This window comes from Aeromonas diversa CDC 2478-85 (assembly GCF_000819805.1).
In the GTDB taxonomy this organism is placed as follows: Bacteria; Pseudomonadota; Gammaproteobacteria; order Enterobacterales; family Aeromonadaceae; genus Aeromonas; species Aeromonas diversa.
Map to the genome: position 1 here is coordinate 1 of NZ_CDCE01000008.1, position 55121 is coordinate 55121.

Genomic DNA, 55121 nt, shown 5'->3' on the forward strand with positions numbered 1-55121 from the left:
TTGGTGACTTTTCTTTGGCCACGCAAAGAAAAGTCACTCGCCATAGCCCGTAGGGCGGGCGAAACCCCAATGCGGCGTAGCCGCATCTCACTTACCCGTTGCAATGGGCCGCGCCTATTGCACCCTCCCCTAATGCGGCAGCGCCGCATCAAGATATCTGACACAGGCGAAGGCGCCTGGCCGCCGTCGTGCTACCTCGCTCGGCCAGCTATGGCTGATCTGGGGCGCCAATTTCGCTATACTCCCTCCCCCTGTCGCCGGCCGCGCCGGCATTGTGTGAACACAGAACCAGAAGACCCGAGCACCATGAGCCAGAAGCATCCCGCCAGCCCCCACACCGCCCACTGGAGCGGACGATTCTCCATCGCCCCCATGTTGGACTGGACGGACCGTCACTGCCGCTACTTCCACCGGGTGCTGAGCCGCAACATCTTGCTCTACACCGAGATGGTGACCACAGGCGCCATCATCCACGGCAAGGGGGATTATCTCGGTTACAACCAGGAGGAGCACCCCATCGCCCTGCAGCTGGGCGGCAGCAACCCGGCCGATCTGGCGCGCTGCGCCAAGTTGGCTCAGGAGCGCGGCTACGACGAGGTGAACCTCAACGTGGGCTGCCCCTCGGATCGGGTGCAGAACGGTCGCTTCGGCGCCTGCCTGATGGGGGAGCCTGCCCTGGTGGCCGACTGCGTCAAGGCGATGCGCGACGTTGTGGACATCCCGGTGACGGTGAAGACCCGCATCGGCATCGACGAGCAAGACTCCTACGAATTCTTGCAGGCCTTTATCGAGCAGGTGCGTGACGCCGGCTGCGACACCTTCATCGTGCACGCCCGCAAGGCATGGTTGAGCGGTTTAAGCCCCAAAGAGAACCGTGAAATCCCGCCGCTCGACTACCCGCGGGTCTACCGGCTCAAGCAGGAGTACCCGGCGCTGACCATCGCCATCAACGGCGGTGTCACCAGCCTGGAGCAGGCGCAGGAACATCTCATCCATCTGGACGGGGTCATGGTGGGGCGCGAGGCCTACCAGAACCCCTATATCCTGAGCCAGGTGGACAACCTCATCTTCGGCGAGAGCCAGCCCCAGCTGACCCGCCACGAGGTGGTGCGCCGCATGCTGCCCTATATCGAGCAGGAGCTGGCCAAGGGCAACTATCTCTCCCATGTCACCCGCCACATGCTGGGGCTGTTCCAGAATCTGCCGGGGGCGCGCGGCTGGCGTCGCCACCTGAGCGAGAACGCCACCAAGCCGGGGGCCGGCATCCAGGTGGTGCTGGATGCCATGGCCAAGGTGCCGGAGCACTGGCAGCCGCGCGAGGCGGCGAGCGAATAAAACAAGGCGGCGCACCCCAGGGTGCGCCGCCTTGTTTTGGAGAACCTGAATATGGGGGATCAGAGCACTGGGGTGAAGTCGTGGATCTCGCCGCCGCGGGCGGTGAAGCGCGGATCTTTATCCTTGAACGCGTCGAGCTCGGCCATGGTCTTGCAGAAGTCGCCGTTCTTGTTAAACAGGGTGCGCGCCTTGTCGATGGCCCGCTCTGCCTGGCGCCGCTCCATCTTGCCGAGCTGGCGGTTGGCGAAGGTCTGGTGCTGTTCCAGCATCCAGGTCGAGAACGCGTGGCGGCACGGATCCTCGTCAGAGGCCCAGGCGATGGACGAGAGCAGGGTCAGGCTGAGAAGAAGAAGGCGAGTCATGGTGTGCTCATAAAAAACGCAGACGGCGCATTGTAGAGAGAGAGCGACCATTTTTGAAGGGGGCTTTAAAAAGAGAGGGGGACCCTGTTTGGCCCCCTCTGGCAAGGTGTCACGTCTGCGTGACGAGCCCGTCAGTGGGCCACCAGATAGAGCTGGCGGCTGTAGGCTACGTCCTCCGGGTTATCGATGGGATAACCCTTGAGCCAGGGCTTGATGAGACGGGCGTTGGTGTACTGATAAATGGGGGCGACGGGCATCTGCTCGGTGAGCAGTTGCTCGGCCTGATTGAAGAGGGCGGCGCGCGCCTCTCCCCCGGCCCCTTCGGCCCCTTGCAGCAGGCGGTCGTAGTCGGCGTTGGCAAAGCCGGCCATGTTGCCGCTGTGGTGGCTCTGCCACAGGCCGAGGAAGGCGGAAGGATCGTTGTAGTCTGCCACCCAGGAGGAGCGGATCACCTGGAACTGGCCGCTCTGGCGGCTGTCGAGGTAGCTCTTCCACTCCTGATTGGTCAGCTCCACCTTCACCCCCAGCTTCTGTTTCCACATGCTGGCGATGGCCAGCGCCATCTTCTTGTGGATCTCGGCGGTGTTGTAGAGCAGGGTCAGGGTCAGCGGTTTGGCCGGGCCGTAACCGGCCTCGGTGAGCAGGGTCCTGGCCTGTCGGTCCAACTCGGGCTGAGGCGTCTGGCTCAGGTAGTTGGGGGCAGGGGTGAAGCCACGGGTCACGTCCGGGGTGAAGCGCCAGGCGGGTAGCTCGCCGCTGCCGAGCACCTTGTCGGCGATGAGCCGGCGGTCGATGGCATACGAGAGGGCCTTGCGCACCCGCACGTCGTTGAGCGGGGCCTGGCGCGTGTTGAAGGCGTAGTAGTAGGTGCCGAGCTGGGGTGGGGTGAAGACTTCAGCCCGATGCTGCGTCAGCAGCTGGGCATACTGCTCCTTGGGGAAGGACTCGGTGATCTGAAGGTCTCCGGCCAGGTAGCGGTGGGTGGCGGCGCTCTCCTGGTTGATGGGCAGGAAGGTGACCCGGGTCAGCACCGTATTGGCCTTGTCCCAGTAGTGGGGGTTGGGCGCCAGCTCGAGCCGCTCGTTGACCACCCGGCGCGCCAGCACGAAGGCACCGTTGCCGACCAGCTTGCCCGGCTGGGTCCAGGCCTTACCCTCTCTCTCTATGCTGGCCCTGTGCAGGGGAAACAGGCTGGGGTGGGTCAGCAGGTTGAGCAGATAAGGCACGGGGCGCGCCAGCGTGATGCGCAGGGTGTGTTCATCGAGCGCCTCGATCCCCAGCTGCTCGGGGGGGAGCTTGCCCGCCAGGATGGCGTCGGCGTGTTCGAAGGCGGCGAGGCGGGCAAACCAGGCGAAGCTGGCCCCCTCGCGGGGATCGACCAGACGTCGCCAGGCGTAGACGAAGTCCTGGGCGGTCACCGGATCGCCGTTGCTCCAGCGTGCCTCGGGGCGCAGGTAGAAGGTATAGTGACGCGGGTCCTGCTGCTCCCAGCGTTGGGCCGTGCCGGCCACCGGATTGCCGTGCGGATCCTGATTGAGCAGTCCCTCGAAGAGATCCCGGGCCACCTGCAGCTCGGGCAGCCCGACCAGCTCGAGGGGGGAGAGGCTGACCGGCTCATCCTTGAGGTGGCGCACCAGGGTCTGCTCCGGGGCGAGGCGGGTGCCGGCGGGGATCTCGGCGGCCCAGAGGGGGCTTGCCGAAAGTGTGACTAACAGGGGTATCCATCCCTTCATGTTCGGATCCTTAATAAAGAGAAGCGCAAACAGGAGCTAAGTGGCGCCATGATAGCCCGGTCCACGGAAAAGTCTCGCAGAAAAAGGAGAGCACGATGAGAAGAGGCCTCTGGATAGTCCTCTGGCTGTTGACCCCACTCGCCTGGGCCCTGGCCCCCTGCACCCCCGAGAGTGAGGTCGGGAGCGGGTGCCGGTTGGCGATCGCCGACTTGCATCCGACCCAGGGCGGGATCGGCCTGTTGCAGGTCGAGCGCGAACAGGCCGCGCTGGCGGAAAAAAGCCCGAAGCAGCTCGACAAGTTGATGAAGAAAAAAGAGATCCCCGTGGTGATCTCGCCGGATGGGCGCTTCTGGCTGGTGGATCGCCACCATCTGACCACGGCGTTGTGGCGCAGCGGGGTACGCGAGGCGCGGGTCAGGGTGATTGCCAGGCTCAAGGACCCGGCCAACTTCTGGCGCCAGATGCGCGCCAATCACTGGGTCTGGCTGCAAGATGAGCGGGGTCGTCCCCTCGAGCCCGATCAGCTGCCCGCCCGGGTGCAGGATCTGCCCGACTATCCCTATCGCACCCTGGCCGGGTTGCTGGAGGATGCCGGCTACATCGACAAGGATCAGCAGGTCTATTTCATCGAGTTCGCCTGGGCGACCTGGCTCGGGGAGCAGATGGGCTGGGCCGGTGTGGATAGCCACAACCTCAAGGTGCGGCTGCATGAGGCCAAACAGCTGGCTTGCAGCAGCCGCGCCGCCCATCTGCCCGGTTACCCGGGTCAGCAGTGTCTGCTCAATCCGGCGCGCTCCGGCCACTAAGCGCCGAGGGGCGCCTTGTCTCCGTCTAGGGGGCTTCGCTTCCGCCTGCCTGCCAATGGGCGGCGGCGGTCTCGAGCAGGGCGACTTCCCCTTGCTGGATCAGGGGAAGCAGGGCCTGCACCTGCTCATCGGGCCAATCCCACCAGGCGAGCGCCTGTAGCCGTGCTATCTCGTCGTCACTAAAACGCATGCGGATCACCCTGGCCGGCGTGCCCGCCACCATGGTGTAGGGGGGCACATCCTGAGTGACCAGGGCGCGGGCGGCGATGATGGCGCCATCTCCTATTGTCACCCCCGGCATGATCATCGCATCCATGCCGATCCAGACGTCGTTGCCGATGCGAGTGTCCCCGGCGGGGCGGTAGCTGCGCTGCAAGGCCTCGAGACTGTTGAAGGGATAGGTGCTGATGAAGGCGGTGTTATGGGTATGGTTGCCCCCCATGATGATCTTCACCCCGGCCGCAATCTGCACATAGTCCCCGATATGCAGCCTGTCTATCTCCCACAGGGGTGCCCAGCCCGTGTCGGGGTGACGACTGAAGCGGTCGCCGTGAAGGTATCGCACCGCGACCTCTTCGAAGGGGCCGTCCCACGCCCCCGAGTAGTAACTGTGTCGTCCCTTGAGCGTGATGTTGGGGTTGGTCACCGTCAGGTGCAGGTATTCGACCTGGGACCAGTGTTGGCAGGTGTTCATCTTGGTACTCCTCAACATGGATGGAAATGGACTCTGGCGTGCGCTCTCGCGCCGCTAATAGATCCAGACCAGCATGCGGGGCACGCAGAGGAGCGAGCAGCCCAGTGCCTGAGGCAGACGAGGTGACATGGCAAACCTTGATAAGCGTGAGGGGCCATTATAGGGGGTGGGCAGGGCAAAGGAGCAATCTCCTCATAAAATGCGTTGTTGATATTTGTTCTCAATTGGAGATCAATAGCACCATCGCAGGGAGGATGCGCTCATGAACCGAATCCATTGGCAGGAGTACATGTTAGAGGCCAGAGTGGCCCAGAATAACGGCGCCTTTGGTGCCGCCGTCTGTCTCTATCAGCGGGCTCTCGAGCTGGCGCTGGAGCCTGACCCCGAGCTGGAGCTGGCGGAGCAGGCCACCATGCAGGTGGCCACCTGCCACCGCTTGGCCCAGTTTTGGGGCGAGATGCAGGAACCCACCTTCGAGCTGCGCTACCTCAAGCTTGCCTCCGAGCTGGTGACCGCCCTGGTACCCCAGTGTCCACACCGCCAGTGTGCGGCACTGATCGGTGAGCTGGGCTGCTGCCGCGCCGCCCTGCTTGCCTTTCTCAAGCGCCACCCCACTCCCGAGATCGCCCGCCTGATCCAGACCCAGGAAAAAGTGCAGGCGTGCGAGCTGATCGGTCGATTCCGCCTTAACTAGCGCCCGCCCAGCTTGGCGGCGATGCGGGTCTGTGCCTCATCCCCCTGCAGGGCCAGGGCGAAGGCGCGCGCCTCCAGATCGATGGTGAAGTGCACCGCCTGGCGCAGCTCCTGCTTGAGCAGCGCCTTGCTCTGTTGCAGGGCGCGCGGTGGCTTGCCCGCCAGGGCAGCGGCCAGCCCCCGAGCCGTGGTCAGCAGCTCGGCGGCGGGCACGACCCGGTTGGCCAGCCCCATGGCCTGAGCCTCGGCCGCGCCGAACGGGGCGCCGAGCAGCAGCAGTTCGCTGGCCCTCAGGTGCCCCACGGCGCGCGGCAGCAGCAGGCTGGAGGCAAACTCGGGCACCAGGCCCAGATCCACAAACGGCAGGCAGAGCCGGACGTTGTCGGCCAGACAGACCAGATCGCAGTGCAGCAGCAGGGTGGTGCCGATCCCGACCGCGGGGCCGGCCGCCGCCGCGACCACCGGCTTGGGAAAATCGGCCAGGGTGTGCAGGAAGCTGAGGATGGGGTCATCCTCGCCCAGGCTCTCCTTGCCGAGGAAGTCGGCCAGATCGTTGCCGGCAGTGAAGCACTCCTCGCTGCCCTGGATAAGCACTACCCGGGTGGCCTCATCCTCTCTCGCCGCTTGCAGTGCCTGCGTCAGCTCCTGATACATGCGAGTATTGAGTGCATTGCGCTTGTGGGGGCGCGTCAGGGTCAGGGTCAGCACCCCATCCTGACAGTTCCGTTCGATAACTTGCTCCATCTCCCACTCCTTGAATCAGGGGGCTGGCAAAAGATTCTTGTTGGGGTAACCTTCCACCCCTGTTAACAACATCATAAAGGGATCTCAACCATGTTTAAACGCGCGTTTTTTCCCCTCATCGCCACCCTGATCGCCGCTCCGGCCCTGGCCAAGGTCGAGGCCGTCGACGGCTATGTGCGTCTGTTGCCCCCGGGGGCGCCCAACACCGCCGCCTTCATGATGCTCAAGAACGACGCCGATAAGCCGGTCAAGCTGGTGGCCGCCGCCTCCCCCGAGGTTGCCCGTGCCGAGCTGCACACCCATCTGCACGAGAATGGGGTGATGCGGATGCGCCAGGTCGAGGCCATCGAGGTGCCCGCCAAGGGAATGGTGCAGCTGCAACCGGGTGGACTGCATGTGATGCTCTTCGAGCTGCGCGATGTGCTGAGTCAGGACAAGCCGTTCCCGCTCACCCTCACCTTCGATGATGGCCAGAGCCTGACCCTCTCCCTGCCGGTCAAGGGTGTCGAGCCGATGAAGGGCATGCAGCACTGACATATTTGGTCGTTGTTCAGCGTTTGCCTCTGGGTATTCCCCGCCGGCGCGGTAGAATATGGGGCTTTCCTGTCCAACGATGGAGTAATAACAGAATGAACAAGAGCCTGATCGCCGCCTCCCTGCTGGCCCTGATGAGCAGCTCCGCCATGGCCGCCAACGACTGGCGCTTTGCCGCCGGTGCCGACGTATGGAATGCCCAGGGCAGCGGTCAGATTTCCGGTAACGGTGCCAGCTACGATAGCAACTACAACTGGAACGGCTATCTGCAACTCGAGCACGGTATCATCCTGCTGCCGAACGCCAAGTTCGAGATGACCGACATGAGCAGCTCGGGCGGCGCCTTCAACAACGATCTGCTGGCCTACGATCTGAGCCTCTACTACCGCCTGTTCAACAACGATCTGTTCAAGATCGATCTGGGTCTGACCGGTCGTCGTTATGACGGTGACTTCAACACCCTGCACTACGCCTACGATGAAGACATGCTGATGGCCTATGGCGCCACCGAGATGAAGGTGCCGGGCACGGGTCTCTCCGCCTTCGCCGACGCCCGCGTCAGAGATGCCGACAACTTCGACTATCGCCTGGGCGGTGCCTACAAGTTCGCCTCCGCGCCGGTCAAGGTGCGTGCCGGCTGGCGTGAGGCCCAGATCGACTTCGACCGCGTCGACCAGAATCTGGACGGCTGGTTCGTCGGCGCCGAATTCACCTTCTGATAGGGGCACGCCATCATGGGTTACACCATAGTCACGGGGGCCGGCACCGGTCTGGGCCGGGCCCTGACTGACGGGCTGGTGGCCAGGGGCCATCGGGTGGCCATGATGGGCCGCCGGCATCATAAGCTGCAGGAGCAAGAGCTGCGCTTCGGTGAGCAGGTGATCGGCATCGCCGCCGATCTCTCCCACCTGGAAGAGGTGGAGATGGCCTTCTCGGCCGCCGTCGAGTGGGGCGGACTCCCCGACATGGTGATCCACTGTGCCGGGGTGGGGGAGTTCGGGCCGGTCGGTGTCTACACCGCCGAGCAGATCCGCTCGGTGGTCGAGAACAACCTGGTCTCCACCATACTGGTGGCCCAGCAGACGGTGCGTCTGCTCGGCGACCGGGGTGGGGTGCTGGCCAATGTGCTCTCTTCGGCGGCCCAGGTGGGCAAGGCCAACGAGAGTCTCTATTGTGCCTCCAAGTGGGGCATGCGCGGCTTTCTCGAGTCCCTGCGCGCCGAGCTCAAGGGAGGGCCGCTGCGGCTGGTCAACCTCTACCCGAGCGGCATCCGCAGCGAGTTCTGGGATAACAGCAATCACGTGGATCCCAGCCGCTTCATGACTCCCGAGGATGCGGCGGCCTATATGCTCGATGCGCTCGCCTCGCGCACCAGCTGCCACGTGACCGATCTCTTTATCGGTCGCAACGACTGACGCCGGCTCTGATACGACAACGCCTCCCTCGGGAGGCGTTGTGCTTTATGGCGTTCAGGCGGGCCGCTGCCACAGGGTTAGCAGATAATCGTGCTCGAGCAGGGGACTGCCCTGCTGCTGATAGGCGTGACGCACCGCGTTGTTGGCGCGCCAGGCGAGTGGACTGGTGGCGAGCATCAGCTCGCGTGACTCTGCATCCATGGCGACCTCGAAGTGGCAGCGTTGACGGGCCAGCTCGTTAAGGGGCGCGATGCTCGGCCAGGTAGCCGGGTGCTCCCTGGCATCCGGATTGATGTGGCTACGCAGCTGCCAGTGGTGGCGCGGGCCCTGGCTCAGCAGCAACAGGATGCCACCGGGGGCAAGCAGGGGGGCCAGTTCGGCCGGGCGACTCTTGTGGCCGGCTTCGAGCAGCAGGGCCTGCGCCTGTCCCGGTTGCAGCGGCGGGCGGGTCGGGTCGGCCAGCACAAATTCGGCATCGGGCTGGGCCTTGGCGGCGGCGAAGATGGCGTTCTTGGCCCGCTCGATGCCAACCAGCTGCCAGTCGGGGCGGCGCTCGGCCAGGGCACGGCACAGATAGCCCTCACCGGCCCCCAGCACGATCAGCTCACCGGCCTCTGCCGGTAGCAGGGCGGCCAGGGCCTCGGCCAGGGGGGCCAGGGCCCCCTGCTCGAGCCAGTGACGACGGGCACGCATCAGGGCACGGCTCTCGCCCTCCTTGGGGGAGTGCTTGCCGGGGATGAGGTCGAGATAACCCTCAGGGGCCTTGTCGAAGTGGTGCTTGTTGTCGCAGTAGGCACCGCCCGAGGCGGCGTGGCGATGGAGGGGGGCTCGGCAGAAGGGGCATTGCAGGTGCATGGGGTCATCCAACAAAAAGGGCTGCCGAGAGGGCAGCCCGTTATTCGGTGTCAGGCTCAGCGGGTGCCGAAGACGACGATGGTCTTGCCGTGGGCGGAGATGAGATCCTGCTCTTCGAGCATCTTCAGAATACGGCCGACGGTTTCGCGGGAGCAGCCGACGATCTGGCCGATCTCCTGGCGGGTGATCTTGATCTGCATGCCGTCCGGGTGGGTCATGGCATCCGGCTGGCGGGCCAGGTTCAGCAGGGTTTGGGCGATACGGCCGGTCACGTCGAGGAAGGCGAGGTTACCCACTTTCTGGCTGGTGTGTTGCAGACGTTTGGCCATCTGGCCGGAGAGGCGCATCAGGATCTCGGGGTTTACCTGGATCAGCTGGCGGAACTTCTTGTAGGAGATCTCGGCCACTTCACAGGAGCCCTTGGCGCGCACCCAGGCGGTCCGCTCTGGGCTCTCGCCCTCTTCGAACAGGCCCATCTCGCCGATAAAGTCACCCTGGTTGAGGTAGGAGAGGATCATCTCCTTGCCTTCGTCATCCTTGATCAGAACGGCCACCGTCCCCTTGACGATGTAGTACAGGGTCTCTGCCTTCTCGCCCGCATGGATCAGGGTGCTCTTCGCCGGGTACTTGTGAATATGGCAATGCGACAGAAACCATTCGAGAGTGGGATCGCTTTGCGGTTTGCCAATAGCCATGAGTATTCCTCTGTTGAATTATTTGGACTTCTTGGTCCCGGCAAGGTGCCACACTTGCCATTCCTTGTTTGTAAGTGGCAGTAGCATAAGAGCCTTTGCCCATCGAGACAAGGCTTGCCGCCAGTGCGGGGCATTCTAGGAAGCCCACTGGCCGGAGGTGTTGATTTTGATCTATTAACACGTCACTAAGTGCGGGCCATGGGAGAGTGGTATGCTACGGATCACATTATTGCTATCCAGAGGAAGAGAGAAATGAAAGCGGAAGTGACCTGGGTTGAGGGCATGAAGTTCGAAGGGCTGAGCGAGTCGGGTCATCGGGTCTTGCTGGACGGCGCCAATCCGGGCGAGGGGCCGAGCCCCATGGAGCTGGTGCTGATGGCCATTGGCGGCTGCAGCTCCATCGACGTGGTCTCGATTCTGGAGAAGGGCCGCCAGGCGGTGACCGGCTGCAAGGTGGAGATCGATACGGTACGAGCCGAGACGGCGCCGCGGGTCTTCAAGAAGATCCACCTGGAGTTTGTCGTCACCGGCCACGAGCTGGCCGAGAAGCAGGTGGCCCGCGCCGTCGATCTCTCCATGGAGAAGTACTGTTCCGTTTCGTTGATGCTGGAAAAATCGGTCGAGATCACCCACGGTTATCGAATCGTGGCCGCCTGAACGCGGGCTCAAGGGATTTACGCACAACAGAAAGGAAAGAGAGATGAAAAGAGTGATGATGCTGTTGCCCGTGATGGGGCTGGCCGCCTGTAGTTCACCTCAGCCGACCCAGTATGAGCAGGTGCAGTACCAGTGCGGTGAGCAGGCTCTGGCCATCGCCTTCGATCGTCAGGCCCAGACCGCGCAGTTTGAGCAGGGCGATGTATGGTACAAGCTGTTGTGGGCGGAATCCTCTGAGCAACAGGGGGACTATTACCGCTTTGGCCTGACCGAGCTCTGGGTCAAGGACAAGCAGGCGACCCTCGCCCAGCAGGGAGCCACTGTGCTGGCCTGTAGCAGCCAACCGGCTGAAGCAGGCATGGATCACATGAAGGACATGGGTGACATGAACAACATGGAGCACATGGACCCGGCGGATAAGGCCGAGAGCGCGCAATAGCGCACCTGGACCGGGTGTCGCCGAACAACATGGCCTGCATTGCAGGCCATGTTGTTATTGGGCGCCAGGCAGGGTGGCCAGCATCTGGGCAACCCAGCGTTGGCTGAAACGGACCCGCTCCTCATCGGGGACGCGATCACCCACCTCCAGTTGCAGGGTGGCGCTCCACACCGGCCGCTCGCTCTGGCGATCCAGGAGCACCACGGCCAGGGTTCCGGCTCTCTGCTCCTTGCTCGTGATCTGCCCCGGTGTCATGCCCAGCCGGCTGAAGATCTCGGCGTTGGATAGGTCGGCGGCGCCCGCCACGCCGACCGCCACCAGCAGGTCGGCGTCGTCCATGGTCTGAGGCTGCCAACCGTGCGCCTTGAGTTTCTGCTCGACCGCCTCCTGAATCGGGGTGAGCCAGCCTTCGACGCTGGCACCGGCATACTGATACTGCTCGGCCATGGCGAAGCGAACCGACTGACCGTAGGGCCAGGCGGTCGCCGGTTTGACCACCAGGGTTCCCGTGGTGGGCGTGGTGCCGGACGGTGCGCTGCTACAACCGGCGAGCAGCAGGGGCAGCAGCAGAAGCAGGATACGCATGAGTAACCTCCGGGATCAGGTGATTTTGCCGCTCTCCAGCAACTGCTGGATCAGGGGGAGCAGGATCAGCTCCATCGCAAAGCCCATCTTGCCCCCCGGCACCACTATGGTGTTGGGGCGCGACATGAAGCTGCCGTCGATCATGGCGAGCAGGTAGGGGAAGTCCACGTTCTTGATGCCGCGAAAGCGGATCACCAGCATGCTTTCGTCGAGGCTCGGGATCACCTTGGCACTGAAGGGGTTGGAGGTATCGACCGTGGGGACCCGCTGGAAGTTGATATGAGTGCGGGAGAACTGGGGGGTGATGAAGTTGATGTAGTCATCCATGGAGCGGACGATGGAGTCGGTCACCGCCTCCCGCGAGTGGCCCCGCTCCGAGGTATCGCGCACCAGCTTCTGGATCCACTCCAGGTTGACGATAGGCACCACCCCGATGAGAAAGTCCACGTGGCGAGCGACGTTGTGCTCGTCGGTGACCACGCCCCCGTGCAACCCCTCGTAGAAGAGCAGATCCGTCTCGTCGGGCAGGCTCTGCCAGGGGGTGAAGGTGCCCGGCATCTGGTTGAAGGGAACCGCCTCGTCGAAGGTGTGCAGGTAGCGTCGGTATTGCCCCTGTCCGCTCTGGCCATACTCCTGAAAGAACTGCTCGAGCAGGGCGAAGTCGTTGGCCTCGGGGCCAAAGTAGCTGATGTGGCGCCCCTGCTCCCGAGCTTTGCGGATGGCGACGTCCATCTCGGGACGGGTGTAGCGGTGAAAGCTGTCCCCTTCCACCACGGCCGCCTTGTAGCCCAGTTGATGAAACATGGAGCGAAAGGCGAGGGTAGTGGTGGAGGTTCCGGCACCGGAGGAGCCGGTCACGGCGATGATGGGGTGTTTGGCCGACATGGAGAGTCCTCTTCCTTGATAACCTCCGTTATACGGGCCCAACCGGAAAGCGGTCAAGCCTCCCTGGGAAAGCGATCCCGCGGAATGATGTCCACGCTCTCGTGCAGCTCGCTATAGACGATGACGGCACTGCCGGCCTCCAGCTGGGCGCGCACCGCGGCGACCTTCTCCTCCAGGGTGGCTTCCGCCTCCCCGTAGTCGGTCCCCTCGCGCAGCACGAAAGATTCGATCAAATTGTGCAGTGTCTCGGCTTCGATGGTGTGCCAGGGGATGATCATGGGCGGGCTCTGGTGCGGATAAATAGGGCCCTATTGTGCCGCCCGCCCCGCGCCCTGCAACCCCTTTTTAGCGGCTCACCTCATGCAGCCATTGGCTGATCCGCTCATCCAGCCAGAAACGCGGACGCCATGGGGTCCCGTGCAGAAAACCCACATGACCGCCGCGGCGACTCAGCTCGTAGCGCACCTGGGGCGAGAGCAGCTCGGCGCGCGGGATCACGGCCTGCGACATGAAGGGATCGTCGGCGGCGTGGAGGATCAGGGTGGGGATCGGGATCTGTGCCAGCAGCGGCAGGCCCGAGCAACTCTGGTAGTAGTGGTTGGCGTCGTGGAAGCCATGCAGGGGGGCGGTCACCTGTTCATCGAAATCGCGCAGGGTGGCGATGCCCTCCACCTGTTTGGGCTGCCAGCGTTCGCTCGCCTTCTGCTGTTGCCGGATCTTGCTGAGGAGATTGCGGCGCATGGTCCGCAGCAGATAGTTCTGGTAGACCTTAGAGAAGCCCTGATTGACGCGTTCGGCGCAGCTCTCCAGTTGCAGCGGGGCCGAGACCACCACGGCCGCGGTCAGTGCCGCCGGACAGGCCCGTGCCAACAGGTTGACCAGCATGTTGCCACCCAGTGAGAAACCAATGGCAAGCAATGGCTTGCCCGGGAAGCGCCGGCTCAGCTCGGCGATGACCTCCTGGGCATCCTGGATCGCGCCCGAGTGATAGGCCTGCAGATGGCGATTGGGCTCACCGCTGCAGCCGCGAAAGTGCATCAGCACGGCCTGCGTCCCCTGTCGCTGCAGATGGCTAAATAGCCCCTTGGCGTAGTGGGAGTGGATGCTCCCCTCCAGCCCGTGGAACACCACGACCAAGGGGGCGGGACCGGCGTCGACCACCCCACTCCAGGCGAGGTCGACAAAGTCGCCGTCCGACAAGTCGAAGCGTTCGGCGATGAAGCGGGCCGGCGCCCGGCGTAGCCATTTTGGCAGTATGGTTTGCAGATGGGGGTTGTGGGCCCACCAGGGGGCCCGGAAATGACTCTCGACGATCACTGCTCGACCAGGGCCTTATGATGTTCGGCGCCGCGCAGCATGGCCTGAATGAGCTCGTTGGCCTCGAACTTGGTCAGTGCCTCATGGGCGCCTACCTGATGCGCCCTCTCAATGCTGATCTCGCTCGAGAGCGAGGTATGCAGGATGATGTAGGCGCCGGCGAGACGGGCATCGTTTTGCACCTCAAAGGCCAGCTCATAGCCGTCGAGGCCCGGCATTTCTATGTCGCTCACCAGGATGTCAATCGGGGTACCCCGATCGGCGGCCTGTTGCATCATCTGCAGGGCATCCCGGCCATTGCCACAGACCTGGTAGGGGATGTTGATGTAGTCGAGGGCCACCATCAGCTGCTTACGGGCGACCGCCGAGTCATCCACCATCAGGATCTGCATGGGTTTGAGGACTTCCCGCTGCACATCGGTGAGCAGCGGATAGAGGTGCTCGGGGGCGTCGGGGAAGACCCGCGAGAGGATCAACTCCACATCGAGCAGCTGGACCAGTTGCTCACCGATCCGGGTCACCCCGGTGACGAAGATATTGTGGCCAAGGCTGGCTGGCGGCGGCGTGATGTCGCGCCAGTTGCACTCGCCAATGCGCTCGATGCCGCGCACCAGAAAACCCACCAGGGTGCGGCGGCAGTCGGTGATGATGATAAAGCAATCCTTATGCTCATCCCGGGTGAGGGGCTGATAGCCGACGGCCTTGGCCATGTCGATGACTGGCAGGGTATGCCCCCGCAGGCTGACGGCGCCGAGCACGGTCGGGTGGCTCTGGGGGATGGCGGTCAAGGGGGTATAGGGGACGATCTCCTTGACCTTAAGGGTACCGATGGCAAACAGCTGCTGCCGGGTGAGGCGAAAAAGCAGCATCCCTTGTGACTGGTTCGCCTTGCTCTTCATGATTGATATCCCAAGTAAATAAGAGAGAGGAGGGCGTTCCTAGCATAACGAAAAAACGGACTCATGGGGCGAACGCTCTCTCAAAAGTGTTATCCGGAGACGATAAAGTTCGCTGGGGCCCTTCCGGCGGTGGCCTCAGCGTTGGGACTTTCCCACATGGTGCTCCACGATGCGGGCTATGCCATTTTGCTGTCGCAGCTGATGGAGGGCGCGGTCAAACTGCTTCACGAACTGATCCTTGAAGGGAAAGCCCTTGTCGTTGGCGGCATAGCCCAAGAAACCCTGCTCCCGTGTGACCACGGGGCCCTGGCGAAAGCGGCTCATGTCCTCGAGCGCGATGTGGCCCTCTTTGATCATGGTCAGCATCTCGGCCAGCAGCGACAGCTTGTCATTGATGGTGCAATCGACCCGACCGCGCAGGATCTTGAGGAGATTTTCGCGGTTGCTCTTGGCCGGCTCCAGTTCGATCTTGCCTGCTGCGACGGCGTCCCAGAAGGCCTTACCCCCAATCGAGAAGCCGGCGTTCATGCCAAAACGCAGGCCATGATAGTCCTGGGGAAAGCGCGCCTCGTCGGTGTTGATGGCCAGCTTGTCGTTGCAGACGACCACGACCTCCTCATCGAGCAGGGGCTGGGAGTAGGGCCAGATCCAGGGGCGATCATCCTGATTGTAATAAGGTGGGAGGAGGGCAAAGGCCGTCCCCTGCTCCACCATGCTGAGGGCCCGGCGCCAGGGAACGGGCTTGAGCACCAGTTCAAAATCCGGCATCCCTTTGGCGACCTCTCTCACTATGTCGGGATAGATGCCGCGCGCCTCCTGCCCTTCCTGCCAAGAGTAGGGGGCATAACTGGAGTCAGTGAATATCTCGACCCGGGTCTTGGCCTCGACACAGGTTATCGCCAGTAGAACCAACCACCATGCCTTCATGGTCTGCCTCCTCTGCTCATTGTTAACAGCATAGGGGAGGCGAGGCGATCACTCCTGCAACCAGAACGCTAATTCTTGCTGCCAGCTCAGCTCGTCCGGGTAGCCCAGAGCGGTGAGGACGGGGGCGATAGCTTGTCCCCCCTTGAGCTGGCGATCGGCACGGATCAGGCGATATTGCGCCACCAGGGCGGCCAGCGCCTCGCTCACCTCGGTCGGGATGATGCCTTGGCAGAGTCCTTGCCACTCTTGCTGTAGCACAGTACTCACCGGCTCAGGGTGCAGTGGGGCGCGGCGCAGGAGATCGGCCAGCACCCGCAGACGGTCTCCATAGGGGCCTTGCCACTCTCGCTCTTCCTGCCACAGTGCCAGATCGTCGAGCAGCGCGCCTATCAGGGGTGAAGGGCGCAGCCAACCCGAGCGTTCGGGTTGGGCTTGCCGAATCGAGAGACGCACCTCCCGCCAGTGGCAACCGCGCAGGGGGGTAAAGGCGGCCAGGCAGTCGGCGGGGAGCCAGAAGATCTCGCCGTCGCACAGCAGATGCTCCTGGTTGCCCAGGCGCAGCAGCCCCATGCCGTGACGAACCTGTAGCAACCGCCCTTGAGGCAGGCGCAGGCGTTTGCCAAAGGAGAGGGTGGCCGTGTGACCGGTGAGAAATTCGATGGCGTGATGCATGAGGAAACCCTGATATGATGCTGTCGGGAGGTAACAAAAATGGAAACCCGACGTAAAAAACGCTTTATCGCCGGGGCGGTCTGTTCCGCCTGCGGCAAAATGGACACCATGATGCTGTATCTGGAGCATGGAGTCGAGAAGGTGACCTGCACCGAGTGCGGTGACACCCAGGTGCGTCCCACCGAAGAGGTGACACAGGCAACCCGGTCTGCGGAGGAGGTGATCGGCGTCTTTCGTCCCTGATGGGGCATAGGCGATCCGGTGGTTTTCGGTTATGCTGGGGCCGTTTTTTCACTCAGCAGGATTCCTGACATGAAAGTAGCTCCCCTGAGCGTAGTTACGCTGGAATACACGGTTACCGACGAGCATGGCGAGGTGATCGATACCACGGTTGGCAAAGAGCCGCTGGTTTATATGCACGGTACCCGTTATCTGGTCTCCGGGCTGGAAGCTGCCCTGGAAGGGCGCGCCGTTGGCGACGCCTTCGAAGTGACCCTGAACCCCGAGCAGGCCTACGGCGAATACGACGAAGGGTTGGTGCAGGAGGTTCCGGGTGAGCTGTTTGACGGCATGGATGTCGCCGAGGGTGACACCTTCGTGGCCGAGACCGACGATGGCCACCGTCCGGTGACCGTGGTTGAAGTCTCCGAGGAGTTCGTCAAGGTCGACGGTAACCATCCGCTGGCCGGCGTGACCCTGGGCTTCAAGGTCGAGATCAAGGACGTGCGTCCGGCGACCGCCGAAGAGCTGGCCCACGGCCATGTGCACGGCGCCGGTGGCTGTGGTGGTCATCATCACCATGATCACGACCACGATCACGACCATGACCACGGTGGCTGCTGTGGTGGCGGTCACCATCATCACGCCGAAGAAGAGCAGGGCCATGGCGGCTGCTGCGGCGGTGGTGGTTGTGGTGGCAAGGGCCATCAGCACTGATTGCCTGAGTCATAAAAAAGCCCGCATCGTGCGGGCTTTTTTGTGGGCGAATCAATAATGTGGTGGTGGCGTCTCTTCGGCCATGCTGGCGATCTGGGTCGGCTGCATCGCCTTGAATTTATCCGCCAGCAGATGGACCAGTTGGCGCATCTTGTCGAGCTCGCGCCCCTGCAGCGTCACCTCTTCGTTGAGCTGCTCTACCGTGTATTCGGCATAGGCCAGGCGGGTCTCCAGGGTTTCGATGCGTTCGAGCAACTGCTGCTTTTCCATAACCTTCCTTTACTTGAGGCTCCAGGTTTCGGCCAGGCCGTTGGAGCTGACAGTGACAACCTGGCTATTGTCGCCCAAAGCCACGCCATAGACCACTGCGCCGGAAGGTCGCGCTCCCTTGCGCGCTGTCACCAGCCACTCACCCAGTGGCGCGCCGTCACTCACTCGCCACAGGTTGGCCTGGCGCGACGGGGAGCCGGTCAGTAGCCACTGGCCCTGGTTGACGAAGCGAGCGTTACTGTAGATCTCCTGGCGGTGTTTCATCTGTAGCCGGCTGACTTCCTTGCCGCTGACCAGCTCCCACACTCTGGCCTGTCCCATGCTGCTGGCGGTAAACGCATAACGCCCCTGGGGATCGAGCCGAACCAGGGTGACCCGGCTGCCATGGTTGAAGCGATGAATCACTTGGCCGCTTTGGGTATCCCACAGATAGGCGCTGTAATCGTTACCACCGGTCAGGGCATAGCGTCCGTTGGCCGAGAGATCGACCGTGTTCACCTGCTCGGTGTGGCCGAGAAACTGCAGACGCCGGCCGCTGGTGAGGTCAACAAACTCGGCCTTGCCATCCTCGCGCCCAATCAGCACGAAGCGACCGCTCTCGGAGAGGGCGATGTCGCGCAGGCGAGACTCGGGCAGGGAGTAGTAACCGACCGACTGTCCGTCGGCCAGGCGCCACAGGGCGAAGGTGGTCATGGTGGCGGTGACGGCGTGGCTGGCTTCTGGTGAGAAGCGACTGACGAAGACCAGGTTGCCATCGGGAGAGTCCATGCCCCAGCGGTAGCGTTGTTTATCCTCTTTCAGGTCCCAAACAGTGATCTGTTGTGCCGTGGAAACCAGCGCCGTATGGCTATCGGCAGAGAGATCTGCGGTCAATGCCCCCTGGTAGGAGAGTTCTCGGGTCTGCAGGGGTTGCCCCTCGGGTTTGTCACAACCACAGAGCAGCAGGGGGCACAACAGAACGAGGATGGCACTTTTTTGCATTTTTCCTGTCTCATGCTCTTGTTCGCCCGAATTCGAGGGTTAGTATAAGGCGTTTGTTGCTATAAACCTCTCATTTCAAGAAGGAATCGAGAGCGGTTTTACGTTTTGGAGAAACTGATGAACAAATTTCTGAAGATGTCCCTGCTGGCTGCTGCCGTATCCGTAGGTCTGACTGCGTGCCAGAAGGACGAGAAACCGGCGGCTCCCGCCGAGACCAAGACCGAAGCCGCCAAGCCGGCCGAGGGCGCCAAGGCTGAGGCCAAGAGCTTTGAGGAGCAATCCGGTTACGCCATCGGTCTCTCCATGGGTCGTTACATCGCCAACACCCTGGAGCGTCAGCAAGAGCTGGGCATCAAGCTGGACAACAGCGTCATCCTCAAGGGGGTGACTGACGGTCTGGCCAAGAGCGCCGGCATGAGCGACGAAGAGATCCAGAAGGCCCTGCAAGCCTACGACGCCAAGATCAACGAGCTCTCCAAGGTGAAGGCCGAGAAAGACGCCGCCGACAACCTGAAGAAGGGTGAAGAGTTCCTGGCCGAGAACGCCAAGAAGGAAGGGGTCAAGACCACCGAGTCCGGCCTGCAATACCAGGTCGAGAAGATGGGTGAGGGCGCCAAGCCCAAGGCTACCGACATCGTCAAGGTTCACTATACCGGTACCCTGACCGATGGCACCAAGTTTGACAGCTCCGTCGATCGCGGTGAGCCGGCCACCTTCCCGCTCAACCAGGTGATCCCGGGTTGGACCGAAGGCGTGCAGCTGATGCCGGTTGGCTCCAAGTTCAAGTTCTTCCTGCCGGCCAAGCTGGCCTACGGCGAGCACGGTGCCGGCTCCATCCCGGCCAACTCTGTGCTGACCTTTGACGTCGAGCTGCTGGCCATCGAGAAGCCGGCTGCCGACGATGCCAAAGAGCAGGCCAAGAAGTAAGTCTGCACGATGAAATGACAGGGCCTGCGGGCCCTGTCTTGTTTTCGGCAAGGTGGTACACTGCCCGCTCTTTGCCGGCAGCGTTGAATCAGGAGCGATCATGAGCTGGGACTGGGGGCTCGATCTGGGCGGCACCAAGATGGAGTGTGTGGTGCTTGAGGGCGACAAGGTGGTGCTGCGTGAGCGGCAGCCGACTCCCTGCGATTTCGGGTATGCCGGTATCATCGAGGGGATCGCCACCCTGGTCGAGCGCGGCGCGGCCACCCTGGGGCGAAGGCCCGAGCGGCTCGGCATAGGTACGCCGGGGGCGCGGGATCCCCAGACCGGGGTGATGAAAAACTGCAATACCACTGAGCTCAATGGCCGCCCCCTCAAGGAGGACCTGGAGGCCAGGCTCGGTATTCCCGTGCTCATCGCCAACGATGCCAACTGTTTCGCCCTGGCCGAGGCTCATCTCGGTGCCGTACGCGATCGCTATCCCGACGCCCGGGTGGTGTTTGGCATCATCATGGGCACCGGGGTCGGCTCCGGCATAGTCGTGGATGGGCGCATCCTCAACGGCCATCATGGCATCGCCGGCGAGTGGGGCCATAACGTGCTCCTCCCCGATGGTCCCGAGTGCTACTGCGGCAAGCGCGGCTGTGTCGAGACGCTCATCAGTGGCCCGGCCCTGGAGGCCTGGTACCGCGGCAAGACCAAGCGTCTGCTCAAGCTGCCCCAGATAGCGGCCGCCGCTGCCCACGATCAGGTGGCGCGCCAGACCCTCGATCGCTTGCACCGTCTGTTTGGCCAAGCCATCGCCAACGTGGTCAATATCCTCGACCCGGATGTCATCGTCATCGGCGGCGGGGTCGGCAACATCGACAGCCTTTACAGCGCCGGACGTCAGAGCGTGCTGCCCTATCTCTTCAACCCCAGATTCACCACCCCTATCATCAGGCCTGCCCTGGGTGACAGCGCCGGCGTGTTCGGTGCGGCCCTGCTGGCCCGAGGCACCTTCAAGGAGGCTCTGCTCGGATGATCCGCATCGCCATCAATGGCTATGGCCGTATCGGCCGCAACGTGCTGCGCGCCCTCTACGAGAGCGGTCGCGACAAAAATATCAAAATAGTGGCCATCAACGAGCTGGCCGATCCCAAGGCCATGGCGCACCTGACCCGCTATGACACCAGCCATGGTCGCTTCCGTTTTCCGGTCGAGCTGGCAGGCAACAGCATGCAGGTGGGGGAAGACCTGATTCCCCTGTTTGCCGAGCGCGATCCGGCCAACTTGCCCTGGCGGGCACTCAAGGTGGATGTGGTGCTCGATTGCACCGGCGTGTTTGGCTCGCGCGCCGATGCCGAGCTGCATCTGGCCGCCGGGGCGGGCAAGGTGCTCTTCTCCCATCCGGCCGATGCGGACGTGGACGCCACCATTGTCTATGGCGTCAATCACGGGGTGCTGACCGGGCGTGAGCGCATCGTCTCGAATGCCTCCTGCACCACTAACTGCGTGGTCCCCGTCATCGAAACATTGCATCGAGAATTCGAAATCAATTGTGGTACTATTACTACAATTCATTCATCCATGCATGACCAACAGGTGATCGACGCCTACCACGGCGATCTGCGCCGAACCCGGGCCGCCAGTCAATCCATCATCCCGGTGGATACCAAGCTGGCCAAAGGGCTGGAGCGCATCTTGCCCCATTTTGCCGGCAAGTTTGAGGCGATCGCGGTGCGGGTGCCCACCATCAACGTCACCGCCATGGATTTGAGTATCACGGTGCGAAAAAAAGTGTCGGTTTCTGACGTAAATCAAGCACTGCAACGGGCGTCCAGAGGTACATTAGTCGGCATTCTGGACTATACCGAAGAACCGTTGGTCTCCGTCGATTTCAATCATGATGCCCATTCATGCATCATTGATGGTACCCAGACCCGAGTGAGCGATGCCAACCTCGTCAAGATGTTGATGTGGTGTGATAACGAATGGGGCTTCGCGAATCGGATGCTGGATACCACCCGGGCCATGATGGTTGCAGGCTGAGCCTGCCCCGGGGACAAGGTTACTGTTTTTAACATTACCTGGAAAATATAGAGGACTGAATATGTCTGTTATCAAGATGACCGACCTGGATCTGGCTGGTAAACGCGTCCTGATCCGTGCTGACCTGAACGTGCCGGTAAAAGATGGCAAGGTCACCTCAGATGCACGTATCGTCGCCACCCTGCCGACCATCAAGCTGGCTCTGGAAAAGGGCGCCAAGCTGATGATCACCTCCCACCTGGGTCGTCCGACCGAAGGCGAGTACAACGAAGAGTTCTCCCTGCAACCGGTCGTTAACTATCTGAAAGACGCTCTGTCCTGCGAAGTTCGCCTGGCCAAGGATTACCTGGACGGCGTGGACGTCGCCGCCGGTGAGCTGGTCGTGCTGGAAAACTGCCGCTTCAACAAGGGTGAAAAGAAGAACGCCGAAGAGCTGGCTCGCAAGTACGCCGCCCTGTGCGACATCTTCGTGATGGATGCATTCGGTACCGCTCACCGCGCCGAAGGCTCCACCTACGGTGTGGCCCAGTTCGCTCCGGTTGCCTGTGCCGGCCCCCTGCTGGCTGGCGAGCTGGAAGCCCTCGGCAAGGCCATGGACAACCCGGCACGCCCGATGGTGGCCATCGTTGGTGGTTCCAAGGTCTCTACCAAGCTGACCGTGCTGGAGTCCCTCTCCAAGATTGCTGACCAGCTGGTGGTCGGTGGTGGCATCGCCAATACCTTCATCGCCGCTGCCGGTCACAACGTCGGCAAGTCCCTGTGCGAGCACGACCTGATCGACACCGCCAAGAAGCTGGCTGCCGAGACCTCCATCCCCGCCACCACCGACGTGGTTGTGGGTAAAGAGTTCTCCGAATCCACCCCGGCCACCACCAAGTCTGTGGCTGACGTGTCTGACGACGACATGATCTTCGACATCGGTCCGGATTCTGCCAAGGCCCTGGCCGACATCATCATGAACGCCAAGACCATCCTGTGGAACGGCCCGGTCGGCGTGTTCGAGTTCGACCAGTTCGCCAAGGGCACCGAAGTGATTGCCCGCGCCATCGCCGAGTCCCCGGCCTTCTCCATCGCTGGTGGTGGTGACACCCTGGCGGCCATCGACAAGTTCGGTATCTCCGACAAGGTCTCCTACATCTCCACCGGCGGCGGCGCCTTCCTGGAGTTCGTAGAAGGCAAGAAACTGCCGGCCGTCGCCATCCTGGAAGAGCGCGCCAAAGCCTGATCGTGACCCGAAACGGGGGGCAAAAGCCTCCCGTTTCGTCTATCATGTGCCCGCCCATGCCGGTTCATGATGAACCCCACAATTTTTTATCGGCATACGAGAATAGGACGAGAAACATGTCTAAGAAGATTTTCGACTTCGTAAAACCCGGCGTTATCACCGGTGATGACGTTCAGAAGGTATTCGCTATCGCCAAGGAAAACGGCTTCGCTCTGCCGGCCGTTAACTGCGTTGGTACCGACTCCGTCAACGCCGTACTGGAAGCGGCCGCCAAGGTAAAAGCCCCGGTCATCGTTCAGTTCTCCAACGGCGGCGCCGTGTTCACCGCCGGTAAGGGCCTGAAGCTGGAAGGTCAGAAGGCCGCCATCCTGGGTGCCATCTCCGGTGCCAAGCACGTTCACGCCGTGGCCGAAGCCTACGGTGTGCCGGTCATCCTGCACACCGACCACGCCGCCAAGAAGCTGCTGCCGTGGATCGACGGTCTGCTGGACGCCGGTGAGAAGCACTTCGCCGAGACCGGCAAGCCGCTGTTCTCCTCCCACATGCTGGATCTGTCCGAAGAGTCTCTGGAAGAGAACATCGACATCTGCTGCGAGTACCTGACCCGCATGGCCAAGATGAACATGACTCTCGAGCTGGAACTGGGTTGCACCGGCGGCGAAGAAGACGGTGTGGACAACAGCCACATGGATCAGTCCGCTCTGTACACCCAGCCGGAAGACGTGGCTTACGCTTACGAGCGTCTGTCCAAGATCAGCCCGCGCTTCACCATCGCTGCCTCCTTCGGCAACGTGCACGGTGTTTACAAGCCGGGTAACGTCAAGCTGACCCCCTCCATCCTGGACGCCTCCCAGAAATACGTCTCCGAGAAGTTCGGTATCCCGGCCAAGAGCCTGGACTTCGTATTCCACGGTGGCTCCGGCTCTACCCTGGAAGAGATCCGCGAATCCATCTCCTACGGCGTGGTGAAGATGAACATCGACACCGACACCCAGTGGGCGACTTGGGAAGGTCTGCTGAACTTCTACAAGAAGAACGAAGCTTACCTGCAAGGCCAGCTGGGCAACCCGGAAGGCGCCGACAAGCCGAACAAGAAGTTCTACGATCCGCGCGTATGGCTGCGTGAAGGCCAGACCTCCATGATCAAGCGTCTGGAGCAGGCGTTCTCCGATCTGAACGCCATCGACGTGCTGTAATCCGGCTCATCGAGTGAAACAGGGCGCCCTTCGGGGCGCCTTTTGTTTTTGTTTGATAAACGTCACACCCGGGGGTGTGGGCATAGGGGGGAAATTCGTTTAGTTTGGTAAACACTCACTCACTGGCAGGATGCTGATGATGATCCCGGGATCTCTGGAACACACCCACTCTTACTATGCCGCTACCCGTAATGACGACACCACCTGGCCCGAGCTGGAAGGCGAGCTGAGGGCCGACGTCTGCATCGTCGGTGGCGGTTTCACCGGTCTCAACTGCGCCATCAACCTCGCCGAGCTCGGCTATGATGTTGTGCTGCTCGAGGGACGGCGCATCGGCTGGGGAGCCTCAGGACGTAACGGTGGTCAGCTCATTCGCGGGGTTGGCCACGATACTAGGCAGTTCACGCGCTACATCGGCGAGGAAGGGGTTCGCGAGCTCGACCGGATGGGGATTGAGGCGGTGCAACTGGTTAAGGATCGTATCGAGCGTTTCGGCATCGACTGCGATCTTCAGCTCGGCTACTGCGATCTGGCGACCAAGTGGCGTCACCTGGTGGATTTTGAACAGACCCAGCGCCACCTGGAGGCGCTCGACTACCCCTTCGAGTTGCGTCAGGTGCCACGCGAGGGGATCCGCGATATCGTCGGATCGGATCGCTACATCGGCGGTCTGGTCGATATGGGCTCGGGTCATCTGCATCCCCTCAATCTGGCACTCGGCGAGGCGCGTGCCGCGGCTGCCCTCGGGGCTCGTCTGTTCGAGCACTCCCTGGTGACCCGTATCGACTACGGGCACAAGGTGACGGTCACCACGCGTCACGGTCGTGTCGAGGCAGATACCCTGGTGCTAGGCTGCAATGCCTATCTCAACGATCTGGAGCGGGAGCTGGGGGCCAGGGTGTTGCCGGCCGGCTCCTACATCCTCGCCACCGAGATGCTGCCCAAACGTCTGCGTGAACGCTTGTTGCCCCAGAATATGGCGGTGTGTGACCAGAACGTGGCGCTCGACTACTACCGCCTCTCGGCAGACGGTCGCCTGCTGTTTGGCGGCGCCTGCAACTATTCGGGAAGAGACCCCAAGGATATCCGCGCCTTCATGCAGCCCAAGCTGGCACGGGTCTTCCCCGAGCTGGCGGACACCCCTATCGAGTTTGCCTGGGGCGGCATGATCGGCATAGGCGCCAACCGCTTACCCCAGATTGGCCGTCTGCCGGATCACCCCAACGTCTACTATGCCCAGGCCTATTCCGGGCACGGTCTCAATGCCACGCACCTGGCGGCCAAGCTGGTGGCCGAGGCTATCCACGGTCACAGCCGTGGTCTCGATCTCTTTGCCGCCGTGCCACATCTGCGCTTTCCCGGCGGGCGCCACCTGCGCTCACCTCTGCTGGCGCTCGGCATGCTCTGGTATCGCCTCAAGGATCTGCTCTGAATGCAAGCAGGCTCCCCATGGGGAGCCTGCTTGTTTGGGGCATAAGCAATGACAGCTTACAGGCTGTACATCAGCCCGGTGCTCAGCGAGAGCATGTCAGAGTCATAGAAGTCGATGTCGGAGTCGGAGCCGTTCCAGGCAGCGCTCACGAAGGAGCTCAGCTTGTCGACGCCGAACAGACGGTGCCAGAAGAAGGTGCCGTTCAAGCCCCATTCGTTAGCGTCGGCCTTGCGACCGTAGATGGGGTTGGCCTCGTCGTAGTTGCGCCAGCCACCGTAGGCGTTGCCGATGACTGACCACTGGCTGTTGCGCTGGCTGTAGGTGAGCTGCAACCGGGTGGTGTCGCTGCGCTCGGCCTGGCCGTCCAGAGCGGCGCGCTCGTAGATGAGGGCCGGCAGCAGGGCTTGGTGGGCGTCGAGATCCCAGTTATAAGCGAGCTCGAGGCGGTGCAGATTGCCGTTGCGATCGAGCATGTTGGCCTCGGACTGGGTCAGGCGGCCCTGGCTCACCAGCTGCTGGCCGGATCGCTCCTCGTCGACCTTGCTGCGGCGCCAGGTATAGGCGGCGTTGATATGGCTGCTGCCGATGTCGTCCCAGGCCAGGCGCGTGCCACGGGTGCTGGCGTCGGTATCCTGTCTCTCGCCGCCGAGGTAGTAAGGGTCGGCCCAGGTCTCGGCCGGCAGGGCGGAGAAGACGTAGCCGAGGGAGACAATACCCAGGTCACCAAACTGTTGGCGCACCCCGAGCTGCTGGGTCATGTCGTAGCGCACCGCATCCTGGATCAGGTTACCGAGGAACAGCTGGGTGCGGGTATCGGCGAAGGTGTAGCGCAAGTCGGCGCCAACAAGTGCCTTGAGCGAGCCGTGCTGATCCGGGCTCTGGGTCAGGGAGTCGACGCGCGAGTCGCCCTTCTCTCCCTTGAAGAAGTTGGACTCGTATTGCTGAGCGGTGACGCCCCCCATGACGAAGCCGGAGACGCCGGATTCGGCCGGTATGGTCAGCGCGTCGGCCAGAACCATCTGGGAGCTGAGGGCGGCCAGTGCAACTAAGGCATGCTTCATGATTGTTCTCTCCATACGGGATGTGCGTGCGCGTGGCTCGCGATGATAGGCCGCGACGCTGAACCCTGGCTGATCGGCGGCGCATGAATCGCCTACCTTGTGCGCTGTGGGTTGAAAAGTAAACATTAAATAGTGTGATGGCACCCCGTGGCGCGGGGTGGGGGAGGTGAGTCCGAGCCGCCGCACTGGTATGCTGGCGTACAAATGTGACAAGGAATCGGATGGATGAAGCAGATCAAGTCGTGGGCCCAGTATTACGTCGACCTGATGACCAAGCTCGGGTTGGTGAGGTTCAGCATGCTGCTGGCGACCGGCATCATAGTGCTGGCGGTGTCGATCCAGATGGGGGTCACCCTGTTTTTGCGCAATGCGGTCGACATGGTAGACCTGGTGAGGTCGATCTTCTTCGGCCTGCTGGTGACGCCCTGGGCCGTCTACTTCCTCTCCATCGTCGTCGATCAGCTGGAGGACTCGCGCCAGCGTCTGACTCGCATGGTCACCAAGTTGCAGGAGATGCGCGAGCGCGATCTCGAGCTCAACCGCCAGTTGCAGGAGAACGTCACCCGTCTCAATGCCCAGATAGCTCAGACCCAGCAGCTGGAGAAGGCGCGTCAGCAGGCCATCGAGGATCTCGAAAACGAGGTGTTCCAGCGCGAGAAGGCCCAGCTTCATCTGGAGGAGCGCACCGCCCTGCTGCGCTCCTTCATCGACTGCTCGCCGGATCTGGTCTATTACCGCAACGAGCAGGAACAGTTTTCCGGTTGCAACCGCGCCATGGAGGAGCTGACCGGTCGCAGTGAATCTGAGCTTATCGGCCTGACCCCCTTTGACGTCTACAAGGCCGAGATCGCCGCCCGCATCGTGGAGACGGATCGCAAGGTCTTCACCGACGATCAGCCGCTGACCTATGAGCAGTGGCTGGAGTATCCGGACGGGCGCAAGGCCTACTTCGAGCTGCGCAAGGTGCCCTTCTACGATCGCTTCGGCAAGCGCCTCGGCCTGCTCGGTTTTGGCCGCGACATCACAGAGCGCAAGCAGTATCAAGACAAGCTGGAGAAGGCGAGCCGCGACAAGACCACCTTTATCTCGACCATCAGCCACGAGCTGCGCACCCCGCTGAACGGGATCGTGGGCCTAAGCCGCATCCTGCTCGACACGCCGCTCGATGAAACCCGTCATCAGCAGCTCAAGACCATCCATCTGAGCGCCGTGACCCTAGGCAACATCTTCAACGACATCATCGATCTCGACAAACTGGATCGCCGCCGTCTCGAAATCGCCCCGGCGCGCCTGGAGCTGCCCGCTTTTCTCGACGAGCTCGAGACCCTGTCACGCATCCAGGCGGAGCAGAAGGGGCTCTATCTGCACTTCGATAGAGACGGTGACGTGCCGCGCTTTGTCATGGCCGATGGTACCCGGTTGCGCCAGATCCTGTGGAATCTGGTCGGTAATGCGGTCAAGTTTACCGACGAGGGAGGGGTGACGGTGCGCTGCCTGGTTCATCCGGGTGATGGCGCGCAGCGGCTGGCGATCCACTTCGAGGTGGAGGACACCGGCATCGGTATCGCCCCGGCCGAGCAGGAGAAGATCTTCGCCATGTACTATCAGGTGCCCGGTGAGCAGAAGTATGCAATCGGTACCGGGATCGGCCTGGCGGTCTCGCGCCAGTTGGTCGAGGCCATGGGCGGCAGCCTCACGGTCGACAGCGACGCCGGCGAGGGCGCCTGCTTCACCGTCGAGCTCGAGGTGGCCCTGGCCGAGGAGCCTGCGCTGGAAAGCGGAGACATCCCCTCTCTGGACATACTCTTGGTGGAGGATGTGGAGCTTAACATCACGGTGGCGAGCGCCCTGCTGCAGAAGTTTGGCCACAGGGTCGAGGTGGCTCGCAACGGCGAGGAGGCCCTGGCCAAGGCCAACCCCGATGATTTCGATCTGATCCTGCTCGATATCCAGTTGCCTGACATGACAGGTTTCGATATCGCCCGCGTCCTGCACGAGCGTTACGGTGAGGTATTGCCACCCATGGTGGCGCTGACCGCCAATCTGGTGACCGATCGCCAGACCTATCTCGATGCAGGCATGGTCGATGTGCTGCGTAAACCCATCGGCTCGGCCGCGGTACACAATGTGCTGGGTCGGCTGTTTGGCGGCATGGATGAGGAGGCCCCACAACAGAGCGGGGGGAGTGGCGTGCTGGATCTTGCCTTCCTCGAAGACTATGCGGGGACCGTCGGCAAGCCTCTGATGCGCTCCAGCGTGGATCTCTTCGAGAAGATGATGCCCGATTACATGGCGGTGCTCGACTCCAACATGACGGCCCGGGATCAGAAGGGCATTGTCGAGGAGGCGCACAAGATCAAGGGGGCGGCGGGCTCCATCGGGCTGCGACGCATTCAAGGGGTGGCGCAGCAGATCCAGAGCCCCGATCTGCCCGCTTGGTGGGAGAATGTTGAGGACTGGATCGAGGCGATGCGCCGGGACTACCCGGCGGATCTCAAGGCGCTTCGGCGTTGGCTAGAGAGTTGAGGATAGGCCTCATGTATGCACGTCTGATCCCGGCACTGCGCTGCCGCCAGCAAGTCGACGAGGGGTTGCTGGAGGCGACGGAGCGGGATCGGGCCCGCATCGTTCAGGCGGCGCCGGTACGCCGCCTGCAACAGAAGACCCAGGTATTCCCCCTGGATGTGAAGGCATCGGTACGCAGCCGACTCACTCACTCCCTCGAAGTGCAGGAGACGGGGCGCCAGATAGCGCGGCAGATCCTCGCCGCCTTGCCCGACCTCGACATCCCCCCCCTGGTCTTCATCAACCTGGTTGAGATGGCCTCCCTGCTGCACGACGTGGGTAACCCCCCCTTCGGTCACTTCGGTGAGCAGGTGATGGGACAGTGGATGCAGAGCCATCACGATCGTTACTACACCGCCGCACTGGGGCACGCACCCGTGCAACAGTGGCACCCATTTCGGGACGATCTCTGCCACTTCGACGGTAATGCCCAGAGCCTGCGGCTGGTGCACTCACTGCACGAGCTGGATCTCACCCAGGGGCAGTTGGCGGCCCTGTGCAAGTACCCAGGAGAGGGAAAGGGGGAGGGGTGGCAGGCCAAGTGTGGCGTCTATGCCAGTGAACGCCCCCTGATTGCCCAGTTGTGGCACTCGCTCGGGCTTGCGCCCGGTGCCCGTCATCCCCTCGCCTATATCATGGAGGCGGCCGATGACATCTCCTATTGCATCGCCGATCTGGAAGATGCGGTGGACAGGCGCATTCTCTCTCGCGACGCCCTGCAGCAGGCATTGCGCGATAGCACGGACGAGCCCTGGCTTGGGCAGCTTATCGACCTGGCGAGGGAGCAGGACCCCCGCTTCTTTGCTCCATTTCGCGAGCTGCTCACCGCCGAGTTGGTGACGCTGGCGGCCAGGACCTACCTGATGGAGCATGAGGCAATCCTGAGTGGGCGCTATCCCAGGCCGCTGCTCCATGGCCAGAGTGCGCCAGCCCGGGCGCTGGATCTGTTGCGGCGTGTGGCCCGTGAAGAGGTCTTCCTGCGTCCGGAGGTCGAGGCGCTGGAGCTGGAAGGGTATGCCGCCCTTCGCACCGTGCTGGATACCTATGGGGAGTTACTGGCGCTGCCGGCCGCCCGTTTTCAGGGACTGCTGGCGGGGGAGAGTCATGGACTCTTCGTCTTGCGCCGCCTGGTTCACCGCCTCTCGGCCCGCCATATTCGGGCCTATCAAGGGGCCATCGAGCGCGTGGATCCCCGCTTTGCGGATCCGCTTCATCAGGAGTGGTATTACCGGGCGCGCCTGCTGCTCGATTACGTCAGCGGCATGACCGATACCTATATCCAGCAGGAGTATCGACTGCTCTGTGGCTTCTGACTCCCCAAATGGGGGGGCGTGATTGCCACGGGAGCGCCGTTTTTTTAGACTGCTGCAACCTGTTCAATCTTTCATCTGTGAGGAGACGATCATGATCAATTTCATGAACCAACAAGCGACCTCCCTGCGCCATTGCGGCGCGGATGCGATCGCACGTCTCCCGCGTGGGATGAGCAGGGATTAACCCTTCTTTCATTCATCACCCGCGGCACTTCCGCAGGGTGATGTTCCTCTCTCCGGGAGTGCCAATGGGCTCTGACGGAGTTTTTTTATGTCTATCGAATTGGTTCTGCTGCGTGGTATGGAAAACCTGGTGCAGCGTCGAATTGCCCGTATTGAACGCCGTTTGGCGATGCCTTATCTCTCCCCGGCCCTGTTGCGTGACATCGGGCTGGAAGGCAATGAGGCCGAGATCGGTATGAGCCTGATTTCGGAGCGGGAGTATCAAACCGGCTTACGTCTTGGGAACCGAATACGGTAATCCGGGGGGGCTTGCCCCCGGATACCGTGCAAGGGGAGGGGGAGACCCCTCCCCATTTTATTTTCCAAAAAGATTCAGGCTGATTCGTTGCTAACCGGTGTTATTGTTTTTTATTCTCCAAATTGGAGAAAATACCATCATTGTCGGCCACGCAAGATAACCGGACCGCAATGCATGCAGCAGGGTTAGCAGCGGAGGGCTTAAGATGGCCGCCGTATCATGACCTGCTTGACGTCGCATCACGCAGCGGGCATGGGAGGTCAGTCCAAGGGAGGACTACCCTATCCCTATACCGGTGGTGCAGGGCATCGCAGACACAGAGACCCGGGGTAATGGAGCAAACCGGGATGCGATCAATACCAAGGTTTTTTCTCCGCTCACCCCATGCTCAGAGTGACACTGCAGGGGGGCAAAGGAGCATTCTCCTTCTGAGCGGTAAATAGGGCGCAGGGTGCGCCATAAGGAACAGGGACGTTCATGAAAATTGTGCATCAACTACTGGCTGGATTTGGTGTTATCAATCTGATGGTGCTGGCAGGCTCGCTGCTTATCTACGGGGAGCAACGCCAGATGCAGGAGGCGCAGCAGCGTCTGCTCGATGAGGCGCTCCCTGCACTGCAACGGGGTGAGGCGAGCCAGAAGGCGCTGGTGGCGACGGTCTCCTCGCTGCGCGGATATCTTATCCTCGGCGCCCAGCCAGAGCAGGCGCAACGGCTGCAGCAGGAGTGGCAACAGGCCTGGCAGGCCCTCGAACAGATTGGTGCCAACACGGGAGACATGCGCCCCCTGCAGGAGCTGGTGTGGCAACTGGCCCACAGCGATGAGAACCTGCCGGCCCATACTCTGATGCTGCAAGAGGCCGGTCCCTTGGCCGAGGCGGCGCTCGATCAGTTGCAATCCCTCGCCAACGAGGAGGTAGCGGCACCGGTCGGCTCCCTGCCCGGCGACCGCCGCCAGTTTCTGAAATTGGTGGGTGATGCCTATAACAGCCTATCCAATGCCCTCTCCGCCCTGCGCGACTTCCTGATCACCGGCTCACCCGACTACCTGAACAAGTTTCGTGACTATCAGGCCTTCCACCGGCAACGGGTGGCCGAGCTCAATGCCCGCAAAGAGGAGATGAGCGCTACCCAACGGGATCTCTGGCCTCTCTTTAACGAGATGATGACGCCCTTCGACGAGCTGGTCGAGCAGGTCATCACTCTGCGCCAGTCGCCGGACTGGAACCGGGCCAACCACCTGATGGCGAGTCAGGTCGAGCCAAGGCAGCAGCAACTGGTGGGTGAGGCGCAGCAGCGCGTCCTCCAGGCCGAGGGCGCGGTGCGCGAGATATCCGAGGCCCTGACCAGGACAGGCGCCACCATCTCACTGCTGCTGTTGATGGTGACGCTGGGCACTCTGCTGCTGGGAATGAGCATCGCCGTCTGGTTGGCGCGCAGGGTGGGGTTGGGGATCGATCCTCTGGTGCGCCGGGCCGAGTCGGTGGCAGAGGGGAATCTCCCTCTCGCCCCCCTCGATAGTCGCCACAGGGACGAGCTGGGACTGTTGACCGCCGCCGTCAACCGTATGACGGGGCAGCTGCGAGAGTTGGTCTCGGGTCTGCAAGGGTTGGTGGTGCGGGTCGATGAGGCCGGGGGCGACGTGGCCTCCCTCTCTACCTCCTTGCGTCAGCTGTTGGATGCGTTGATGGCCCAGTCCGAGCAGGTGGCGCTGGCCATGAGCGAGATCTCGGGGGCGGCGCGCGGTATCGCCGGCACGGTGGAGCAGACGGCCCGTGAGGCGAGGGCGACCGAAAGCGGGTTGAGCGAAGTGGTTCAGAGCCTGGGGTTGATGACCCGGGCCATGGAGGCCGTCTCGGCCATGATCGAGGAAGCTAACGGCGCCATGGGGGCGCTGCGGGGCCAGAGTGAACAGATAGGCCAGGTGACGGGGGTCATCGCCTCTATCGCCGAGCAGACCAACCTGCTTGCCCTCAACGCCGCCATCGAGGCGGCGCGGGCCGGCGATCAGGGACGGGGCTTTGCCGTGGTGGCCGACGAGGTGCGCCAGCTGGCCCAGCGTACCCAGGGATCGACCCGGGAAATCGCCGTCAGCGTCCAGCAGATCCAGGAGCAGACCCGCACCACGGCCGAGACGGTGGCTCGAGGGACCGAGTTGGTGGCAGGGGGAGAAGAGGCGGTGCAACAGGCCAGCCTGCTGCTCACCAAGACGGCCGAGCGGGTGCGCGCCCTGGCTCTGGGGCTGGCCGAGGTCGACACGGCGACCCACCAGCAATCGGATGTGGCGACGTCGGTTGCCGAGCGGCTGGCCGACATGGTTCGTCTCTGCCAGCAGGCGGGTGAGCGCAGTGAAGAGGGAGACCGAGTGGTGCACCGGCTCGGCGAAAACACCGGCCGGCTGCGGGATATGTTGGGGCGCTTTACGCTGGAGTGAACCTAGAGCAGGCGAAACTCCTGGTTGGCGATGCTGGCAGGGGTTTCGTTGTTGAGCAGATGAATGAGCAGTATGGCCCGTTGATCGCCGTCCGGCTCTTGATAGATGGCCTCTATCCCCTGGAAGGGGCCTGATTCGATCAGTACCTTGTCTCCCGGGCTGGGCAGCTCGGCATACCTGGCCCGAGCCTCGTCGCTGTCATCCTGGCTCATCAGGCTATAGACCAGCTGCTTGGGGATGGGGGTCCACTCCTCACCAAAGCGGATGATGCGTGCGATACCTCGGGTTGACTTGATGCTCATGGGCGTCACCACATCGAGATCCGCATAGATGAAGAGATAGGCGGGAAACATGGGTTCGCGTACCTTGACCCGCTTGCCGCGCCTGAGCTTCTCTACCTCGACCATGGGGTAGTAAGACTCGATGCCCTGCATTTTCAGATTGGCCTCGGCGCGCCCCTCTTCCTTGGCTTTGCAGTAGGCCAGATACCATTGATGCATAAGAGTGAAAACATTGCGGCTATTCCTGCCGATATGATAGCGACTGGAAGCAAAAAGGCCACGTTAAACGTGGCCTTGACGGGGCGTTTGGCGAATTACCAGCCTTTGACCAGCCCACCCTTGAACAGCTCGTCACCCTTCTTGTAGACCTCTTCGGTCTGGAAGGATTGCACGAACTCCTTGACCTTCTGCTCGTCCTTGTTGGCCTCGCGAGCCACGATCAGGTTGACGTAGGGAGACTCCTTATCCTCGACAAACAGGCCGTCACGGCTCGGGGTCAGATCGATCTGACTGGCGAAGGTGGTGTTGATGATGGCCAGATCCACGTCCTCCAGGGAGCGCGGCAGCTGGGCGGCCTCCAGCTCGACGATCTTCAGGTTCTTCGGGTTGGCGACGATGTCGAGCACGGTGGCGTTCAGGTTAGCGTTGTCCTTGAGGGTCAGCAGACCCTGTTTGGCCAGCAGGATCAGGGAGCGACCCAGGTTGGTGGGGTCGTTCGGCACGGCGATCTGGGCCCCGTCCTTGAGCTCATCCAGCGACTTCAGTTTCTTGGAGTAGCCGGCGATGGGGTAGACGAAGGTGTTGCCGACCGGCACCAGCTTGAAGCCGCGATCCTTGACCTGAGCATCCAGGTAGGGTTTGTGCTGGAAGGCGTTGAGATCGATGCTGCCATCGTTCAGGGCCACGTTCGGGGTGACATAGTCGGAGAAGGTGACTACCTCGACCTGCAGGCCGTACTTCTCCTTGGCCACCTTGGCGGCCGTCTCGACCAGCTCGGACTCGGCACCGGCGATGGCGCCGACCTTCAGTACCTTGTTCTCTTCCTTCTGACCGCAGCCGGCCAGAACCAGGCCGGCCAGCAGGGCGGCCGCGACAGATTTGATAACCAGTTTCATGTTTTACCTCCTGTAAAGAATCATTGAATCAGCGGTGATCGACCCGTTTGACCAGGCGATCTCCCAGGCTCTGAATGAGTTGTACCAGCACCACCAGAATGACCACGGTCGTGAGCATGACCACCGGATCGAAGCGCTGGTAGCCGTAGCGAATACCCACATCGCCGAGGCCGCCACCGCCGATGGCGCCGGCCATGGCCGAGTAGTTGACCAGGGCCACCAGGGTAATGGTGACGCTGTTGATGACGCCGGGCAGGGCCTCGGGCAGCAGCACCTTGGCGATGATCTGCAGCGGCTTGGCTCCCATGGCACGGGCGGCTTCCACCAGGCCGTCCGGGATCTCCATCAAGGCGCCCTCTACCAGACGGGCGAAGAAGGGGATGGCGCCGATAGTGAGCGGGACCACCGCCGCGGCCGTGCCTATGCTGGTGCCGACCACGAAGCGGGTGAACGGGATGATGGCCACCAGCAAGATGATGAAAGGCACCGAACGTCCTATGTTGACCACCAGTCCCAGGGCCCAGTTGAGGGCCGGGTTTTCCAGGATCTGGTCGCGCTTGGTGACATGCAGGGCGACGCCGAGTGGCAGCCCCAGCAGGCAGCTGAAGAGGGCCGAGGCCAGCACCATGATGAGGGTGTCGCCCAGGGCGGCGATGAGCAGATTAACCATGGCTTCGGACATAACCCAGCACCTCCAGTTGAATGTGATGTTCGATGAAGAAGGCCTGAGCCGACTCGCACTGCCCGGCATCTCCAAACAGTTCGGCGAGCAGGAAGCCAAACTTGACCCCGCCTGCGTACTCTATGTTGGCGGAGAGGATGCTGATGTCGATGCCAAAGCGGCGGCTCACCTCCGAAATGAGGGGGGCATCGACCGTGTTGCCGGTGAAGCCGAGCTTGACCAGGGGGTAGCTCCCCTCGATGCGTTTGGGCACCAGACGCACCTGGTACTCCTCGGGGATGGCCACATGAATGGTGGAGCGAATGAACTCTTGGGCCAGCGCCGTCTTGGCATGGGTAAAGAACCAGGCCACCTCACCGCGCTCGATCAGCTTGCCGTCGCTGATGATGGCGACCTCGTCACAGATGCGCTTGACCACCTCCATCTCGTGGGTGATGAGCAGTATGGTCAGCCCCAGCTTGCTGTTGATCTCCTTGAGCAGTGTCAGGATCGACTGGGTCGTCTGGGGATCGAGGGCCGAGGTGGCTTCGTCACACAGCAGTACCTTGGGGGAAGGGGCCAGGGCCCGGGCGATGGCCACCCGTTGCTTCTGCCCGCCGGAGAGCTCGGCCGGATAGGCCTGGGCGCGGTGCTCCAGTCCCACCAGGGCCAGCAGCTCGGTCACCCGGGCGGCGATGCGCCCCTTGTCCCACCCCGCCAGCTCCAGCGGGAAGGCGACGTTGCCGGCGACGGTGCGTGACGAGAGCAGGTTGAAATGTTGGAAGATCATGCCGATCTGGCGGCGGGCCAGGGTCAACTCCCCTTCGGGCAGCGCGGTGAGATCGGTGCCGTCAACCACGACCTGACCCGTGGTGGGGCGTTCGAGCAGGTTGACGCAACGGATCAGGGTGCTCTTGCCGGCCCCCGAGGCGCCGATGACGCCGACAATCTTGCCCTGTGGCACCTCCAGACTTACCTCGCGCAGGGCATGCACGGCATTGTCGCCGTGACCATAGACCTTGCTCAGACCGATCAATTTAATCATGCCATCATCCGTGTCGAGAGCGCCGCAGTACAGAGGACTGGTCGCTGAAAAGTTGGGCAGAGGAATGGTGGCCATACCCTGCCTGAGTAGTGGATGATGCTAAGATGTCTGGATGGCCATGTCAATGAATGTTTCTACGTCTGGACGTCTAAACATCCAGTTTGTCATTTGATGATGTTCCATAAAAAAGACCGCTCCGGGGAGCGGCCAATTGCCACCAAGGCAAAGGGTGGGCCCGCTGGCGCGGGCCTCTCTGTAGTGGTTATTGGGCTGCGGTTTCCTGCAGCTCGCCGTTTTGTTCCTTGAGGAAGGCGATCCAGGGGGTGGCTCGGCCACTCATGGCACCGTTCTGGGCTGCTTGGGAGAAGGCAGCCAGGGCTTCCTTGGGCTTGTCCTGCTCAAACAGGGCGACGCCGGAGAGGAAGCGCAGCTCGGCACGCTGCTCCCCATTGGCACCGGCAGCCGGCTTGCCTGCCAGCGCCACCAGATCCCCGTAGCGTTTGGCCTGCACCATCATGCGCGCCATCTTGAGCTGCAGATCGCCGCTCGGCGCCTTGCGGTAGGAGGCCAGGAGCGTGTCGATGGCGGGATTGATCTCCTTGGCCTGATGCCAGAAGTTGGCCAGCGTCTTGAGGTTGGCGGGCGTCTCTTCCACCTGACCCGCCTTGATGGCTTTCTCCATCACGCGGGCGGCGCGATGGGGAATGCCGTTGAAGGCGAGGTAGTTGCACAGGCGCAGCAGTTCGGCCGACTCGGTGAGCATGCCGAGTCGATAGGCACTCTCCAGCGCCGCCAGCGCCTTGCCGTCGTTGCCGGCCTGCTGGTTCATGGCCGACAGCTGCATCCAGTACTTCTTCTTCTCCGGGAACATGCCAACCAAGGCGGTGAGCACATCGGTGGCCTGCTTGTACTGCTTGAGCTCGTAGTGAGCCCCCATCTTCAGCAGGTACCAGGACTCGGGGGCCTTGGCGCCGGAGAGGCGGATCGCCTGCTCGGCGGCCGGGATGGCCTCCTTGTACTGCTTGAGCTGGACCAGGGCGTTGGCCAGGGTGATATAGGCATGGGGAGTTGGCTTCTCATCCTTGCCCAGATTGGCAAACCACTCCTTCATGGTCTTCACCGAGGCCTGGTAGTTACCTTCCGCCATATAGAGCTGCGCCAGGTTGTAGCGCACCTGCTGGGCGACCGGGCCCGGCAGGCCGCCGGTGGCGATCGCATCGGCGAAATACTTGGTCGCCTGGCTGTACTTCTCCTGCTGAGCCGCCACGAAACCCAGGGTCTGCAAGATGACGCCCTTGTCGTAGACGCGCTCGCTCGCTCCCGAGAGGGCCTCTTGCAGCTTGGCGTTGGCCTCGCCGTATCGCTTCTCGGTGATCAGCTCCTGGGCCTTGTTGACCGCCCGGTAGGCACGATCCGACAGGGCCGGCTGCTCTGCCGCCAAGGGGGCGGTGCTGATAAGCACCGCCAGGGCGACCGGGGCCAGGCCCCATTGTTTCCATCCTTTCATCGCCACTCCTTAGTTGACCGCAAACTCGATCTCTTGTTGCATCCGGCTGGCCTGGGGTTTGCCGTCCACCATGGCCGGCTTGAAGGTCCACTTGGCTACGGTTTTCTTGGCTTCCTTGCCAAGGTCATAGCTGCGGGGATCTTCGCGCACGACGCGAATGTCGTTGACCGTGCCGCGCTCGGTAACGGTGAACTCGAGCACCACCTTGCCCGACGCCAGACCCGCCAGGGCGGCCTTGCGTGGCATCATGGGCTCGAACGTTGCCAGCGGAATGGCACCGTTATTGCCGCCGAGGCCACCACCACCTGTGCCGGTGCTGTAGGCGCCGAGGGCGTTACCACCACCAATGTTGACCGGTAGATCGAGATTGGGCATGTCCATGGGCGCGCTCTCCATCTTGGGGCGATCCGTGCTCGCCACTTCCAGCTCGGGAGGGGGCGGCGGACGCTTGGGAGGGGGAGGCTTGGGCAGCTCGCGTTGTTTCTCCTGCAGGGTCTCCTGGGGTTTGATGCGGATAAAGTCGACCATGCTCGGGTCTTCCTTCTCGATCAGCTCACCCCTGTGCTGGTTTACCAGCCTGTTCATTCCCCAGAACAGGCCAAACACCACCACAAACGAGACCAGGAGGGATATCAGATATCTCATTGTCGCCTCCTGGCATCAGCCTTCCTTGTTGGCGGCGATGGAGATGTTCTGCACGCCGGCCATGCGGATCTGATCCATGACCTCGACCACGATACCGGAACGGGATTCGGTATCGGCCTGGATGACCACGGCGCTCTCGGGGTTTTCGGCGCGCAGACGTTCGATGTTGGCGCGCACGGCACCCACTTCGACCTGACGCTTGTCGACCCAGACCTGGCCGTTCTCACGCACGGCGACCATGATGTTGCCCTTCTTCACCGTCTCGGCCGTGTTGGCGCTGGGGCGGTTGATCTCGACACCGGCTTCCTTGACGAAGGAGGTGGTGACGATAAAGAAGATGAGCATGATGAAGACGATGTCCAGCATGGGGGTGAGATCGATGGCGGCCTCGTCGGCGCCGCTATCGCTATAGCGTTTTCTCATCGCAAAACTCCTTGCTCATGGCCGGGGCCCTGCCCCGGCCATTGCTTCCTGCGTTAACCGTGTTTCAGGTTGTCTTCCAGCTTGTCGACGGCCAGTTTGGCCTTGTGATCGAGCTGGTTCACAAAGAACAGACCCGAGAGAGAGGCGATCATGCCGGCCATGGTCGGGATGGTCGCCTTGGAGATGCCTGAGGCCATGGCTCGCGGTGAGCCGGTGCCGGTCACGGCCAGGGTATCGAACACCTGAACCATGCCGACCACTGTGCCGAGCAGCCCCATCAGGGGACAGAGGGCGATCAACACCTTGATGATCGGCATCCCCTTGTCCACCGCCATGGCAACATGCGAGACCATCTCACGCCGGATCTGCTTGGCAGACCAGGAGAGGTGATCGGTGCGCCCGAGCCATGACTGTTTGGTCTCTCTCACCTGTTTCGGGTAGACGGTGATGAAATAGAACCAGCGTTCCAGCAGCAGGGCCCACATCAGCAGGGTCAGGAAGAAGATGGCGACCAATACGTCGCCACCCAGCCCCAGGAACCGGCGGACGGACTCCACTTCTTCAATCAACCAGAACCACATGGATGACTCCTTAGGCTGCCTTGGCGTGCAGGCGCTCCTGATAACGGGCCACGAAACCGGCGCTCTGCTCTTCCAGCACCTGGATCAGGCGACGGCTCTGGGTGTTAACCAGGGTGTAGAGGAACAGCATGGGCACGGCAACGACCAGACCCTGCATGGTGGTGACCAGGGCTTCGGAGATGCCGCCGGCCATCAGCTTGGGATCGCCGGTACCGAACAGGGTGATGGCCTGGAAGGTGGCGATCATCCCCACGACGGTACCCAGCAGACCCAGCAGCGGGGCGACCGAGGCGATGAGCTTGATGATGCTGATCCCTTTCTCGAGCTTGGGCACGTTCTTGAGGATGATCTCGTCGAGCTTGGACTCGAGATCCTCGATGTTGTCACCACGGTGGCCATGGTAGGCCTCCAGCATCTCGCCGATGGCATTGCCCTTAATGACGCTGTCAGACTTGAGCTGCTTGCGCATGGCACTGCCGATGAGGGAGAGGCGGGCACCGATGAAGAGGGCAAGCAGCACACCCAGGGCGCCCAGCGCCAGGATCACGTAGCCGACGGGGCCACCCTGATCGACGCGCTCCTTGAAGGTGGGGGATTGCACCAGCAGGGAGAGGATCACGCCGCGGGAGGGATCGATAAAGAGCGGCTTGACGCTGCCATCCGCCTGCTCGAAGTCGGCAACCGGCTTGAGCACGGCGCTGTCGGGCTGGCGGGCGAGTTGTTCAAACTTGCCGGTCTCGGGCACGAAGGTGAGGTATTTGCCCTCGGCCACGGTGTTGAACTCGCCGATCTGGGTGACGGATTGCTCGGCCTGGTTGCCCTCGCCATAGACGATGGTGGCCGGGAACTGGGTCACCTTGCCGGCATCGACCATGCGACTGAGGATGGTGGTCCAGAACAGGGAGAGCTCGTCAGAGGAGGGAAGCTCCTTGCTCTCGGCCAATTTGGTCAGCAGTTGGGTCTGATCCGGATGCTGCAGACGCAGGGCCGAGGCGTTGAAGATCCCCTTGAACTCGCCGGCGAACTGACGCAGTACCCCGAACATCTCACCCATGTTCCCGGCGCGCTGGCGCAGGGTATCGGTGAGTTCGGTCAGCTGCTTGTCGTTGGCATCGAAGCTGGTCTTGAGCTGTTCACCGCGCGCGATTTCGGCGTTGAGATCGGCCTGGGCCTTGGCCAGCAGCGAGGCTTGCTGGTTCTTGTCGGCCAGGAAGCGGGCCTCACGCTCGGCGTTGAGCTTGCTCTCGGCGGCGCTGTCGCTCTTGATCTGGCTGAGCAGAGCGTTGAGATCCACCGGTTTTTCAGCCGCCGTAGTCGGCATCGCAAAGAGGGTGGCGCCGGCGATCAGCGCGGCGACGGCATGTTTGATTCCTTTCATTACGCTTTCTCCGCAGTCTGGACCGGCAGCTTGATGAGGGCGGGAGGCGCCTGCTTCTTGGCGATACGCAGGCCCTGCTCTACGGCACTGCGATACTCATCGGGCAGGGGCTCCCACTGGCGGGTCTTCTTGTTCCACATGCCGGTCTCTTGTCCATCCGGGGACTGATAGAGCAGGGCGATGCGGCCGACGCGCAGGAACTCATAGGTCTTCTCGCTGCCATCTTTCTCCAGGCTGGCCTTGTAGGCCTCGATGGTGCGGCTGAAGCCCTCTTCGATCTGGTAGGCTTCCAGGATCTTGCGGTACTTCTCGGAGATGGTGACGTCGGCCCGGTTCATCAGATCGGTCAGCGCGGCGACGCGGTCTTCACGCTCCACCTTCTGGAACGGCAGATCCAGGGCGACGAACTGCTCCAGGGAGTCGATCATCTTGAGCATCAGGGGCACCACTTCGGTGCTGGTCTGATCGATCTGCTCGATCTGCTTTTGCATGGAGACGAGCTCTCCCTGCTGGGACTCGACCATCTTGGCAACCTGCTCGTTGTAAGCCTTGAGGCTATCGAGTTGGCGCAGGGCGGCCTTGTATTGCGCCAGAGCGGTGTCGGTCGCTTCGGCGTAGTTATCGATCTTTTGCTGAGAGGCCTTGGCGGCCTGATTGGTGGCGGCTTGAGTGTCGACGGCCTGGTTGGCCGGGGCGGCACTCGATGCAAAGCTGGTCAACAGGGCGGCCGAAATCAGGCTGCCGAGGAGCGCTTTTTTCATTGTAATAGTCCTTGTTTTCATAGGATTACCCTATCTCCATCACTTCCTTGGACCTGGGGTAAGGCCGGCCCGATGGGGCCGGCCTTGGTTCTGTCAGGCGGGTTGGCCTATCAGAATTTGTAGTTACCTTCGACGAAGACAGTACGACCGATCGGATTGTCATAATCGTTGGCAAAGTAGGGAGCGGTATCGCTGATGCGGTCAGCCGGCGGCGTCTTGTCAAACAGGTTGACGGCACCCAGGGTCACGCTTGCAGCCTCGTTGATCTGATACCCCATGGTGAGGTTCCAGGTGGTGAAGCTGGCGATTTCCGGGTCATACCCTTGAGCCTTGGCGTCTTCACAATCAGTGAAGTAGTAGTTGTTGGCAAAGGATGAGCACATACGGTCACGGTAGTTGGCAAACAGGGTGGTGGTCAGGTCACCATAACCCCAGCCAAGCTCCCAGTTACCCTTGTACTTGGGCGTGAACGGCAGATCGTCCACGGCGGCTTCACCGGCCTGTACGACACGCTCACGCTTGAGCTCGCGGGTCAGCGCCAGAGAGGTACGGAAGGTACCCATGGTGTCGGTCTCGTAGCTGTACTTCACCTTGAAGTCGAGGCCGGAGATCTTCTCGGAGGCCATGTTGACCGGACCGTAGCTCACCTTCACCAGCTTGCCGTTGGCATCGCGCTCAACCACTGCGCCCGGGTATTGGGACGGGTTGTTGATGACCTTCTGACGATCCGGGTCATTCACGATGTCTTCGAGATCGATGTAGTAGTAGTCGACGGTAAAGCCGAGACGCTCAACCGGCTCCCAGGCCAGGCCCAGGTTGTAGTTGTTACTACGCTCCTCTTTGAGGGCCTTGTTGGGGCCAGTCACCACGTCGTAGTACTGGGTGCCACATGCCTCAGCGATGTCCGGAGTGGACTTGTCACCCAGACCGGATCCGCCCTGTGCCAGGCAGTACTGCAGGTCAGAGCTGGAACCAAAGGCCTTGGTGTTGCCGCCAAACAGGCGCTTCATGTCGGGGGCCTTGAACCCTTGTCCCCAGCTACCGCGCAGCAGCAGGGTATCGGTGGGACGATAGGTCAGGGCGACCTTGGGCGTGAAGGCGCCACCGGTTTCCGAGTCGTCAAAGTAGCGGTCGTAGCGACCCGCCAGGGTCATCTCGACATCGGTGATGACCGGGATCAGCAGCTCACCGCCGAGACCGACCTGGTCGCGTTTGCCACCGCCATCGGTGCCACCCAGGCCGGAGAAGCCGTTAGCCTTGGTGATCTCGTCAGTGGTTTCACGGTAGTCGGTGTTGGTCCATTCGGCGGCCAGGGCGAAGCCCGAGGTACCGGCCGGCAGTTCGATCAGATCGCCGCTCAAGGCGCTGTTGAATGACCACAGCTTGGTGGAAGCATCCTTGTTGGATTGCCCTGTGTATTTGGCGACCGTGGCGGGGTCGATACGCTTGAAGAGGTCCACATCGCCTTGACGAACGGCATCTTCCAGGGTTTTCAGCACAGCAGGGTTGTCAGTAGTGACATCCTGAGTGGCGTAGCCTGCGTAGGCTTCCCAGTCATACTTGTCGGCCAGGGTGCCGGTCAGCCCGGTCGTGAAGGCGGTGGCATCAGAGGTGGTATTGCTCTGGCGCGGCCCGAACTCGACGAGGCGGCGGACGAAGGAGCCATCTTGGCCATAGGGATTGCCGGCATCGGCGGCGGTCACCTTCACCTCGAGCGGGTTGGGTTCAAACTCAGAGTTGGTCTCTTTGGTTCCCCAACGCAGCTCCGCCATGGCGGTGACGTTATCGGTGATGTCGTACTCACCGCGGCCCATCAGATCATATTGCTTGTCTTCGGGCTTGAGGGTGCGATCGCCGGCGCGGTTATAGCCACACTTGCCATTGGCCAGCTTAACGGCGTTTTCACCGATCAGCCCGGCGCAATCGGCAACGGTATCAACCAGGGCGCCGCTGGGCTTCTGGAAGTTGACCCCGTAGCTGGAGAAGCTGCTAAAGTCAGAGCGGTCGGACTTGTCCGAACCGGCCCAGTCGCGGTCTTTGTTTTTGAGGATTTCGTTGCCGGAGAACTGGCCAACGACCATGGTGCGAGCGCGCTCCCATTGGGAACCAGCGACGATGTCTACGCGGCCGTGCTGGTAGCCTCCTTCGGTGGTGTCGCCGAATTTGGCTTTGACTGCTGCGCCGTCGAAATCTTTCTTCAGGATGAAGTTGACGACACCGCCGATGGCGTCGGAGCCGTAGATGGCCGAGCCGGCATCGGTGAGGATCTCGACACGCTCGATGGCGGCAACCGGAATTTGACCGATGTCGGTGAAGTTACTGGAGCCATCTTGTGCCAGCGGGTACTGGGGCAGGCGACGACCATCGACGAGCACCAGCGTCTTCCCTGCACCCAGACCACGCAGGTTCACTGACTGCGCTGCCGGCGTGAAAGAGAAGGAGTTGGTCTGGTTCATGACGCCACTGTTTTGTGACAGAGAACCGAGAATATCTGCTGCGCTGTTGAAACCGCGAGCCTCGATATCTTTGGCGCTGATCATGGTCACAGGAGAGGGGCCTTCTACCTGGGTGGTAGAAATACGGGAACCGGTCACCTTGATCTTCTGGAGTTTCTCGACGTTCTGCCCCTCGTCGGCGGCAGAGACAGGGGGGGCTACTACTGCGGCGCTCGCAAGGGCGAACGCGACCGCAGCAGAGAGTCTGCTTTTCCTTAGCATCGCTTTTTCCTTCCTGATTGTTTGTCTTGTTTGCTTCCGGTCCACCCTTGGGTGGTCGCTATTACGCTTACCAAGTTTGCCGCTGGCGCGTCAATCAGGCTGTAACAAAAAGGATAACGAGATGTTCCTGGTGTGTTGTTTTGCGTGGTTGTTGATATACAGGTAATTATCTGGATTTGATGCGGTTAAAAGAGGCGAAATTCCTCTGTTTGGGCGAATGTCTGCAAAGATCCTACTCGTGGGGAACTTATTTGTCTTTAATGGGTCGTTGGTTAAAAAATTCTGATTTTTTGTTTTTGTTTGGTTTGATGTATTGTTTTTGTAGGTTTTTATCTTGCCTTTATAAAATTTTTCGCCTCACTAGCTCGGTTCTCTGAAAAGTGTTAGGTGTATTTTACTTTTCTTTTAAAAACACTGACTTAAGGTCTTTTTGTTGCAGGGTGGCAAGTGCGTCCCTGTGATGGAAATCGTTTTTCTGGCGGTGGTTTCATGGGGTTGCGTCAGCATTTTGTTTCAAATTGCACCGGCGGTGAAGAAACATTCGTTGGCGACTCGAATGTACTCATGATGCTTGATTTTTATTGCAAAGTTCTTACAGTGGCCCTGCGGGGCATCTGTGTTTCGCCAGATGGCCCGAATAGTAATGCCAGGAAGGATAGATTGGTCATTGGAATTGACTGATCACTTATTAAAACAACAAGGACGAGGTCGCAAGACGCCATGCTGTCGTACTTTCTACGTCGGGCACTGCTTATCATCCCTACGTTTCTGGGCATCACCCTGCTCGTCTTCACCATTACCCGTTTCGTTCCCGGTGGTCCGGTAGAGCGCATGCTGTTGCAGGCTCAGGTCGCGCAGGGGGAGGGGCATCGCTCCACCGCCAGCAAGGGAGCCCAAGCGCTTTCCGATGAACAGATCGAAGAGCTCAAGGCCTTCTATGGGCTCGACAAGCCGATGCTGGTGGCTTACTGGGAGTGGCTGCAGAAGCTGGTGAAGCTGGATCTGGGGGAGTCCACCCGCTATTACGAGCCGGTGTGGGATCTCATCAAGGACAGGTTACCCGTGACCGCCTTCTTCGGGGTCGCCACCTTTCTCTTGAGTTATCTGGTCTCGATACCGCTCGGTATCGCCAAGGCGCTGCGTCATAACAGCCGCTTCGACTCGGCGAGCTCGATGTTTATCTATACCGCCTATGCGCTGCCCGCTTATGTGGTGGGGATCTTCCTCATCACCGTCTTCGCGTTCCATCTCGAATGGCTACCCATGGGTGGCTTCCCCGGCGATGACTACGAATATCTGGAGAGTAACTGGGACAAGGTGACGACCGTGTTTACCCATGCCTTGCTACCTCTCATCGCCTATGCGATCGGTGACTTTGCCGTGCTCACCATGACCATGAAGAACAGCCTGATGGAGAACCTCTCGGCCGACTACGTGCGCACCGCCGTGGCCAAGGGGTTGCCGTTTCGCAAGGCGGTCACCCGTCATGCCATGCGTAACAGCCTGATCCCCATTGCCAGCCACTTTGGCAGCGTGCTGACCGTCTTCTTCGGCGGCTCCTTCCTCATCGAGACCATCTTCAACATCGACGGCATCGGCCTGCTCGGTTATGAGGCGATCGTCGAGCGCGACTATCCGACCGTGATGGGCATATTGGCCATTACCTCGGTGTTGATGCTGCTGGGCAATATCCTCTCGGATATCTGTGTTGCCCTGGTCGATCCACGCGTACGCTTCGGGGAATAAGCCATGCAACTGAGTCCCGTTACCCGCAAGAAACTCAAGCGCTTCGCCTCGATCAAGCGCGGTTATTACTCCTTCATCCTGTTCTCGGTACTGGTACTGCTCTCCTGTGCCGCCGAGATGCTGGTCAACAGCCGTGCCCTGGTGGTGAGCTATCAGGGGCAACTCTACTTCCCCACCTATGGTGACGTGATCCCGGGTCATCGTTTCGGTCTCGACTACGACTACGAGACCAACTATCGCCAGCTCAAGGCCAAGCTGGCCGCCGAGGATCGGGGTGACTGGGTGCTGCTGCCCCCTGTGCCTTGGAACCCCTATGAGCAGGACTTCAAGGAAGATGCTTATCCTCCTTATGCACCGAGCCTGGCCGATCGCCATTTCCTCGGCACCGACACTAGCGGACGTGACGTGCTGGCACGCCTGGTGTACGGCTTTCGTATCGCCATTGGTTTTGCCTTTATCGCCCTGGTCGCGAGCTACGTCATCGGTGTTTCCGTTGGTTGCATGATGGGCTTCCTCGGTGGGCGTTTCGATCTGGTGATGCAGCGCTTCATCGAGATCTGGTCCCAGGTGCCCTTCCTCTACGTCATCATGATCCTGGTGTCGCTCACCAAGCCCAACTTCGGCCTGTTCGTCGGCATCAACGTGCTGTTTGGCTGGATGGGGATCACCTGGTACATGCGGACCCTGACCTACAAGGAGCGGGCGCGCGACTACGTGATGGCGGCGCGGGCGCAAGGTGCCGCCACCGGGCGCATCATCTTCCACCATATACTGCCCAACACCCTGGTGATGGTGGTGACCCTGGCCCCCTTTGCCGTGGTCGGCAACATCTCGACCCTGACTGCGCTCGACTATCTCGGTTTTGGCCTGGCGCCGCCGACCCCGAGCTGGGGCGAGTTGCTCTCCCAGGGGATCAACAACCTCGACGCCATCTGGATCGTGAGTTCTGTGGTGGCGGCGGTGAGCACAGTGCTCATCATGGTCTCTTTCATCGGTGAGGCGGTGCGCGAGGCGTTCGATCCGCGCAAGTTCACCCGTTACGAGTAACGTTTTCTAATCACTATCTGGTGCTACGCCGCAATGCGATGCTTTGGAGTTCAAGGATGAATAATAAAATCAAATGGATAGGCGGCTTTTTGCTGCTGGTGAACGGCACCCTGGTGTGGGCCGAGGCCTTGCCTGCCGGGCTCATCTGGGAGACTAACGACACGGATCCCGTGTTCGCCTCGTCGGACGCCAAGCAAGGGGGCACGCTGAACCTCTACGTGGACAGCTTCCCGCTCACCTTCCGCACCGTGGGGCCCGACTCCAACGGTTCGTTCCGCTCCTTCATCCAGGATAACCAGCTGCGCCTCATCAGCTTCCATCCCAACACAGGCAACCCGATCCCGGCGCTGGCGACCCACTGGGCGATTGCCCCGGACAACCAGACCGTCTACTTCAAGCTCGACCCGCGCGCCAAGTGGTCCGATGGCAAGCCGGTGGTGCCCGAAGATTACACCTTCGGTTACGAGATGATGCGCTCGCCCCACATCAAGGGGCCCTGGTTCAACAACTACTACACCACAGAAGTGATCGAGGTGAGCAAGGTTGACGAGCACACCATCAAGGTCAAGGCGGGCAGTGCCAAGGGCAAGCTGGATCTGCTCAACACCACAGAGCTGTGGCCCCAGCCCAAGCATTTCTACAAGCTCACCCCCAACTGGGTGAAGCAGTACAACTGGGCCATAGTCCCGACCACGGGCCCCTACGTCATCAGCGACGTGAAGAAGGGGAAATCGGTCACCTTCAGCCGCCAGAAGGATTGGTGGGCCAAGGATGATCGCTTCTTCCAGCACCGCTTCAACATCGACAAGGTGCACGTCAAGGTGATCCGCGATCAGAACATAGCGTTTCGTCACTTTCTGAAAGGGGAGCTCGACAGCTTCGAGATGATCCAGCCCACCTGGTGGCACGAGAAGGCCAAGGGACCCGAGTTCGACAAGGGTTACATTCAGAAGGTGATGGCCTACACCGACACCAAGCAGGGTGGCCAGGGGCTGCACTTGAACACCGCCGTGCCCCGGCTTGCCGATCTCAACGTGCGCCTCGGCATCGAGCACGCCATCAACATCGACAAGATGATCGCCACCGTGCTGCGCGGCGACTATGTGCGTGCCACCACCTTCGGTTCGGGCTTTGGCCCCTTCACCGACATGACGCTGCCGGCGCGCGCCTACGACGTGCAGAAGGCCCGTGACTACTTCGCCAAGGCCGGTTACACCAAGCAGGGACCGGACGGCATCCTGGTCAATGACAAGGGCGAGCGCCTCACCCTGGCGGTCACCTTTACCGTCTCCGAGCACGCCAAGCGTCTGAGTTTCCTCAAAGAAGAGGCCAAGCGTGCCGGCCTGGATCTCGAGCTCAACCTGGTCGACGGCGCCACCGGCTTCAAGGCCATGCTGGAGAAGAAGCACGAGGCGGCCTGGCTCGGTTGGGGCGGCGGCGGCCTCTATCCCCAGTACTGGGAGTCGTTCCACTCGGATAACGCCAACAAGCCCCAGACCAACAACTTCTTTAACGTGGCCGACAAGGAGCTCGATACGCTCATCAATGCCTATGGCAAAGAGTTCGATCTGGACAAGCGTGCCGATCTGTCGCGTCAGATCCAGCAGCGCATCTATGATCTCGCCATCTTCGTGCCTGGCTATGCCCTCAACTATGTGCGTGCCGCCAGCTGGCGTTATGTGATGCTGCCCAAGGTGCCCGCCACCAAGAACACCCCGGATCAACTCTACTGGCCCATGGACGGTTATCCCCACAGCTCCGGTGGCCTGCTCTGGATCGATGAGAGCAAGCGCACCGAGGTCGCGGATGACAAGGACTCGGGCAAGGCACTGGAACCCGTCGTGCTGATCGACAAGAGCTGGCAGCATGGTTGAGGAGACAGGCATGGAGCAGAGCAAGCCCCTGCTCGAGGTGAGAGACCTCGCGGTGGAGTTCAGCGTCGATGACGGGAGTGTGCGGGTCCTCGACGGCGTCAGCTTCGCGGTGCGTCCGGGCCAGACCCTGGGGATCGTCGGCGAGTCGGGCTGCGGCAAGAGCGTCACCTCGCTCGCCATCATGGGGCTGTTACCCAAGCCCCATGGTCGCGTGGTGGGCGGCTCCATTCGTCTGGAAGGCGAAGAGCTGCTGAATCTGCCCACCGAGGCGCTCTATCAGGTACGCGGTAACCGGATCTCGATGATCTTTCAGGAGCCGATGACGGCCCTGAACCCGGTCAAGACCATAGGGGAACAGCTCGCCGAGGTGTATGAGCTGCACCGTCCCGACTACGATCGGCGCCAGCGCAAGGAGGCGGCCATCGCCATGCTGCGCAAGGTGGGGATCCCGGAGCCGGAGCGGCGCTACAGCAACTACCCCCACAACCTGTCGGGGGGCATGCGCCAGCGCGTGATGATCGCCATGGCGCTGGCCTGTGAGCCGGCCCTGCTCATCTGTGACGAGCCGACCACGGCACTGGACGTAACCATTCAGGCCCAGATCCTCGATCTGATGAAGGAGCTGCAAGAGCAAAATGGCATGGCCATCCTCTTTATCACCCACGATCTCGGCGTGGTCGCCGAGATGTGTGACGAGGTGGTGGTCATGTATGCTGGCCGCGCCGTGGAGCAGGCGGACGTGTTCGAGCTGTTCGAGCGTCCATGCCATCCTTATACCCATGGTCTGATGGATTCGATTCCCCGACTCGAAGACGAGCCCAAGTCCCTGCTCAAGACCATTCGCGGGCAGGTGCCTTCCCTCGCCGAGATGCCGGCCGGTTGCCGCTTCTCCAATCGCTGCCCTCATGCCACCGAGCTGTGCGTGGGTCAGGTGCCGGCCATCGAGCTACTGACCCGTGACCACAGCGTGGCCTGCCATCACTGGAAGGAGGTGAGAGCATGACCCAGCCACTGCTCACCATCACGGATCTCAAGCAGCACTTCGCCATGGGCGGGGGCTTCTTGCAGCGCAAATACAAGGTCTATGCGGTCGACGGCATCAGCCTCTCCCTGCGTCGGGGCGAGACCCTGGGGCTGGTGGGCGAGTCCGGCTGCGGCAAGTCCACCCTGGGGCGTACCCTGCTCAAATTGTTCGAGCCCACGGCTGGCACCATTACCTTCGAGGGGCGCGACATCACAGCGCTTTCGCCCAAGGAGATGCGCTCATTGCGCCAGGAGATGCAGATCGTCTTTCAAGACCCGATGGAGTCGCTTAATGCGCGTCACACGGTCGGTCAGATCCTGGAGGAGCCCTTCATCATCCACGGTAAGGGCACCAGTGACGAACGGCGTCTCTGGGTGCGCGAGTTGCTCGAGAAGGTTGGGCTGCCTGCCACCGCCGCCGAGCGCTACCCCCATGAATTCTCCGGTGGTCAGCGTCAGCGTATCGGCATCGCCCGCGCCATCGCCCTCAAGCCCAAGCTGCTGGTCTGCGACGAGGCGGTTTCGGCCCTCGATGTCTCGGTACAGTCCCAGATAGTCAACTTGCTGCTCAGCCTGCAGCGGGAGATGGATCTCGCCATGATCTTCATCGCCCACGACTTGTCGGTGGTGAAGCACATCTCGGATCGCATCGCCGTCATGTATCTGGGGCGCGTGGTCGAACTGGCCGAGGCCAGCGAGCTCTATCAGGCGCCGCGCCACCCCTACACCCAGGCGCTCATCTCGGCTATTCCGGTGCCGGATCCCCGTCGGCGCAGCCAGCGTATTCTGCTCACCGGTGATGTGCCGTCTCCCATAGCACCACCGCCGGGTTGCCACTTTCACCAGCGTTGTCCCTACGCGAGCGAGCGCTGCCGCAGTGAGGCGCCAGCCCTGACGGGTGAGGGGCACCAGGTGGCCTGTCACCACCCTCTGCCAGCCAGCGGGCAACATAATCAGGTGTACCTCGATCGCGCGATCTGAGGTGATGGAATGAAATAATGGGGCCCTGGGCCCCATTTTCGTCTGTGTGTGGAGTTTCAGGTTGGCCTGAACAGGCCTGGGCGGGTCAGTGCCTTGTGGGCACTGCGGTCATGATGTTTGTAATTTTACAACAAAGTGGTGCTTAGGCACCGTAGCGGAAGTAGTAGTTGCGGGTTGCCGGCGCGTAGGCGACCTTCTCGTTGCGACCCTTGTCTGTCACCCCTTTCAGGTGGAAAAGCACGGCCAGATGTTCAAACATAACTCACCTCTTTGTGGTTGATGTGACCTGCGTCACAAGAACAATCCTAGGTGGATTTGTGAGCTGGATCAATAAAATTTGTTGTTTATTTACAGAATTTTCTGGAAAGGGTTTTCATAGCAAACCTGCTTATGGAGGCGTTTTCGAGCGACGCGGTCCCGTCTTCTGAAGCGTCACCGGGGGAAGAGGGGAAAATACGAGGCCGTTCATGCTGCGGCTTGATATTCGCTGTTGCAGACCATGATGCTATTATCATGGCGCGATAATTCGGACCCGTTTTGGTCTATTTACCAAATGGGGCAGTTGAGCTAATTCCGCAGGCGTCCGTAATAGGGCGTAATAGATAATAAATAGAGAGGTCTGGCTGGAAATGAGAATGAGAGCCCGACTACTCTTTTTATGGTCCTCCCTGGAAGCATGGCCATGTTACCGAGTGAACTCATGATTGACGCGCTGTTGACCGATGTCGAGATAGCGATAGAGCCTCATGCAGAATATGAAAATGACGAGCCAATGTTGACGGCTGAAAATATTGATATGTTGCTACGAGAATAAATCTTCAGGCTTCATACGCCATATCGCGTCGCCTCAAATCGGTTCAGCAGTCGGTGTAATAGATAACAGAGTGCCAGTGTGACCACTATGGCCACGCCAATACTGCTGACCCGATAGAGGGCGCTAAAGACCAGATCCCGATGAGGGGACAGGTATTGCCCGAAGAGGATGCCAAGGGTGGTGAGGGCACCGAAGCCGACGCCGGAGCCCCCTTCGGTGACGTGGACTCGCCCCAGTAGCATGCACCCCAGCCAGAGCAGGGGGGTGACCAGCAGCAACACCCCCGACCAATCATAGAGCAGCAGTTGCATTCCCAGTCCCACGCCGACCCCGAGCAGGGTACCCAGGGCCCGTTTGCGGGCATAGGTGAGGGCGCCATTCCAGTTCATGGGAAAGAGCAGCATCAGGGTGGTGGCCTGGGCGGACATGGAGTCACCGAGGTCGCAGACCTGAAACACCACGAAGGAGAGGGTGGCCAGGGTGGCGCCCAGGAGTGTCTCATGGCGCAGGCGGTGAGAGGGCTTGGGTGCCGGCGCCGGGCTTGCCGGTGGCTCGCTATCGGGAAAGAGTGAGACCAGCAGCCAGGCGACCATGGCCGAGAAGGCGTTACCCATCAGGGTACTCAGGAAGAGATCGTTGAGATCCGTGCCGGGGTAACTGGCGAAGTGGAGCATGATGCTGAGGATCAGGACACCGTTGGCGCCAAAGAGAAACAGGCTGCCCCTCGCCATGCAGGCGAAACGATAGAGGAACAGCCCAAAGACGATGGGGATCATGAGTAGCGGGTGTCTGCCGAAGAGTCCACCCAGCAGGCCGACCTCCAGGATACTGACGAGGGCCGCCGCCAGCAGTTGCAGGGTAACCTGGCGGTTGAGGGTCGGCACTGTGCCCAGCAGCAGCATGGGAGTGACGGTGAAGAAGACCCCGTAGTTCCAGTTCATCACCTTGCACAGGAGAAACCCCAGGGTGGCGCCGCCGGCGATACGCAGGCAGCGGCGCAGTTGGTCCCCGCTGAGGGGAGCGGCGAAAGACATGCAGGCTCCTCGAGGTGCCGACCCCGTATCGACGGGGTGGCGGTTGGCTATCAGTAGATGTAGTGCAGCAGGCTGATCAGGGTGATCTGGGCCCTGGCCATCAGGGCGAGCAGGGGGCTCTCGGGGAGCAGCTGCACGGTGGCGCGCGCCCCGGAGGGGAGCCGGGCCGGTTCTGCGTCATCCAGGCGCAGGCGCAAGCGTAGCCGCTGGGCATCCCGCACCCAACGATCCGACTGGCTCGGCGTGGCGAGCTGGCCGTTGGCGTCAAACTGGCCGGCGCTCACCCCGGCATCCAGGCTGTCGATATGGGCCGGGTAGAGGGCGCCCGGTCTGCCATCGAAGACGACCAGCGCCCTGTCTCCCTGATCGGCGCCGCGTAGCGCCTTCTCGCGAAAATCGGCGATGACCTCCAGCTGATCGGCCACCAGGGCCAGCAGCGGGTTGCCGGCGGCGGCATAGGCTCCCTGCTCCAGTTGCAGGTTGGTCACCACTCCGTCCTGCTCGGCGTTGACCTTGCTGTAAGCCAGGTTGAGGGTGGCCCTTTCCAGATTGTTGTGTGCCTGACGCAGACGCAGGTTGGCCTCGCCTGATTCGCCGCGGCTCACCTTGAGCTGCTCCAGGCTGGCCTGACTCGCCTCCAGGGCCGCTTGCGCCGTACGCAGCCCGGCATCGGCATCCTCTTTCTGCTGCTGGGCGATGAGGTGACGTGCATAGAGGGCATTCACCCGGCGCCCCTGACGCTCGGCCAGCTGGTAACGGGCGCGTGCGGCGCTCAGATCGGCGTCGGCAGCCGCTATGTTGGCATCGAGCCTGGCGTTTTCCTGTCTGGCCTGCTCCAGGGCCAGCTCTGCGTGCTCAACCGCCAGTCTGAAGGGCGCCGGATCGAGTTCGAACAGCGGCTCCCCCTTGTGCACCTGCTGGTTGTTATGCACATGGATGGCCATCAGTCGTCCACTGACCTGGGGGGCGACCTTGACCACGCCGCGGGTGGCCATGGCCTGGGGGGTCATGGGCATCTTGAGATCGGCCAGCAGGAAGTAGGCAAACAGCAGGGCAAAGGCGATGGCGCCACCTCTCACCCAGCGGGCAAATTGCTGATCAGGCGTCATCTTGTTGTGACCCCTGTTCGTTGCGCCTGGCCAGGCGGGCCAGGGCATTCTCGGTGATCTTGCCCAGGGTAAGCTCGAAGCGGGCCAGCTCGGCCTCGTCGACGTTCCCGAGCAGATCGTGACGGGCCTGCATGATGCGTTGTTCCATCTGGGCGAGCAGTTGCAGGCCGGCATCGGTCAGGCTGACGATGCGGGCGCGCTTGTCCTCGCTACAGCAGTGGCGGCTCACCAACCCCTGCTCTTCGAGCTGACCCAGGGTGCGCATCAGGGAGGCGACCTCGATCTCGAGGGCGTCGGCCAGACTCTTCTGGCTGATGTGATCGCCCAGACGCTTGAGCTTCCAGAGGGCGGTCCAGCGGGGATAGGTGAGGCCGAGGGGCAGCAGCTCCTGATCGGCCACTCGCCCCCACAGACGGTAGAGGCGACCGAGGCGTTCGGCCAGCGAGAGTTCGCGCAGGCGTTCGAGAGAGTGATCCATGGGGGACTCCATTTACTTAGCGTGCTAATAATTTATCTTTGTTAGCGTGCTAAGTAAATGGTTTTGTGATGAGGATCACGGCTACCTCCTTGGAGGGGGCTGTGTTGGCGTTAAAGGTTTCAATGATTTTATTTGGCTTTGGCGGGGGGTTAACCGACAGGAGGGGCCCGGGCCCCTAGAGTGTGCTCGATCACACACAGTGCTGGAGCATAACAATGAAAGACCTCGCTACCCCCAACTCTCTCGGCGGCTGGCAGATCGCCGGCATGCCGATGCAGCTCTTCTTCGGTTTCTCGGCCTGCGTACTCTACGCCGGCTGGAATGGCACCCTGCCCCTTGGCATGGTGGGCGCGCTGGCGCTCATGTTCGTGCTCGGCACCCTGCTGACCGAACTCGGCGAGCGCATCCACCCGGTGCGCGAATACCTGGGGGGCGGCACCATACTCGCCATCTTCGGCGGCGCCGCCCTGTTTGAATACCGGATCCTGCCTGCCGAGGCGGGGGCGGTGATCACCAACTTCATGAAGGAGGGGGGCTTTCTCAACTTCTTCATCGCCAGCCTGGTGACCGGCTCCGTGTTCGGCATGAGTCGCGCCCTGCTGAAAAACGCCGCCATGCGCTATCTGCCGGTGATCCTCGGCGGCGTGGTCGTGGCCCTGCTGGCGGTCGGCAGTGTCGGCGTGTTGCTCGGCTATGGCTTCAAGAGCGCGGTGCTGCTCATCGGCCTGCCCATCATGGGCGGCGGTATGGGGGCGGGCGCCGTGCCCCTGGTCGAGATCCTCTCCGGCCCTATGCACCTCTCCAGT

General features: G+C 61.6%; 56 protein-coding genes (1 of these 56 running past the window's edge). 26 read left to right on the forward strand and 30 right to left on the reverse strand.

The annotated features are described in order from the left end of the window. Positions 1-306: 306 nt before the first annotated feature. A complete protein-coding gene (dusA, locus tag BN1121_RS01055) occupies positions 307-1335 on the forward strand; it encodes a tRNA dihydrouridine(20/20a) synthase DusA (protein ID WP_005346379.1) in 1029 nt (342 codons plus the stop codon). A gap of 59 nt (positions 1336-1394) precedes the next feature. Here dusA and BN1121_RS01060 read toward each other — a convergent pair whose 3' ends face one another. Both BN1121_RS01060 and BN1121_RS01065 read right to left on the reverse strand, forming a co-directional pair. Further along, complete coding sequence (locus BN1121_RS01060) at positions 1395-1697, reverse strand: hypothetical protein (protein ID WP_005346377.1); 303 nt, start codon at positions 1695-1697, stop codon at positions 1395-1397. Between the two features lie 131 nt (positions 1698-1828). Next, positions 1829-3430: a peptide ABC transporter substrate-binding protein gene (locus BN1121_RS01065; protein ID WP_005346375.1), complete on the reverse strand. Its 1602-nt coding sequence runs from the start codon at positions 3428-3430 to the stop codon at positions 1829-1831. Positions 3431-3525: 95 nt separating this feature from the next. Between BN1121_RS01065 and BN1121_RS01070 the strand changes: the two genes are divergently transcribed. Further along, positions 3526-4236, forward strand: a complete 711-nt coding sequence (locus tag BN1121_RS01070) for a ParB-like protein (protein WP_005346370.1) — start codon at positions 3526-3528, stop codon at positions 4234-4236. Between the two features lie 25 nt (positions 4237-4261). Here the strand turns inward: BN1121_RS01070 and BN1121_RS01075 are convergent, their stop codons facing one another. Beyond that, the gene (locus tag BN1121_RS01075; protein WP_005346369.1) at positions 4262-4930 is read right to left on the reverse strand and encodes a CatB-related O-acetyltransferase; all 669 of its coding nucleotides are present in this window, start codon (positions 4928-4930) and stop codon (positions 4262-4264) included. Positions 4931-5192: 262 nt separating this feature from the next. Between BN1121_RS01075 and BN1121_RS01080 the strand changes: the two genes are divergently transcribed. After that, positions 5193-5624, forward strand: coding sequence for a DUF2753 family protein (locus BN1121_RS01080; protein ID WP_043156988.1), 432 nt, complete (start codon positions 5193-5195; stop codon positions 5622-5624). On the opposite strand, the gene BN1121_RS01085 is transcribed toward BN1121_RS01080, so the two are convergent. Then, positions 5621-6367 (reverse strand): enoyl-CoA hydratase-related protein, encoded by a 747-nt coding sequence (locus BN1121_RS01085; RefSeq protein ID WP_005346359.1) that lies wholly within the window; start codon positions 6365-6367, stop codon positions 5621-5623. The two genes, BN1121_RS01080 and BN1121_RS01085, sit on opposite strands and share 4 nt — an antisense overlap. Before the next feature lie 90 nt (positions 6368-6457). On the opposite strand from BN1121_RS01085, the gene BN1121_RS01090 reads away from it, so the two are divergent. The 3 genes from BN1121_RS01090 to BN1121_RS01100 all read left to right on the forward strand — a co-directional run bounded on the left by BN1121_RS01090 (position 6458) and on the right by BN1121_RS01100 (position 8316). Further along, positions 6458-6901: a copper chaperone PCu(A)C gene (locus BN1121_RS01090; RefSeq protein WP_005346357.1), complete on the forward strand. Its 444-nt coding sequence runs from the start codon at positions 6458-6460 to the stop codon at positions 6899-6901. Between the two features lie 95 nt (positions 6902-6996). Then, positions 6997-7620, forward strand: coding sequence for a TIGR04219 family outer membrane beta-barrel protein (locus BN1121_RS01095; protein ID WP_005346356.1), 624 nt, complete (start codon positions 6997-6999; stop codon positions 7618-7620). Positions 7621-7635: 15 nt separating this feature from the next. Then, complete coding sequence (locus tag BN1121_RS01100; RefSeq protein WP_005346354.1) at positions 7636-8316, forward strand: SDR family NAD(P)-dependent oxidoreductase; 681 nt, start codon at positions 7636-7638, stop codon at positions 8314-8316. Between the two features lie 54 nt (positions 8317-8370). Here BN1121_RS01100 and BN1121_RS01105 read toward each other — a convergent pair whose 3' ends face one another. Together BN1121_RS01105 and crp are read right to left on the reverse strand one after the other, a co-directional pair. Then, on the reverse strand, positions 8371-9171 hold the full coding sequence (locus tag BN1121_RS01105; protein WP_005346352.1) for a putative RNA methyltransferase: 801 nt from the start codon (positions 9169-9171) through the stop codon (positions 8371-8373). Between the two features lie 56 nt (positions 9172-9227). Next, positions 9228-9866, reverse strand: coding sequence for a cAMP-activated global transcriptional regulator CRP (gene crp, locus BN1121_RS01110; protein ID WP_005346349.1), 639 nt, complete (start codon positions 9864-9866; stop codon positions 9228-9230). 252 nt (positions 9867-10118) lie between these two features. Between crp and BN1121_RS01115 the strand changes: the two genes are divergently transcribed. Together BN1121_RS01115 and BN1121_RS01120 are read left to right on the forward strand one after the other, a co-directional pair. Beyond that, the gene (locus BN1121_RS01115) at positions 10119-10523 is read left to right on the forward strand and encodes an OsmC family protein (protein WP_005346347.1); all 405 of its coding nucleotides are present in this window, start codon (positions 10119-10121) and stop codon (positions 10521-10523) included. A gap of 43 nt (positions 10524-10566) precedes the next feature. Further along, on the forward strand, positions 10567-10962 hold the full coding sequence (locus BN1121_RS01120) for a hypothetical protein (protein ID WP_005346343.1): 396 nt from the start codon (positions 10567-10569) through the stop codon (positions 10960-10962). Positions 10963-11016: 54 nt separating this feature from the next. On the opposite strand, the gene BN1121_RS01125 is transcribed toward BN1121_RS01120, so the two are convergent. From BN1121_RS01125 to BN1121_RS01155, 7 genes are all read right to left on the reverse strand, one after another. Next, positions 11017-11547, reverse strand: coding sequence for a DUF4136 domain-containing protein (locus BN1121_RS01125; RefSeq protein ID WP_005346340.1), 531 nt, complete (start codon positions 11545-11547; stop codon positions 11017-11019). A gap of 15 nt (positions 11548-11562) precedes the next feature. Then, positions 11563-12432, reverse strand: a complete 870-nt coding sequence (locus BN1121_RS01130) for a phosphoribulokinase (RefSeq protein WP_005346338.1) — start codon at positions 12430-12432, stop codon at positions 11563-11565. A gap of 53 nt (positions 12433-12485) precedes the next feature. After that, positions 12486-12710, reverse strand: coding sequence for a YheU family protein (locus tag BN1121_RS01135; protein ID WP_005346336.1), 225 nt, complete (start codon positions 12708-12710; stop codon positions 12486-12488). Between the two features lie 67 nt (positions 12711-12777). Continuing rightward, on the reverse strand, positions 12778-13749 hold the full coding sequence (locus BN1121_RS01140) for a hydrolase (RefSeq protein WP_005346331.1): 972 nt from the start codon (positions 13747-13749) through the stop codon (positions 12778-12780). Then, positions 13746-14648 (reverse strand): chemotaxis protein, encoded by a 903-nt coding sequence (locus tag BN1121_RS01145; protein WP_005346328.1) that lies wholly within the window; start codon positions 14646-14648, stop codon positions 13746-13748. The genes BN1121_RS01140 and BN1121_RS01145 overlap by 4 nt, the downstream gene beginning before the upstream one ends. 135 nt (positions 14649-14783) lie before the next feature. Beyond that, complete coding sequence (locus tag BN1121_RS01150; protein WP_005346325.1) at positions 14784-15575, reverse strand: substrate-binding periplasmic protein; 792 nt, start codon at positions 15573-15575, stop codon at positions 14784-14786. 48 nt (positions 15576-15623) lie between these two features. Beyond that, positions 15624-16247: an AraC family ligand binding domain-containing protein gene (locus tag BN1121_RS01155; RefSeq protein WP_005346322.1), complete on the reverse strand. Its 624-nt coding sequence runs from the start codon at positions 16245-16247 to the stop codon at positions 15624-15626. A gap of 39 nt (positions 16248-16286) precedes the next feature. Here BN1121_RS01155 and BN1121_RS01160 point away from each other — a divergent pair, with 39 nt between their 5' ends. Beyond that, the gene (locus BN1121_RS01160; RefSeq protein WP_005346320.1) at positions 16287-16490 is read left to right on the forward strand and encodes a YheV family putative zinc ribbon protein; all 204 of its coding nucleotides are present in this window, start codon (positions 16287-16289) and stop codon (positions 16488-16490) included. A 69-nt stretch (positions 16491-16559) separates the two neighbouring features. Next, positions 16560-17183, forward strand: coding sequence for an FKBP-type peptidyl-prolyl cis-trans isomerase (locus tag BN1121_RS01165; protein ID WP_005346318.1), 624 nt, complete (start codon positions 16560-16562; stop codon positions 17181-17183). Between the two features lie 51 nt (positions 17184-17234). Here BN1121_RS01165 and BN1121_RS01170 read toward each other — a convergent pair whose 3' ends face one another. Together BN1121_RS01170 and BN1121_RS01175 are read right to left on the reverse strand one after the other, a co-directional pair. Beyond that, entirely contained in the window at positions 17235-17453 is a 219-nt protein-coding gene (locus BN1121_RS01170; protein ID WP_005346316.1) for a SlyX family protein, read from the reverse strand. Between the two features lie 9 nt (positions 17454-17462). Further along, positions 17463-18434: a WD40 repeat domain-containing protein gene (locus BN1121_RS01175; protein ID WP_005346313.1), complete on the reverse strand. Its 972-nt coding sequence runs from the start codon at positions 18432-18434 to the stop codon at positions 17463-17465. Positions 18435-18551: 117 nt separating this feature from the next. Between BN1121_RS01175 and fkpA the strand changes: the two genes are divergently transcribed. From fkpA to BN1121_RS01205, 6 genes are all read left to right on the forward strand, one after another. Next, positions 18552-19361, forward strand: coding sequence for an FKBP-type peptidyl-prolyl cis-trans isomerase (fkpA, locus tag BN1121_RS01180; protein WP_005346311.1), 810 nt, complete (start codon positions 18552-18554; stop codon positions 19359-19361). A 100-nt stretch (positions 19362-19461) separates the two neighbouring features. Continuing rightward, positions 19462-20382, forward strand: a complete 921-nt coding sequence (locus BN1121_RS01185) for an ROK family protein (protein ID WP_005346307.1) — start codon at positions 19462-19464, stop codon at positions 20380-20382. Further along, positions 20379-21389, forward strand: a complete 1011-nt coding sequence (epd, locus tag BN1121_RS01190) for an erythrose-4-phosphate dehydrogenase (RefSeq protein WP_005346304.1) — start codon at positions 20379-20381, stop codon at positions 21387-21389. Before BN1121_RS01185 ends, epd begins: the two co-directional genes overlap by 4 nt. Positions 21390-21450: 61 nt before the next feature. Beyond that, positions 21451-22614, forward strand: coding sequence for a phosphoglycerate kinase (locus BN1121_RS01195; protein WP_005346297.1), 1164 nt, complete (start codon positions 21451-21453; stop codon positions 22612-22614). Between the two features lie 116 nt (positions 22615-22730). Continuing rightward, the gene (gene fbaA, locus BN1121_RS01200) at positions 22731-23810 is read left to right on the forward strand and encodes a class II fructose-bisphosphate aldolase (protein ID WP_005346292.1); all 1080 of its coding nucleotides are present in this window, start codon (positions 22731-22733) and stop codon (positions 23808-23810) included. Positions 23811-23949: 139 nt separating this feature from the next. Next, positions 23950-25242 carry an NAD(P)/FAD-dependent oxidoreductase gene (locus BN1121_RS01205; RefSeq protein WP_005346290.1) on the forward strand — a complete coding sequence of 431 codons (1293 nt, stop codon included), beginning with the start codon at positions 23950-23952 and terminating at the stop codon, positions 25240-25242. 56 nt (positions 25243-25298) lie between these two features. Here the strand turns inward: BN1121_RS01205 and BN1121_RS01210 are convergent, their stop codons facing one another. Further along, positions 25299-26303: a DUF2860 family protein gene (locus BN1121_RS01210; protein ID WP_005346289.1), complete on the reverse strand. Its 1005-nt coding sequence runs from the start codon at positions 26301-26303 to the stop codon at positions 25299-25301. 225 nt (positions 26304-26528) lie between these two features. Between BN1121_RS01210 and arcB the strand changes: the two genes are divergently transcribed. The 4 genes from arcB to BN1121_RS01230 all read left to right on the forward strand — a co-directional run bounded on the left by arcB (position 26529) and on the right by BN1121_RS01230 (position 33095). Beyond that, positions 26529-28829, forward strand: a complete 2301-nt coding sequence (gene arcB / locus BN1121_RS01215) for an aerobic respiration two-component sensor histidine kinase ArcB (RefSeq protein ID WP_005346288.1) — start codon at positions 26529-26531, stop codon at positions 28827-28829. Positions 28830-28840: 11 nt separating this feature from the next. Then, complete coding sequence (dgt, locus tag BN1121_RS01220; RefSeq protein WP_005346287.1) at positions 28841-30181, forward strand: dGTPase; 1341 nt, start codon at positions 28841-28843, stop codon at positions 30179-30181. Between the two features lie 271 nt (positions 30182-30452). Further along, positions 30453-30662: a hypothetical protein gene (locus BN1121_RS01225; protein ID WP_005346283.1), complete on the forward strand. Its 210-nt coding sequence runs from the start codon at positions 30453-30455 to the stop codon at positions 30660-30662. A gap of 477 nt (positions 30663-31139) precedes the next feature. Then, complete coding sequence (locus BN1121_RS01230; protein WP_005346279.1) at positions 31140-33095, forward strand: methyl-accepting chemotaxis protein; 1956 nt, start codon at positions 31140-31142, stop codon at positions 33093-33095. A gap of 2 nt (positions 33096-33097) precedes the next feature. Here the strand turns inward: BN1121_RS01230 and rfaH are convergent, their stop codons facing one another. From rfaH to BN1121_RS01285, 11 genes are all read right to left on the reverse strand, one after another. Continuing rightward, entirely contained in the window at positions 33098-33595 is a 498-nt protein-coding gene (gene rfaH / locus BN1121_RS01235; RefSeq protein ID WP_005346276.1) for a transcription/translation regulatory transformer protein RfaH, read from the reverse strand. A gap of 95 nt (positions 33596-33690) precedes the next feature. Continuing rightward, positions 33691-34491, reverse strand: a complete 801-nt coding sequence (gene metQ, locus BN1121_RS01240) for a methionine ABC transporter substrate-binding lipoprotein MetQ (RefSeq protein WP_005346274.1) — start codon at positions 34489-34491, stop codon at positions 33691-33693. Between the two features lie 28 nt (positions 34492-34519). Further along, a complete protein-coding gene (locus tag BN1121_RS01245; protein WP_005346271.1) occupies positions 34520-35173 on the reverse strand; it encodes a methionine ABC transporter permease in 654 nt (217 codons plus the stop codon). Beyond that, the gene (gene metN, locus BN1121_RS01250; RefSeq protein ID WP_005346267.1) at positions 35154-36197 is read right to left on the reverse strand and encodes a methionine ABC transporter ATP-binding protein MetN; all 1044 of its coding nucleotides are present in this window, start codon (positions 36195-36197) and stop codon (positions 35154-35156) included. Before metN ends, BN1121_RS01245 begins: the two co-directional genes overlap by 20 nt. 262 nt (positions 36198-36459) lie before the next feature. Then, on the reverse strand, positions 36460-37704 hold the full coding sequence (locus BN1121_RS01255; RefSeq protein WP_005346263.1) for a tetratricopeptide repeat protein: 1245 nt from the start codon (positions 37702-37704) through the stop codon (positions 36460-36462). Positions 37705-37713: 9 nt separating this feature from the next. Next, positions 37714-38349, reverse strand: a complete 636-nt coding sequence (locus BN1121_RS01260) for an energy transducer TonB (protein ID WP_005346261.1) — start codon at positions 38347-38349, stop codon at positions 37714-37716. Between the two features lie 15 nt (positions 38350-38364). Beyond that, positions 38365-38772: an ExbD/TolR family protein gene (locus tag BN1121_RS01265; protein ID WP_005346259.1), complete on the reverse strand. Its 408-nt coding sequence runs from the start codon at positions 38770-38772 to the stop codon at positions 38365-38367. Between the two features lie 53 nt (positions 38773-38825). After that, positions 38826-39353 (reverse strand): MotA/TolQ/ExbB proton channel family protein, encoded by a 528-nt coding sequence (locus tag BN1121_RS01270; RefSeq protein WP_005346258.1) that lies wholly within the window; start codon positions 39351-39353, stop codon positions 38826-38828. Positions 39354-39363: 10 nt separating this feature from the next. After that, the gene (locus BN1121_RS01275) at positions 39364-40731 is read right to left on the reverse strand and encodes a MotA/TolQ/ExbB proton channel family protein (protein WP_005346255.1); all 1368 of its coding nucleotides are present in this window, start codon (positions 40729-40731) and stop codon (positions 39364-39366) included. Further along, on the reverse strand, positions 40731-41492 hold the full coding sequence (locus BN1121_RS01280) for a DUF3450 domain-containing protein (protein ID WP_005346254.1): 762 nt from the start codon (positions 41490-41492) through the stop codon (positions 40731-40733). The genes BN1121_RS01275 and BN1121_RS01280 overlap by 1 nt, the downstream gene beginning before the upstream one ends. A 110-nt stretch (positions 41493-41602) precedes the next feature. Then, positions 41603-44209 carry a TonB-dependent receptor gene (locus tag BN1121_RS01285; protein WP_005346251.1) on the reverse strand — a complete coding sequence of 869 codons (2607 nt, stop codon included), beginning with the start codon at positions 44207-44209 and terminating at the stop codon, positions 41603-41605. Between the two features lie 720 nt (positions 44210-44929). Between BN1121_RS01285 and BN1121_RS01290 the strand changes: the two genes are divergently transcribed. The 5 genes from BN1121_RS01290 to BN1121_RS01310 are packed head-to-tail and all read left to right on the forward strand — an operon-like array spanning position 44930 to position 50880. After that, positions 44930-45955, forward strand: coding sequence for an ABC transporter permease subunit (locus BN1121_RS01290; protein WP_005346248.1), 1026 nt, complete (start codon positions 44930-44932; stop codon positions 45953-45955). 3 nt (positions 45956-45958) lie between these two features. Then, positions 45959-47002, forward strand: a complete 1044-nt coding sequence (locus BN1121_RS01295; protein ID WP_005346247.1) for an ABC transporter permease — start codon at positions 45959-45961, stop codon at positions 47000-47002. 56 nt (positions 47003-47058) lie between these two features. Further along, entirely contained in the window at positions 47059-48876 is a 1818-nt protein-coding gene (locus BN1121_RS01300) for an extracellular solute-binding protein (RefSeq protein WP_005346244.1), read from the forward strand. Continuing rightward, complete coding sequence (locus BN1121_RS01305) at positions 48869-49879, forward strand: ABC transporter ATP-binding protein (RefSeq protein WP_043597000.1); 1011 nt, start codon at positions 48869-48871, stop codon at positions 49877-49879. The genes BN1121_RS01300 and BN1121_RS01305 overlap by 8 nt, the downstream gene beginning before the upstream one ends. Continuing rightward, the gene (locus tag BN1121_RS01310; RefSeq protein ID WP_005346238.1) at positions 49876-50880 is read left to right on the forward strand and encodes an ABC transporter ATP-binding protein; all 1005 of its coding nucleotides are present in this window, start codon (positions 49876-49878) and stop codon (positions 50878-50880) included. Before BN1121_RS01305 ends, BN1121_RS01310 begins: the two co-directional genes overlap by 4 nt. Positions 50881-51705: 825 nt before the next feature. On the opposite strand, the gene BN1121_RS01315 is transcribed toward BN1121_RS01310, so the two are convergent. Genes BN1121_RS01315 through BN1121_RS01325 form a run of 3 tightly spaced genes read right to left on the reverse strand, consistent with a single transcriptional unit; the run spans position 51706 to position 54315 of the window. Continuing rightward, positions 51706-52728 (reverse strand): DUF2955 domain-containing protein, encoded by a 1023-nt coding sequence (locus tag BN1121_RS01315; protein ID WP_005346233.1) that lies wholly within the window; start codon positions 52726-52728, stop codon positions 51706-51708. Positions 52729-52778: 50 nt separating this feature from the next. Beyond that, entirely contained in the window at positions 52779-53837 is a 1059-nt protein-coding gene (locus BN1121_RS01320) for an HlyD family secretion protein (RefSeq protein ID WP_005346231.1), read from the reverse strand. Then, on the reverse strand, positions 53827-54315 hold the full coding sequence (locus BN1121_RS01325) for a MarR family transcriptional regulator (protein WP_005346228.1): 489 nt from the start codon (positions 54313-54315) through the stop codon (positions 53827-53829). The genes BN1121_RS01320 and BN1121_RS01325 overlap by 11 nt, the downstream gene beginning before the upstream one ends. Positions 54316-54530: 215 nt before the next feature. Here BN1121_RS01325 and BN1121_RS01330 point away from each other — a divergent pair, with 215 nt between their 5' ends. After that, positions 54531-55121, forward strand: partial view of a 2-hydroxycarboxylate transporter family protein gene (locus BN1121_RS01330; protein ID WP_005346225.1) — the start only. 702 nt of this gene lie beyond the right edge of the window; the window shows 591 of its 1293 coding nt (coding positions 1-591); the start codon lies at positions 54531-54533; its stop codon lies off the right edge, out of view.

What these genes read in the sequence shown, in the direction of transcription:
- BN1121_RS01130 (WP_005346338.1), bottom strand. Translation starts at nt 12,432, where the DNA reads ATGTCGGCCAAACACCCCATCATCGCCGTGACCGGCTCCTCCGGTGCC.
- BN1121_RS01155 (WP_005346322.1), bottom strand. Translation starts at nt 16,247, where the DNA reads ATGCATCACGCCATCGAATTTCTCACCGGTCACACGGCCACCCTCTCC.
- BN1121_RS01195 (WP_005346297.1), top strand. Translation starts at nt 21,451, where the DNA reads ATGTCTGTTATCAAGATGACCGACCTGGATCTGGCTGGTAAACGCGTC.
- BN1121_RS01315 (WP_005346233.1), bottom strand. Translation starts at nt 52,728, where the DNA reads ATGTCTTTCGCCGCTCCCCTCAGCGGGGACCAACTGCGCCGCTGCCTG.
- BN1121_RS01185 (WP_005346307.1), top strand. Translation starts at nt 19,462, where the DNA reads ATGAGCTGGGACTGGGGGCTCGATCTGGGCGGCACCAAGATGGAGTGT.
- BN1121_RS01205 (WP_005346290.1), top strand. Translation starts at nt 23,950, where the DNA reads ATGATCCCGGGATCTCTGGAACACACCCACTCTTACTATGCCGCTACC.
- crp (WP_005346349.1), bottom strand. Translation starts at nt 9,866, where the DNA reads ATGGCTATTGGCAAACCGCAAAGCGATCCCACTCTCGAATGGTTTCTG.
- dusA (WP_005346379.1), top strand. Translation starts at nt 307, where the DNA reads ATGAGCCAGAAGCATCCCGCCAGCCCCCACACCGCCCACTGGAGCGGA.
- BN1121_RS01075 (WP_005346369.1), bottom strand. Translation starts at nt 4,930, where the DNA reads ATGAACACCTGCCAACACTGGTCCCAGGTCGAATACCTGCACCTGACG.
- BN1121_RS01065 (WP_005346375.1), bottom strand. Translation starts at nt 3,430, where the DNA reads ATGAAGGGATGGATACCCCTGTTAGTCACACTTTCGGCAAGCCCCCTC.
- metN (WP_005346267.1), bottom strand. Translation starts at nt 36,197, where the DNA reads ATGATTAAATTGATCGGTCTGAGCAAGGTCTATGGTCACGGCGACAAT.
- rfaH (WP_005346276.1), bottom strand. Translation starts at nt 33,595, where the DNA reads ATGCATCAATGGTATCTGGCCTACTGCAAAGCCAAGGAAGAGGGGCGC.
- BN1121_RS01115 (WP_005346347.1), top strand. Translation starts at nt 10,119, where the DNA reads ATGAAAGCGGAAGTGACCTGGGTTGAGGGCATGAAGTTCGAAGGGCTG.
- BN1121_RS01305 (WP_043597000.1), top strand. Translation starts at nt 48,869, where the DNA reads ATGGTTGAGGAGACAGGCATGGAGCAGAGCAAGCCCCTGCTCGAGGTG.
- BN1121_RS01300 (WP_005346244.1), top strand. Translation starts at nt 47,059, where the DNA reads ATGAATAATAAAATCAAATGGATAGGCGGCTTTTTGCTGCTGGTGAAC.
- BN1121_RS01280 (WP_005346254.1), bottom strand. Translation starts at nt 41,492, where the DNA reads ATGAAAAAAGCGCTCCTCGGCAGCCTGATTTCGGCCGCCCTGTTGACC.
- BN1121_RS01320 (WP_005346231.1), bottom strand. Translation starts at nt 53,837, where the DNA reads ATGACGCCTGATCAGCAATTTGCCCGCTGGGTGAGAGGTGGCGCCATC.
- metQ (WP_005346274.1), bottom strand. Translation starts at nt 34,491, where the DNA reads ATGAAACTGGTTATCAAATCTGTCGCGGCCGCCCTGCTGGCCGGCCTG.
- BN1121_RS01135 (WP_005346336.1), bottom strand. Translation starts at nt 12,710, where the DNA reads ATGATCATCCCCTGGCACACCATCGAAGCCGAGACACTGCACAATTTG.
- BN1121_RS01260 (WP_005346261.1), bottom strand. Translation starts at nt 38,349, where the DNA reads ATGAGATATCTGATATCCCTCCTGGTCTCGTTTGTGGTGGTGTTTGGC.
- BN1121_RS01245 (WP_005346271.1), bottom strand. Translation starts at nt 35,173, where the DNA reads ATGTCCGAAGCCATGGTTAATCTGCTCATCGCCGCCCTGGGCGACACC.
- BN1121_RS01290 (WP_005346248.1), top strand. Translation starts at nt 44,930, where the DNA reads ATGCTGTCGTACTTTCTACGTCGGGCACTGCTTATCATCCCTACGTTT.
- BN1121_RS01145 (WP_005346328.1), bottom strand. Translation starts at nt 14,648, where the DNA reads ATGAAGAGCAAGGCGAACCAGTCACAAGGGATGCTGCTTTTTCGCCTC.
- BN1121_RS01230 (WP_005346279.1), top strand. Translation starts at nt 31,140, where the DNA reads ATGAAAATTGTGCATCAACTACTGGCTGGATTTGGTGTTATCAATCTG.
- BN1121_RS01165 (WP_005346318.1), top strand. Translation starts at nt 16,560, where the DNA reads ATGAAAGTAGCTCCCCTGAGCGTAGTTACGCTGGAATACACGGTTACC.
- BN1121_RS01125 (WP_005346340.1), bottom strand. Translation starts at nt 11,547, where the DNA reads ATGCGTATCCTGCTTCTGCTGCTGCCCCTGCTGCTCGCCGGTTGTAGC.
- BN1121_RS01225 (WP_005346283.1), top strand. Translation starts at nt 30,453, where the DNA reads ATGTCTATCGAATTGGTTCTGCTGCGTGGTATGGAAAACCTGGTGCAG.
- BN1121_RS01070 (WP_005346370.1), top strand. Translation starts at nt 3,526, where the DNA reads ATGAGAAGAGGCCTCTGGATAGTCCTCTGGCTGTTGACCCCACTCGCC.
- BN1121_RS01095 (WP_005346356.1), top strand. Translation starts at nt 6,997, where the DNA reads ATGAACAAGAGCCTGATCGCCGCCTCCCTGCTGGCCCTGATGAGCAGC.
- dgt (WP_005346287.1), top strand. Translation starts at nt 28,841, where the DNA reads ATGTATGCACGTCTGATCCCGGCACTGCGCTGCCGCCAGCAAGTCGAC.
- BN1121_RS01060 (WP_005346377.1), bottom strand. Translation starts at nt 1,697, where the DNA reads ATGACTCGCCTTCTTCTTCTCAGCCTGACCCTGCTCTCGTCCATCGCC.
- fbaA (WP_005346292.1), top strand. Translation starts at nt 22,731, where the DNA reads ATGTCTAAGAAGATTTTCGACTTCGTAAAACCCGGCGTTATCACCGGT.
- fkpA (WP_005346311.1), top strand. Translation starts at nt 18,552, where the DNA reads ATGAACAAATTTCTGAAGATGTCCCTGCTGGCTGCTGCCGTATCCGTA.
- epd (WP_005346304.1), top strand. Translation starts at nt 20,379, where the DNA reads ATGATCCGCATCGCCATCAATGGCTATGGCCGTATCGGCCGCAACGTG.
- BN1121_RS01105 (WP_005346352.1), bottom strand. Translation starts at nt 9,171, where the DNA reads ATGCACCTGCAATGCCCCTTCTGCCGAGCCCCCCTCCATCGCCACGCC.
- BN1121_RS01295 (WP_005346247.1), top strand. Translation starts at nt 45,959, where the DNA reads ATGCAACTGAGTCCCGTTACCCGCAAGAAACTCAAGCGCTTCGCCTCG.
- BN1121_RS01255 (WP_005346263.1), bottom strand. Translation starts at nt 37,704, where the DNA reads ATGAAAGGATGGAAACAATGGGGCCTGGCCCCGGTCGCCCTGGCGGTG.
- BN1121_RS01325 (WP_005346228.1), bottom strand. Translation starts at nt 54,315, where the DNA reads ATGGATCACTCTCTCGAACGCCTGCGCGAACTCTCGCTGGCCGAACGC.
- arcB (WP_005346288.1), top strand. Translation starts at nt 26,529, where the DNA reads ATGAAGCAGATCAAGTCGTGGGCCCAGTATTACGTCGACCTGATGACC.
- BN1121_RS01265 (WP_005346259.1), bottom strand. Translation starts at nt 38,772, where the DNA reads ATGAGAAAACGCTATAGCGATAGCGGCGCCGACGAGGCCGCCATCGAT.
- BN1121_RS01120 (WP_005346343.1), top strand. Translation starts at nt 10,567, where the DNA reads ATGAAAAGAGTGATGATGCTGTTGCCCGTGATGGGGCTGGCCGCCTGT.
- BN1121_RS01150 (WP_005346325.1), bottom strand. Translation starts at nt 15,575, where the DNA reads ATGAAGGCATGGTGGTTGGTTCTACTGGCGATAACCTGTGTCGAGGCC.
- BN1121_RS01175 (WP_005346313.1), bottom strand. Translation starts at nt 18,434, where the DNA reads ATGCAAAAAAGTGCCATCCTCGTTCTGTTGTGCCCCCTGCTGCTCTGT.
- BN1121_RS01310 (WP_005346238.1), top strand. Translation starts at nt 49,876, where the DNA reads ATGACCCAGCCACTGCTCACCATCACGGATCTCAAGCAGCACTTCGCC.
- BN1121_RS01270 (WP_005346258.1), bottom strand. Translation starts at nt 39,353, where the DNA reads ATGTGGTTCTGGTTGATTGAAGAAGTGGAGTCCGTCCGCCGGTTCCTG.
- BN1121_RS01170 (WP_005346316.1), bottom strand. Translation starts at nt 17,453, where the DNA reads ATGGAAAAGCAGCAGTTGCTCGAACGCATCGAAACCCTGGAGACCCGC.
- BN1121_RS01275 (WP_005346255.1), bottom strand. Translation starts at nt 40,731, where the DNA reads ATGAAAGGAATCAAACATGCCGTCGCCGCGCTGATCGCCGGCGCCACC.
- BN1121_RS01210 (WP_005346289.1), bottom strand. Translation starts at nt 26,303, where the DNA reads ATGAAGCATGCCTTAGTTGCACTGGCCGCCCTCAGCTCCCAGATGGTT.
- BN1121_RS01090 (WP_005346357.1), top strand. Translation starts at nt 6,458, where the DNA reads ATGTTTAAACGCGCGTTTTTTCCCCTCATCGCCACCCTGATCGCCGCT.
- BN1121_RS01285 (WP_005346251.1), bottom strand. Translation starts at nt 44,209, where the DNA reads ATGCTAAGGAAAAGCAGACTCTCTGCTGCGGTCGCGTTCGCCCTTGCG.
- BN1121_RS01080 (WP_043156988.1), top strand. Translation starts at nt 5,193, where the DNA reads ATGAACCGAATCCATTGGCAGGAGTACATGTTAGAGGCCAGAGTGGCC.
- BN1121_RS01085 (WP_005346359.1), bottom strand. Translation starts at nt 6,367, where the DNA reads ATGGAGCAAGTTATCGAACGGAACTGTCAGGATGGGGTGCTGACCCTG.
- BN1121_RS01100 (WP_005346354.1), top strand. Translation starts at nt 7,636, where the DNA reads ATGGGTTACACCATAGTCACGGGGGCCGGCACCGGTCTGGGCCGGGCC.
- BN1121_RS01160 (WP_005346320.1), top strand. Translation starts at nt 16,287, where the DNA reads ATGGAAACCCGACGTAAAAAACGCTTTATCGCCGGGGCGGTCTGTTCC.